Source organism: Rhizobium sp. P2_G2, from assembly GCF_056403555.1.
This window is the reverse complement of sequence record NZ_JBFUFF010000019.1, coordinates 1-56,529: the sequence shown is the minus strand read 5'-3', so window position 1 is coordinate 56,529 and position 56,529 is coordinate 1. Positions and strand designations below refer to the sequence as shown.

Here is a 56,529-nt window from a genome sequence, read left to right as displayed (position 1 = left end):
ACTGACTGCGCAAGACAGATGATCCATCGCCTGGGAGGAGTGGGCTTCGGGCCGCCACTCCGGAGGGGTAGTCCGGAGAACCGAAGCCTGAGCGATGTCTTCAATCAACTTGTCGAATATGGTTTTATGACGTATCGCGGCGGATGTATTTGACATGGCGCAAATACGACTCATCAGAGGTAGAAGAATTGTGTAACGGCTTGTAAAAGTTGGTGACGGGAGGATGACACGGCTGGCGCCAGCGATAACGCCATGTCCCTGTCTTATTTCAGTAACTTAATCGAAAACGAAGAGGCCGGCGTGCGCCCCTCGCACAGCCGGCTCTTGCCTCGTTCTGAATAAGGGCGCAGCCAGTTCCGCCAACCGGCTGCGCAAGACAGATGACCCATCGCTTGGGAGGAGAGGTAGGCTTCGGGCCGCCACTCCGGGGGGTAATCCGGAGAACCGAGGCCTTGAGCGACATCTTCGATCAACTTGTCGAATATGGTTCTATGAGGTGTCACGGCGAATGTATTTGATATGGCGCAAATATGACTCATCACAGGTAGAAGAATTTTGTAACAACTTGTAAAGGTTGGTGACGAGAAGGTGACGCGGCTCACGTCAGCCGCGAGGCTGCGTCTCCGTTTTATTTCAGAAGTTTAATCGAAAACGAAGAGGCCGGCGTGCTTGTCGCACAGCCGGCCCTTGCCTCGTTCTGAATAAGGGGCGCAGCCGGTTCCGCCAACCGGCTGCGCAAGACAGATGACCCATCGCCTGGGAGGAGAGGTAGGCTTCGGGCCGCCACTCCGGAGGGGTAGTCCGGAGAACCAAAGCCTTGAGCGACATCTTCGATCAACTTGTCGAATATGGTTTTATGACGTATCGCGGCGGAYGTATTTGACATGGCGCAAATACGACTCATCAGAGGTAGAAGAATTGTGTAACAGCTTGTAAAAGTTGGTAACGGACGCTGCCATCAACGCCGTCAGCTACGGTGCGATTTGCATGACAGCGATGGGAGCGGCGAGATCACGGCTTCTCGTGACTATGCCGATGTCATGGCCGGCGACTTCATCTTCACGGCCTGAATTATCCGGCGCCCTGTAGGGCGGTGCCAGGGCGCCGGCCGTCGATCCCCGTCCGGGAATCGTCTATTCCGCCGCCTGCGCCGCGCCTGCCGCGCGCCGGGCGGCTTCGATCATCACACCGCTGACGGTGCCATAGGCAGCCGTCCAGGCTGCGCGAATTTCGGGTGTGAACTGTTCGCCGAAGGCGAGCGACAGCGTCTGCAACAGTGCCGCGCCAACCGTCTCATAATGCTGGTCTTCGACCCCATAGGCGACATGCTTGGCGCCCAGGCTTTCGAGCACCGGCACGACCTTGGAGAGATCGCGCAGGCCGCCGACGACGAAGCCAAGCGCTGCCATCAGCTTGATCTGTTGATCCTTCATGTCGGCGTTGAGAAAGAGGCGCTGGAGCGACGGGTCGAGCGCGAAGAGCCGCTCGTAGAACAGCGCCGCGGCCGCTTCCCTCTTGCGTGCGACCTCAGCGAAAGTTGTCTCCAGAATTCTGATCGTCTGTTCGTTCATCATCGATATCCCATCGTCGTGATTGTCTGATGGGGTATTTGTGACAGGGCGGTGTTTCTGCAGGAGTTCTGACAGACGACTTTGTTGTTTCAATTGTTTCCGATGAAGTGCGATGGAATATAGCAAAAGAGGCCGCGACGACCCGGACCGCCAAGATCTTCAAGAATGGCCGCAGCCAGGCGGGGCGGCTGCCGGCCGGGTTTCGTGGGAGGTGCATGTCGTGCGTGTTTGGGGCGACATTCGTGCTGCCTGGAGAGAGACGGCTGGATGCTGCAGCCGCACGACATGCAGATTGCCGCACATGCGATTGCCCAAGGCATGGTGCTCGTTTCCAACGATCGGGCTTTCGAAGGGACTGACGGCCTCGAACTGGAAATTGGGCCGTCGCCTGGCCCTATCCCCTCAGCAACGCCTCCAACACCCCGCCGATGTCCTGTGGCGTGAACGGCTTCTCGATGACAGGACAGCCCGTCCGCGCAAGGAATCGTCCGGCCGATGGCCCGAGCGTGTCGCCGGTGACGAAGCCGATGCGGTGGATCAGCGCCGGGCGATGCGCTGACAGCCAGTCGTAGAGCGCCGGACCGTCTCCATCCGGCATGCGGATATCGCAAAGGATCGCCTCGACCGCTTCACCGTCTTCAGCAATCAGCGCCTGGGCGGCGCGCCCGCTCGGCGCGATCAGCGTTCGGTAGCCGTGGCCGGCAGCGATGTCGGCGACCAGTTCGGCGAGGTCGGGCTCATCGTCGACGATGAGCACTGTGGCCTGTCGCACCGCAGCTGGTGTCGTCGGCGACACCGCTTCTTCGATCGGCGCTTCCGCCGTGTCGCGACCGGCTATGGGCAGGCGGATGACGAATTCGGCGCCGCTCTTCGGCTGCGGCCGGGCAAGCTCCAGGGTACCAGCATGCGCCTCGATCAAGCCACGCGACACGGCGAGCCCAATGCCGGTGCCGTGGTCCTGCGGCTTGGTGGTGAAGAATGGGTCGAAGATGCGGTTGCGGATCGTCGCCGGAATGCCGGGGCCGTTGTCGCGCACGGTAATGACGATCGTGTTCGTCTGGGTGTCATGAACGGCTTTGAGGATGACGCGACGCTCTGCTCCGCCTTTCTCCTCCAGCGCCTGCCGGGCATTGACGATCAGGTTGACCAGGACTTGATGCAGGAGATCGGCGTCGGCGAAGGTTTCGGGCAGTGTCGGATCGACTTCGGCCGAGAGTGTCACATCGCTGGTCTTAAGGCTGTAGGCGAGCAGTTCGACCGCATCGCGGATGACCGCCGGAAGGGAGACATAGTTGCGTTCGGCCTTGCGCTGACGGGCCATTGCGAGGAAGGTCTTGACGATGCGGGCGCAGCGGTTGGCAGCGTTTTCGATCCTCAGTGCCCGTTCAGCAAGATCCTGGGCGGCGGGCAGTGTGGCCGCCTCGTGGCTCACTTTCTGTCTCAACATCATCGCCTGGCCGAGCACGATGGACAGCGGATTGTTGAGCTCATGCGCCACGCCGGAGAGCAGTGAGCCCAAGGCGGCCAGCTTTTCCTTCTGGTAGAGCGCCTCGCGCTGCCGTTCGATCTCGAATTGCGCCGTCTTGGCCGGCGTGAGGTCGCGGATATGGGCGGTGAAGAAGCGCTTCGATCCGGTGCTGACATCGGCAAGCGCCAGCTCCACCGGGATCAACTGGCCATTCTTGGCAATCGCTTCCATTTCGACGCGCCGGCCGATGACACTGGTTCGGCCGCTGGCGAGATAGCGCGCGAGCCCTGCATGGTGGGCGGCGCGATAGGCCTCGGGAATGATCAACGACGCGATTTCACGGCCGATCGCCTCGTTCCGGCTGTGACCGAACAGCTTTTCCGCTGCCGGATTGAAATCGACCACCGAGCCCTCGCCGTCGATGATGATAATGCAGTCGAGTGAAGTGTCGACCACGGCCTTATGCAGCGCGTCGCTCTCGGCCTGCCGGAGTGACTGTTCGGCACGTTCCTGTTCGTGCAGTTTGAGCTCGGTCAGATCGCGGGAGATGGCGATGATTCCGCCCACCTCGGCCGCGCCCGCCGGACGATAGGGTGTGATGGATTCCTGCACATAGCGCCGGCCGAAGGCGCCGTAGTCGGCCCAACCCTCCCAGCGAACAGCCTCGCCGGCAAACAGCCGCTCGGTGAGTGGCGCGTAGGCGGCGAGGACATCCTCGCCGAGCACCTCGCCCACGGTGCTGCCGATCACGGACCCGCTGGCCCTTCCGACAAAGTCGAGGAATTCCTGGTTCACCAACTGATAGGTGAGATGGGTGTCGATGAGCACGGCGCGGCCCGGTACGCTGTCGAACACGGCGGTCAGGAGTGCCAGGTCGGTGAGGCCAAGCCCGGGACCAACCGTTTTCGAAGTGCCGATTTCGTTGATGTCGAGCGTGCCGTTCATGTCGCCTTGCTTGCCGGTGAATAGAGATAGCCCGCGCCGCGCACGGTCTTGATCGTCTGCGGCTTGGAAGGATCTGCCTCGACCTTCTTTCTCAGCCGCGTGACGCGGATGTCGATCGAGCGGTCGAACGGATCGTCGTTCTTGCGATGAGCGAGGTCGAGCAGCCGGTCGCGCGACAGCACGCGATAGGGATTGTCCAGGAAGACCTCGATCAAGTCGAATTCCATCGTCGTCACCGGCTCCTCGCGGCCGTCTTCAGTCAGTAGCCGCCGGCCGTCGCGGTCGACGAGCAGCCTGCCGAACGGCACGAGCGGTGCACGCTCGGCCACAGGAGCTCCTGTCGGCAAGGGCGGTGCGGCCGGCTTGGCGCTCGGCTGCAGCGGCTGACGGCGGCGCAACACGGCGCGGATACGGGCTTTCAGTTCGCGCAGGTCGAAAGGTTTTGTGACATAGTCGTCGGCGCCGACTTCGAGCCCTACCACTTTGTCGATCACATCGTCGGCGGCGGTCAGCATGATCAGCGGAATCGCGGTGCGGGCTCTGATCCTTCGGGCGATCGAAAAGCCGTCTTCCTCCGGCATGTTGACATCGAGCAGGATGAGGTCGGCGGCTTTTTCCGCAAGCATCGTATCGAGTGCCCGGCCGCCGGATGCGGCGCGCGCGGCAAAGCCCTGGCCGGCCAGATATTCGGCCACCAGATCACGCAGATGCTCCTCGTCGTCGACGACGATGATATTGGCCTTCTCACCCTGTTCCGCCACAGAATCTCTCCTGGTTGCGGCGCCCCGACACTGCCTTACAGCATTTGTGAGACGCGCCCTATCCTTATCTTCGCCAGGATGACGGATTGTGGTGGGTGTCTATTTTTGTAACACGGCCGCTGAAACAATTGAAACAAAAATCGAGCGATGCAGCCCGCGCGTCAAAACGTGTTTTTCGCAAGTAGCACGGCCAGCGAAAGGCGAAAAGCGTGGATTACAAGACAATCGACAGTTCCAATACCGGGTTCATGACCACGGAAGCCGGCGATACCTGGACTTTGAATGCCGTCGACAAGATCACTTCGATCAACACCGGCATCGTCCAGAGCTATGATGACACCGTCCTGCGGATCAACGGTTCGGTTTCGGGGATGCTGCTCGGCATCGACAACGAGGGCGACAACAGCCAGATCTGGATTGGCGCCAAGGGCGAGGTGAGTTCCTACGGCAACGGCATCGCCCTTTATGGCAACAACCCTGCGCTGATCAACAAAGGCGAGATCTCCTCCGGCGGCAAGTATGCGGTAGTGACCGGCAACGGCACTGACACGATTAAGAACTACGGCTACATTTTCGGCGACAACACTGACGGGGATATCGCTTTCCTGGGCACAGGCGGCGGCATCGCCCACGGTGGCTTTGAAAACTGGGGCTTCGTCAGCGGCGCGCACGGGCTCCTGCTGATGGACTCCGATGCCACCATCTATAACTACGCCCACGGCCTGATCAAGACGACGTATGCAGCGATAACGGTCAACAACGCCGCCGGCGTTTCCGATCTTTTCAATAATGCCGGTGAGATATCGGGTGGTACGGCATTCCTCGGCGGTGACGGCAACGAGAATATCGTCAATTCCGGCAAAATCACGGGCGACATCTACACGTATGACGGTGAGGACAGCCTGCTGTTGAAAGCCGGTTCGAGTATTGACAGCAATGTCGACCTCGGCGGCAGCAGCGATATCCTCGACCTCCGCCACGGCGCATTCGGCAAGTCAAGCTTGACCGGCGGCGCCGACAACGACTTCTACAGGGTCGCCAAGGATGACATCGATATTTTCGAAGGCAAGGGCGGCGGCACCGATACGGTCAAATCGAGCGTCGACTTCCATCTCGGCGCGAATTTTGAAGATCTCCACCTCGCCGGACATGGAGACATCGATGGCGTGGGCAATGCCGCCGACAACCGGCTCTACGGCGACAAGGGCGACAACCATCTATCCGGTGGCAAGGGTGACGACACGCTCAACGGTGTGGGCGGCAAGGATCTGCTGACCGGTGGCGCCGGCGCCGACACCTTCTTGTTTGGCAAGGCGTATGGCCATGACACGATCACCGACTTTCAGTCGGGCGAGGATCACATCAATCTGCATGGTATCGGAGGCATCAGTTCCTTTGCCGAGGTTCAATCGCATGCCAGCCAGGATGGCGCTGACGTGGTGCTCGATCTTGGCGGCGGCGACGTGCTGACGATCGCCCATACCGACCTCGCCGATCTGAAAATTGGTGATTTTCTTTTCTGACCTAACCAGCCGGATCGATGGAACGATCCTGCCTACCCCCGCTTTCCGCAAGGAGAATCCCAATGAATACAGTGAAAGTGCATAGCCAGAACAAGACCTATGACGCCTCCGCGGGCGACACGACCTATGTCATGGATGCGGGCGTGACGATTTCGAGCAAGGGCGGCCAAGTCGACTTCGATGCGTCTTCCGGCGCCAACAACCGCGTGGTCACGCTTGCCGGTTCGCTCTCGGGAGCCAATAGCGGCCTTGTCCTGGGCAACACCGCGCAATACGTCACCGGCTCGGCGATCACGGTCGCAAAGACCGGCCTGGTCGAGGCGTCCTCCAACGGCATCGTTGCCTACATGACCGAAGGCAAGATCAACGTGCATGGCACGGTCTCCGGCGGCATGGTTGGTCTGGCCTATCTCGGAACGGACGGCAAGGTCATGAATGACGGAACGATCCACAGTTCCTATTATGCCACCTATTTCCAAGGCGATGACATCACCTTCACGAATGCCGGCGCGGTCAACGGCAAGCACGGCGGCGTCACTTTCAACACACAGTCTGGCGAGCACGGCACGCTTCAAAACACCGGCTCGATCATCTCCAATCAGATCGCCGTCTTTGGCGGCGAGGGTAGCGAGAAGATCGTCAATGGCGGCACAATCACGGGTGTCGTGCAGTTGAACGGCGGCAACGACCTCTATGACGGGCGTCAGGGCACCGCCAGTGACGTCGTCGACGGCGGTACAGGCAGGGACCGGCTGATCGGCGGCGCCCAGAGCGATGTGCTGGCCGGTGGCGCCGACCATGATCGGCTGACCGGCCATGGCGGCCGCGATCTGTTCGTCTTCAAGGTCAGTGATGGGGCCGACACGATCACGGACTTCAAACACCAACAGCACGACCAGATCGAACTCGATGGCCTTTCGAATGCCGGCACATTCGCCGATCTCGCCGCCCTTATGCATCAGGATGGCAAGGACACGGTGATCGACTTTGGTGGCGGTGATGTGCTGACACTGCACAATGTCGAGGCCGATCACCTGGCAAAGGGCGACTTCTTTTTCGGATAAGAAATCGAGATACGGCCATGGCCTGCCTTTGCAGGCCGGTACCCCTCCCGAGTTTTCTTCGACGGTTTGGCTTCAGCGGAAAAACTGAAACAATTGAAACGCTTGAAACGCTTTTGCGAAGTTCATCCGAAACGTCAAAGAAGCAGGATGGCATTATTGGAAGGAAGCGGTGTTGGATCTTTCCAACGTCGATTTCCAAAGAGTTCGGCAGCCCCTCGTTGGTTCCAACTGCCGATATCGGGATGGCGTGATCCCGAACAAACCCCGGCGGGACGAGCCTCCCCGCCGGGGTCTTTGCATGGTCGTTTGCGAATTTTTCGCGCGATTGCCACGTGGTTACCCGGCCGGGAGGCTGGGTCCGGCTACGGCTTGACGCCGCAAAGCATTTCCCGCTTGCCGGCAAAACCCGGCCGGCGCTCCACGTCAAAGCCTGCGGCAACGAGATTGCGCCTGACGAAACCGGCTGCGGCATAAGTGGCAAACGAGCCTCCCTGCCGCGTGTGGTCGAAGACGGCCTGCATCAATTCCCCCGACCACATATCGCCATTGCGTGATGGCGCAAAGCCGTCGAGATACCAGGCGTCGAACGCCTCCGCACTTGCTGTTACATTGGCGGGCGCCGGCCCGCAGACGACGGTCAGGCGGACATCCTCAGCCATATCGAGATCGACGATGCCGTGTGGAAGATCCGGCCAGTGTGCGGTCAGAGCCTGTCGCTCCGCCTCGATCTCCGGCCAGCGCCCGAGCGCTCTGGCGATCGCCTCACGCGGCATGGGATGGAGTTCGAAGGAGACGAAATGCAGCCGGGAAGCGTCCCCGTGATGTTGCTTCCACACCCGCCAGGTCTCGCAGAAATTCAAACCTGTGCCGAAGCCGAGTTCGCCGATCCGGAACAGCCCGCCCTCCGCCCAGCGCTCCGGCAGGCCGTTGCCGGCGAGGAAGACATGGCCGCATTCGGCGCGCCCATCTTCGCGGCAATAAAAATGGTCGCCAAACGCCGTCGAATAGGGCATATCGCCATCGATCCATTCGAGGTTCAGCGTGCCCGGATTTTCAGTTTCCTTGTCCATGACGTCAGGCGATAGAGGCCTTTGCAGGCGCGGTCAATTGGTGGCCGGATGTCACTCAGGACGATCAGTCAGAGACAGGTCTCATCATTGCGCCACCTGGACCATCCATGCCTGACCTGACCGACATCCTCGTGATCGGCGGTGGCGTCATGGGCCTCTGGAGCGCGGTGAAAGCGGCCGATGCCGGCCTCACCGTAGCCCTCGTCGAGGCGGGCCGTATCGGCGGCGGTGCAAGCGGCGGGCTGATGGGCGCCATGTTTCCCTGGATGCCCGATCGCTGGGACGACAAGAAGCGGTTCCAATATGAGGCACTCACCACGCTGCCTGAGGAACTCTTACGGCTCGAACAGGAGACGGGCCTGAGCGCCGGCTTTCGCCGCAGCGGCCGGATCATTCCACTGCCCAAGCCGCATCTCAGGACGATCGCTTTGCGCCATCAGGTCGACGCGCTCGCCAATTGGCATCAGGGCGACCACCGCTTCTTCTGGCATGTCGTCGATACGCCTCCGGTCGAAGACCATATCGCCGCGGAATTCGCCGCCGCCGGCTATGTGCATGACACGCTGGCCGCGCGGCTTGCCCCCCGAGATCTGATCGCCCTCCTCAGGGCGTGGCTGTCCAGTCGGCCGAATGTGACGCTTCTGGAGAACACGGCCGTGGGGCGCCTCGATCCGATATCCGGCCGGGCGACGCTCGCTTGCGGGAGGGAGATCCGTTTTGACTATGTTCTTGTCGCAGCCGGGGCGGAAAGCTTTCCGATTCTCGAAAGCCTGATGCCGCAGTTGCCCAAGCCGCTGGGACAGGGGGTCAAAGGGCAGGCTGCACTGCTCGGCGCCGACCTCGATCCGAACCTGCCTGTCGCCTTTCTCGATGGCCTTTATGTCGTGCCGCATGAGGATGGCCGCGTTGCCATAGGCTCGACGAGCGAGAACCACTACGCCGATCCCGTGTCGACCGACGATCAGCTCGACGACATCGTGGTGCGGGCGAGGGCGCTGGTGCCGGCACTGCGCGATGCCCCGGTGATCGAACGCTGGGCGGGCCTTCGCCCCAAGGCGATCGGCCGCGACCCGATGATCGGTCCCGTACCGGGCCGGCCGAACGTTATCGCACTGACCGGCGGCTTCAAGATCTCGTTTGGCATGGCGCATAAGCTGGCCGCTGCGGCCCTCGATTACGCCCTCGGCAGGACACCCGCTGGTCTCCCGGCAAACTTCACGCTTGCTGGCCAGATCGAGCGGGAGATCGATGTACCGTCGAAGACTTTTCGGCCGTAACAATCACCACGATGTGCAAACAAAAAACGGATGAAGCGGAGCGATCCGCTTCATCCGCCAGTTGACCTTCGGTCGAGGCAGGCAGTCCGGTTGGCCCTGGGGTTCGGCAAAGGTAGAGAGATGTGCCGAGGGCTGCCGGATCTAGTATCTTTTCCGGGCTGACTGCACCTGCCCGGGAAATCAAGCGCCGACCGAAGTCATGTCAAAAGGATCAGGAGGCCTTCTTGGCCGGCGCCTTGGCAGCCGGCTTCTTCATCGCGTGCTTCACGTGCTTCTTCGGGCAGGGCTTCTTGTCCTTGGTCATGCAGGCGGCAGCCGGCTTCTTGGCCATCGTGGAAGCGTCGGCGGCCGGAGCCATGGCGACGGTGGACGCGAGAGCGAGCGAGAGCGCGACTGCGAGAGCGGAGAAGGTTTTCATGACTTTTTCCTTGCGTTGGGTTGTTGCTCTGAGGGAAAGACCGGCTGGCTACCCATGATCTTAAGCGCTTTTGCATAGGCTCTGAGCCCTTGGGCGCTCTTGCCCTTGGAACACAGCGACTGTGCCTTCTCGGCGAGGTCGTCGACGGATCTGGGAACAGGGGTCTTTGACTTATGCACGAGACCCGACAATTGCTTGTCGAGGATCATGCACCGCTTTTGCCCGATCGTTCCTGCGATCCCTGACGACGCGAAGAGGCACAAGACCAGGGCAATTCCGGTGACCTTACCGAACTTTGTGCCGACCACTGACATGGTTCCCGATCCGTTTGGCTCATCGCCCAGGAGCCGTTTTAATGGAAAATTGTCTCTTGCCGATTGCGCATTTTCAGAAATTTATTGCCGATTTGTTGCGAGATATGACAAAAACTTCCCGCGATGCAGCATGTCTTTCAAAAGTGGTCCCGGGTATCGGGATGATGATCTGCGCGGAAACAAAGAGACAAAAGCGCGTCCCGTCAATCCATAAATATGCGATGCCATAAATATGCGATGCGCTTCAGGCGGGATCATTAGGACGTGACTTCAAACGAAAACGGATGAAGCGGAGCGATCCGCTTCATCCGCCAGTCGACCATCGGTCGGGCAGGAAGTCCGGCTGGCCCTGGGGGTCGGCAAGGGTAGAGATGTGCCGAGGGCCGCCGGATCTCAAATCTTTCCCGGGCTAAACTGCACCTGCCCGGGAAAACGAGCTCCGACCGAAGTCATATCAAAGGAGCTTAGGAAGCCTTCTTGGCAACCGGCTTCTTGGCAGCCGGCTTCTTCTTGGCGTGATGCTTCTTCTTCACGACCGGCTTCTTGGCGGTCGTCGCGGCCGGCTTGGCAGCAGTGGTGGTGGTGGCGGCTTCAGCGACCGGAGCCATGGCAACGGCAGAGCCGAGAGCGAGCGAGACGGCGAGAGCGAGAGCAGAAATAGACTTCATGACTTGTTCCTTGCGTTGGTTTGTTGTTCAGAGGGAAAGACCGGTTGGCTACCCATGATCTTAAGCGCTTTGGCATAGGCCCTGAGCCCTTGGGCGGTTTTGCCCTTGGAGCACAGAGACTGCGCCTTTTCGGCGAGGTCGCTGACAGATCTGGGGACCGGGTTTTTGGCCTTGTGCACGAGACCCGACAATTGCTTGTCGAGGATCATGCACCGCTTTTGCCCGATCGTTCCCGCGATGCTGGACGACGCGACGAGGAACGAAATCAAAGCAGCGCCGATGACTTTGCCGAATTGTGTGCCGACGACTGACATGCGATCCTGATTCCGTTTGGCTCATCGCCCGGCAACTTTTCTAATCAGCGATTGTCTCGCCCCGATTGCCGGTTTTCGGAAATTTATTGCCGGTTTGTTGCACGATGTGTCAAACATTAGTCGTTGAAAATAAACGTGTTTCCAGTTTGCCACAGATGGGAAGAAACGGACGAGGCAAGACGAGCGCTCGTCCGTTTTTTGCTTGATGTAAGTGCCGAATCAAATCAGGCGCGCCTCTCAAGGTCATGCTCGCTGGCGAGTCTGGACTGGTGCCGAAGGGCAGCGACGAAAAAGCGGACAAAGCAGGCTTGCCTCCCTCATCCGCTTGGCTTCATATCTCCTCTCGTCAAACGGCGGGGAGAAATCAGTTCTGCAAGATCGTGCTTAAGCCTTCTTGGCGGTCAGCACGCTGCCCGTGGCCGCTGCGGTCTTCTTGGTGACGATCACCTTCTTCTTCACGACGTGGTGCTTCTTGACCACCACAACATGCTTCTTGACGACATGGTGCTTCTTCACCACGACGACATGCTTCCTGGCGACGTGATGCTTTACCACGACGACATGGTGCGGCTTGGCGGCATGGACATGCACGACGACGTGATGCGGCTTGACTGCGTGACGGTGCACGACGACGACATGGCGATGATGGACGACACGATGATGCCGGACTACATGATGATGCTTCTTGATCACCTTTTTCTTGACCACGACCGTGGTGGTGGTCGCCGGCTTCACGGTGGTGGTGGCGGCTTCGGCGACCGGGGCCATAGCGAGGGCCGTGCCGACGGCGAGCGATGCGGCGAGTGCGAGAGCAGAGAGGGTCTTCATGGCATGTTCCTTAGGGAGTGAGGTTGATCATAACGGAAGTGCGGCTCGGCTGCCCACCAGCGTCAGCGCCTTGGCGTAGGCGCGCAGCCCCTGGGCGGTCTTGCCCCGGGAGCAGAGACCTCGCGCCTTTTCGGCGAGTTCGCTGACGGTGAACGGAGTGGTCGTGTCGGCAGTGCGTGTGACACCCGACAATTGCCGGTCGAGGATCAGGCATCGCGTCTGGCCGATTGTGCCTGCCGTGCTGGAAGATGCGGCGAGCAGGGTGGCCAGGACGATGCCGATCGATGGGATTGAATATTTTCCGACGGTTGACATCTGTTCCGGGTTCCTTGGCTCATCGCCCGACAACCGTTTTAGAGCGATGTTGTCTCAGGCCGATTTCGGGTTTTCAGAATTTTGTTGCACTGATATTTCCATTTGTAACCGGCTGACGGGCTATGGAATCGCTGGCCAGTGTCGAAACGCTTGCATTTGCCGGCTCAGTCAGTTTACTTCGCCAAAAACACGGATTGAGATTATGTCGGGTGCATCCCCCAGACTGCTGATCGTCGACGACGACCAGGAGATCTGTTCGTTGATCACGCTCTATTTCCAGAAGCACGGCTTCGAAGTCATCACTGCGTACTCTGCGGCGCAGATGCATCGCGAACTCGCCCGCGAAGAGATCGACCTGGTGCTGCTGGATATCATGCTGCCTGATGCGAGCGGGCTCGATCTTTGCCGCATGATCCGCCAGACCACTGCCATTCCGGTGATCATGCTCACAGCCGTCAGCGACCTCGCCGACCGCGTCGCGGGCCTGGAAATCGGCGCCGATGACTATGTGGCAAAGCCTTTCGAGCCACGCGAACTTCTGGCGCGCGTGCGCGCGGTGATCCGCAGGCACCAGCAGGCCCAGCCCACGGAGGCGCAGCGCGCGGCCGAGACTTATAAGCTCGACGGCTGGACGCTCGATGTCGACCGCCGCCGCTTCGCTAGCCCCGACGACGTGCTGATCAGTCTTACCTATGCCGAATTCGAGCTGCTCACCATTCTCGTGCGCAATGCCAATCGGCCGCTATCGCGCGCCCACATCCTCGAACTGGTCTCCGGCATCGGCTCCGATGTCTATGACCGCAGCGTCGACGTGCTCGTCAGCCGCCTGAGGAAGAAGCTGGAAAACGCCAATTGCTCGCTCAACATCGCCAGCATCCGCAATGTCGGCTATGCACTGCAGGCGCCGGTCGAACGTCGTTGACGCGATCGGCGGCGTTGAGGGCATAAGCCGACACATTTGCAGAACGGACAAGACATGGGTAACCCCGCGCGCTTCCTGCCCCGATCCTTTGCCGCCTGGGCACTGATCATCGTTGTTGCCGCGGTCATCGCACTCGAAGTCGTCACCCTGCTGATCGCCACCTATTCGGTCGAGGACAATCTGCGCACGGCCGATCTCTTCCGCCTCGCCGAGCGGATTTCCGGCGTTGCACGCGCCGTCTCCAGCCAGCCGACCGACAAGCGCCGTGAACTGATCGGCGGCTTCCAGTCCGCCTTTCTGGCGGTGACCATCGACGATGCTCCGGCCGTCGCCAACATCATCGCCGATGACGACGAGATGGCCGAGCTTGAGGACATCCTCACCGCCAAGCTCGCCACCAACGGCGTCACCGATCTTCGCATCGCCGAATATGACAACAACAAGCTGTCGCAGGGACAGGGCCTGGTGCTGCACGGTGAAAGCGGCGATGAGGGCATCGAAGCCGATCTCGCCCGCGAGGCGCAAAGTTTTGGCGCGTCAGGCTATTTCACTGCGTCGATGAAGATGGCCGACGCCGACTGGATCAATTTCATCATCCGCAAGTCGCCGCGTACGACGCCGCTGACCACGGACAACCTTTATATCTATGCGCTGGTCGCCGCGGTGCCGCTGATCATCTGCTTCTGGGCGGTGCGCCAGCTCGTCTGGCCCTACAGGCGCCTCGAACGGGCAGTACGGCAACTGGGTGAGGACTTGCATGCGCCGCCGATCCTCGAACGCGGCGACTACGAAGTCCGCTCGGTCATCCGCGCCATCAACGCCATGCAGGGGCGGCTGAAAGACTATATTTCAGAGCGTGAGCACTTGGCCGCAGCCCTTGCCCACGATCTTAGGACGCCGCTCACCCGCATGAAAATCCGCCTGGAACTGGCCAAAAGCGAGCCGGTGCAGCTCCTGCAATCGGATATCCGCGAGATCGAGCATATCGTCAATTCGGTCCTCGAATTTTCCCGCGCCGAAAGTGCGACGGCGCCCCGTGACAAGGTCGATCTCGCCTCGCTCGTCCTGGACATCTGCGACAATTATCCCGAAGCGACATTCACCGCGCAGCCCGCCGGACGCATGCGCGCGGTCGTCCGGGCCAACACCACCTTCCTCAACCGCGCCGTCACCAACCTGGTGGAAAACGCCATTCGCCACGCCGGTGTTGCCCGCGTCTCGATCGCCTCGGCTGATGGCTGGGTGAAAATCACTGTCGATGACGACGGCAGGGGTATCCCGCCGCAGGAACTCGAAAACGTCGTCAAGCCGTTCTACCGGGTGGAATCCTCCCGCAACAAGGACACCGGCGGCACCGGCCTCGGCCTCGCCATCACCGATAGCGTCGCCCGCAGCCACGGCGGCCAGTTGGAACTGGCCAACCGGCCGGAAGGGGGATTGCGGGCGGAAATTACGCTGCCGCTGGCGGAAGGGTGAGGGGGCGCCTGCTTCAAAACTGGAAGTCAGACGCATTGAGATCCTTCACTGTAATCCCCTCGAGGAAGATGTTGTTATGGCCGAACCAGACTACGAGATAGCCGTCATATTGAACGGTGTGATGCATCATCAGATCGCTGAAGTTTCTCACTGATTTGACGGCCGAAAGATCAATGACATCGTGAGAGGGGCCTTTGGCGGTGAAATCATCGATCCCCGTTTGCCCGCGTATCTCTGTGAAGACGAAGGTATCTTTGCCTTCGCCGCCGTCCATGCCGTCAGTGCCAGCAGTGCCGATCAGCACGTCGTCACCGCTGCCACCGGAGAGGAGATCATCTGACGCTCCCCCCATCAGCCAATCATCACCGCTGCCGCCCAAGGCAGTATTGTATTCCGGAAACCCGCTATCGAGATGTTTGCCCAATATGACAGTATCATTGCCGTTGCTGGCATCGACGAACCAGAGGCCGTTCGAAGCGCTGAGATCGATGTGATCGGTGGCCACGGAGCCATGCAGTGTCGCCGTGCTGGACAGATCGTCTTTCACCTTCTTCCAAGTGAAATCACCACCGTGCGAAAAATTTATCTCATGACCGGCGGCATCATGCACTCCGGCGAATGAGTCCAGTAGTTTAGGATCGATGGTCAAAGTTCCCTGGAGATATAGCTGCTCGACGCTGTTGATCTTCGAATCTGAAGCAACGTCGCCGCTGGCATAGAGACGGTCTTCGCCTGTGCCGCCGTTGAGCGACCAACGTCCGTGTACGCCATAGAAATTCTCGACGAAACTGTCATCGCCCGCGCCGCCCTCGGCAGTACCTTTGCCTGCGCCTAGAGTGATCACATCATTGCCGTCGTCGCCATAGAACCGGTCGTGTCCGGCCTCGGTGACCACCAGTCGGTCATTGCCCTCACCGCCGTGAATCGTATTGCTGCCGTGGTTGTCGAACAGGTAATCATTGCCACCTGCGCCGTTGACGATATCGTCACCAGCCCCGCCCGTGATCGAGTCGTTTGCCGACCCGCCAGTAAGTGTGTCGTTTCCGGCCTGCCCGCTGAGGTAGTCCCCGCGTTGCGAGCCGACCATCACGTCATCACCTCCTCCGCCGGAAATRGTGAACCGTGTGGCTGTATTTGAGACGTCGAAGTGATCGTCGAAAGCGGTGCCGACCAGGTCTATGTGGCTGCCGGCAAAATTGACGTCGTCGATCGTGGCTGGACGCTTAAACGAAAGGATGCTGAGGCTGACTATCGAATCGAATTGCGTCAGGTCCAGATCGCCGATCTTCGCGTTGTTGGCGATATAGAGCTTTTCGATGCCGGTGATGGCAAGGCCGTCGGATGCCAGAACCTTGCCGACCGCCTTCAGCGTGTCTTCTCCATCGCCTCCGTCGATCACGTCCTTGCCGTACTCGTAGGTAATGAGGTCGTCGCCGGCTCCGCCGCTCAACGTGTCGTTTCCAACCGAGTCCGTGATGTCATCATTGCCATCTTCGCCGAAAAGCTGGGCGCCATAAACCTTGGATATCGTTATCTTCCCGTTATAGTCCCCCCAAAGCGTATCGCTGCCACCGCCCGCGTCGATCACGTTGTATATTAACCTGTCACCGCCGGACGATTCTCCGACTTCGACACTGAGTCGGTTCTTGTGGTTGTTACCTTGAACGACCAGGCCCGTTATATCGGTCATGTCGGTATTTGCCCTTCTTCACTTGGTCTTCGAGATCGAGTTGTTTTGGTTCTGCGCGCGTCGCGATGTTGCCTGCTGGACGCTCTCCGGTTGGGGCGCTCTACGATTTTACATTGCCGTTTTTATCCTGTTGCCTTCAAGCTTACGCAAGCTGACCGAGATCGAGGCCGGTATGGCAGAACGCCACACCGGCGAACCATTGCGTCACGTACGGCCAGATATCGATAGCACCTATAGGTAGAAGATAGGTGCTGTCGCAGGGTCAGTGTCGAGGCCAGGCGCAGACCATGCCGCCGCCGACGCAGAGACAAGGTGCAGCGCTTGCGTGGACGTCAAAAAACGAAGTCGGATGCCTGGAGGTCTGCAGTCTTGACGTGGTTAATGGCGATCTCGCTGTGGCCAAAGGTGATGAACACCGCATGCACGCCATCGATCGTCTTGATGTGGTTGGACATCATGTCCTGGAAATTCTTGATCGTGGTGACGCGCGAGAAGTCGATCACATCGTGCCCCTGCCTGTCGAAATCGTAGATAATCGCCCCTCCTGTCGCGTTGGAGAAGACGAAGCTATCGTTTCCGTCGCCACCATACATGTAGTCCAGGCCATATGTGGCCACCAGGGTATCGTCGCCATCGTCACCGAAGAGATAGGCCTTGGCGCCATACGCGTAGAGAGTATCGTTATCCACGCCGCCGTGAACCGTCGCCAGGCCGCCGTATTCGCGGATCGTGTCGTCGCCGGTGCCGCCATTCAGCTTGTCCTGCGTGCCATTGCCCCATAATGCGTCATCGCCATTGCCGCCCTGCAGGGCCTCGATACCAATGCCGCCGACAAGTCTGTCGTTGCCGTCGCCACCATTCACGGACCAGTTGATGCGTGAAGCGCCCATATCGATATGGTCGTTCTCATCTGAACCGTAGAGGTCAATATACTGCTTGGCGTTCCCGGCTGGGTTCCAGTGGAAATCGGCGGCGGTTGAAAGATGGATCGAAAACAAATCTCCGCTGACGGATTGTATGTGCTCGAGCGCGGTGGCGGCAATGGTCAGTTTGAAATTGTTGTAGGGCGTCACCATCAGCGTTTCGACGCCGCCGATCTTGCATTGCGAAAGGTCGGCGTCACGGTCGATGTCGATTGTGTCGCGGCCATCGCCGCCCTGTATGAGAAGGTCTCCGGCATTTCCTTGGAGGACGAATCTGTCGTTTCCGCTACCGCCGTCCACGAGCGTTGATTTGTTTGCCGTCAGATCAATCGTGTCGTTGCCGGCATCTCCGGTCACGATGCCCGACTGTTGCTGGATGACAGTGATCCTGTCGTTGCCGTCGCCGCCATGGATCGTGTCCGTGCCTTTCTGTTCCCACATCCAATCGTCGCCGCCGCCGCCAAAAATAATGTCATTGCCGGCTTCACCACGAAGATCATCGTTCTGATCACCGCCTTGGATCGTGTCATCGCCCTTACCGGCAGAGATCCACAGCGGCACGCGTGACGACGACACATCGAAGAGATCGTCGGCGGAAGATCCGGTGAGATGCCAATGACGGCCTATGAAATCCAAGTCTTCGACGGTCGCCTGGTGCGTGAACACCATTTGGAAAACGTCGGCATTGGCTGCCTTATTGCGAAGGACGAAATGGGACAAATCGAGGTCGCCAACCGTGACGGTCTCAGCTGTGAAATCGATCTCTTCGATGCCTGTCGTGGAGAGCTTGGCGGCGGAAAGCGTCGCATAAGTATCGACGTCGAGGACATCGCGTCCGCTGCCGCCGTCGACGACCGCGTCTCCTCCCAAATAGTGAATCGTATCGTTTCCATCGCCGCCGGAAAGCGTGTCTTTCCCACCGGAGCCCAAGAGTGCGTCGTTGCCGTCCTCACCGAAAAGCTGCAAGCCGAACCGGGTTGCATAGGGCTCGAAGTCGCTCGTCTGGCCGCTCAGCCGATCGTTGCCGCCGCCGCCATAGATGACGTTGTAGACCGTGGCGGTCCCGTTTTGATTCCAGTCGATTTTCACGTTCAGCTCATCGTCATCGTCACCCCCCTGGATGACGAGACCGGTCGTGTTGGTCATCAGCGTCCCTCATGCGCATCCTGCAGTTCTGCATTGTAGCCTTTATCGCGTTGTATTTGCAGGCATACAAGCTGACGGACGGCGGGTGGTGTGCGATAGAATGCCGCAGGGTTGATCTCTGTCGAAGCATCGACTGCCAAGCATGGCAAACTCTCGACAAATACGTCTTCCGCTTTTAGTTTGCCGGAAAAGCGAAGGAAAAAGCATGCCCGACACTTCCTACCCCCGCGATCTCATCGGCTACGGCCGCAACATCCCCGATCCGAAATGGCCCGGCGGCGCGCATGTCGCGGTGCAGTTCGTGTTGAACTATGAGGAGGGCGGCGAGAGCTGCATTCTCGACGGCGATGCGGCCTCGGAAAACCTCCTGTCGGAGATCGTTGGGGCCGCGCCTTGGCCGGGCCAGCGCAATCTCAACATGGAGAGCATTTACGAATATGGCTCGCGCGCCGGCTTCTGGCGGCTGCATCGCATGTTCACCTCGATGAACGTGCCGGTCACCGTCTATGGCGTGACGCTTGCCATGGCCCGCAATCCGGATGCGGTGGCAGCGATGAACGAGGCCGGCTGGGAGATTGCCAGCCACGGCTACAGGTGGCTGGAATACAAGGATTTTTCCGAAGAGGCCGAGCGGCGGCACATCCTCGATGCGGTGCGGCTGCACACTGAGGTGGCCGGCGAGCGGCCTTATGGCATGTATCAGGGCAAGCCCTCGGTCAACACGTTGAGGCTTGTCATGGAGGAGGGCGGTTTCCTCTATTCCTCCGACAACTATTCCGACGACCTGCCCTTCTGGGTCCCCGACCTCGGCGGCAAGCCGTTCCTGATCATTCCCTATACGCTCGAAACCAATGACATGCGCTTCGCCACGCCCCAGGGGTTCAATTCCGGCGACCAGTTCTTCGCCTACCTCAAGGATGCCTTCGACACGCTCTATGAGGAGGGGCGACAAGGTTCGCCGAAGATGATGTCGATCGGCCTGCATTGCCGCCTCGTCGGCCGGCCCGGCCGTGCCGCGAGCCTGCGCCGCTTCATCGATTATGTCTTGAAGCACGATCGCGTCTGGATCCCAAGGCGCATCGACATCGCCCGCCATTGGCACGAGCATCATAAGCCGGCCTGAGGAGAGCACCTCCGCCACCGCGGAACCGGCCTTCAGCGTCGGCGGCGCGCCTGAGAATTGCGTCGCAACTTGCGGGTTCTCCGAATTGGACAGGGCTGGGCAGCTTCCGAAAACATGCTGGGAATGGAGGATGTCCATCCGGCGCTCAAAGCGGCGACCTCTCCCGCCGACTGCCCCATTCCCGGGCTTCATTCCAGCACATATGTTCTTTTTTCTTCCACCCCGAAGAAAAGCCGAGGGTCGAACGTCCTGTGTTCAAGTCGCGGTTTTGGGTTAACCTTGACTTAATCACGACTTCTGAGCGATGCTCTTTCGGACAGGCGCCTGCAACCAATACAACGGGCAACCGTAGAGCATTCCCGAAAATCAACGATATCCGGCGTCCTTACATGGGAGATAAGATCAATGGCCAAAATCGTCATCAGCGACCTGCTCGGTGAACTCGGCAACCCGGCGGACTTTTACGATTCTTCGAAGCTGTTTCCTGACAAGGCCACCATGTCGGATAAGGCGGTCTACACCGACGAAACCAGCAATGCCCACATCGTGCTCAACGGCACCGGTTTCGAATATACTGACGGCTGGATCACCGCCGGCACGATCACCAAGATCAATTTCGAAAACAGTGACAAGGCCTCGCTCATCAGCGTCACTCAAGGCACGTTCGATGCCGCCAAGATCATCGAGGCGCTGCATGACAAGGGTGTCGAAAAGGCTTTGCAGATCGCGCTTAGCAAGGCGGACACTTTCGTCGGCTCTGCAAACGGCGATGCGCTATACGGCTTTGGCGGTGCGGACAATATCAAGGGCAATGGCGGCAACGATATTCTGGCTGGCGGCAAGGGCGACGACATGCTCTATGGCGGCACCGGCTCTGATATCTTCGTCTTCAACAAGGGCGACGGTCACGACACGATCCGGGACTTCGATGCCGATGGCGGCGGCCTCAACCAGGATTATATCGACGCCAATTTCGCCGATGTCCTGAAGATCAAGCAGGTGGACCACAGTGTCGTTGAAATCGACTTCAAGGGCGGCGACGTGCTCACGCTTGAACACGCCACCAAGTCCCACATTACGCAGGCGGATTTCCAGACGGTGATGTAACGGCGGTTGGGCAAGCAAAGCGTCCGGGTACCCATCGGCCGCGGCTTTCAAACGAGATCGATGCGTCGTGCGTTGTCTTCTGACGACGCGGACAATGATGATTGAGAAGATGGCCGAGCATATATCCGGCAGCGCACAAAAGGGCGCTGCCGGCTTTCTGCGTTTGACCCTCTTGCCCTTCCTGCGGTGATCGCGCCGGCTTTTTGCCGTCCTGCGCGAATAAACCTCCAGTACCGACCGTCACAAGAATGCTTCGACAGACGTAAAGTGGTGACCGTGCCGGCTTTTCCGGATCAGCGCGGCCACCACTCTTTTTTCGTCGCGGCGGCGTTCTATCCTCGATGGGTCGTCGACGCTTTTTGAAGCCTTCACGGCGGGTCCTGCCCCGCTTTTCTTAATATTGAATGCGGATCGATCCGCATGGCCTCATTTCCAATAATGACGCCTCATCAGGAGACGCCAATGGCAAACAAGACCGGGGACGGCAACGACAACAACATCAGCGGCACGCGCGACGGCGACGAGATCTCGGGTCTGGGCGGTGGCGATCATCTTTACGGCTTGCAAGGCAACGACACGATTCATGGCGGCAATGGAGATGACGTGATCTCGGGCGACTGGGGCGACGACAAACTGTTCGGCGACGCAGGCGACGACATCATCTACGTGTCTTCCGGTAAGGACACGGTCGACGGCGGTGCCGGCAACAACTGCATCAGCTTCGCCTATGTCTTTCGGCCGATCACCTTTTCGCTGACGCAGCACACATTCCACTATACCGACCGCAACGGCGATAACACGCTCAACATCAAGAATATCGAAATCCTCAACGGCAGCGGTTACGACGACACGCTGATCGGCGACAACAAGCGCAATATGATCGGTGGCGGTCTCGGCGACGATGTGCTGAAGGGCCAGGATGGCGATGATTTTCTCATCGGCGGCGATGGCCACGAGACCATGATCGGCGGCGCCGGCAAGGACACGTTCCTGTTCAACACCAAGGCGACGGCTGAAAATTTCGACACCGTCAAGGATTTCAACGACACGGACGACCGGCTTGCCTTTAACGACGTGGATTTCAAAGGCATCAAGGGAACCGGTCCGGCGGACAGCTTTGGCGGTGCCGTGACGCATCATATGGTGGCTGGTGAATTCCAGGCCGGTGCCGGCCATGATGCCAAGACCGCTGCTGTCAGAATCCTCTACGATTCCGACAACGGCATCGTCTATTACGACGCCAATGGCAGCAAATCGGGTGGCCTGGAGGAGATCGCCGATATCGGCAAGCATCACCACCTGACAGCCGATAATTTCTTCCAGTATTAAGAAAACCGACGGAGGCGACGTGGTTCATAGCCGCCGTGGCAAGCGGGCTGCGGCGGCCTCCATTCAGCCAGCCAATCACTGCGTCAGCCTCGCGCCGCCCATCTGACTGCGGGTGGGAGACGCCTGCAGCGCATGGTCGGGAATCGATAGGCTTCAGGGCTGGCACCGCCGCTTGGCAGGGGCGGCCGCAACGATTATCGTTGCTGCTCGTGCTTCCTCGAGAAGCGAACCCGGGAGGCGATCATGGCAAAATTCACTTTTACCCCCTTGCTCGGCAAATTCGGCAGTCTCGCTGCGATCTATGATGAGCAAACACTGAAGCTCGACAAGGGAGGCTCCGGCACGCATGCGGAATATACGGACACGAATGGCGGCGAGCACATCGTTTTTTCGGGCACCGGCTTTCAGTATGGCAAGCACGGCTTCACCGGCACCATTCATTCCATATCCTTTGAAAACAGCGATGGCGAAGCGATGGTCACCGTCACCGACGGTGATTTCAGCGCCAAGTCGCTCACCAAGACCCTGACCGGCACCAATGGCGTCGAGATATTCCTCGACATGATCCATGCCGGCAACGACAAGATCACCGGATCGAGCACGAATGACTACCTGACCGGTGGCATGGGCGATGACACAATCGACGGCGGCAAAGGCAACGACCAGATCTACGGCGGCAAGGGCCATGACCACATGCATGGCGGCGCCGGTTCCGACCAGTTCCTTTTCTCGCCCGACAGCGACGTCGTCGACGATTTCGACGCCAATGGCGGTGGCAGCAAGCAGGATTACATTGTCGGCAACTTCAAGGATATTGATGTCGCCAAGTCAGATGACGGCGTGGTCCTGACCATGGCCGACGGCAGCACGATGACGCTGCTGCACGTCAAGGCGTCCGAGATCACATCCGCCGATTTTGTCATATGAGCGCAAAACAACAGCCCTTTCTGGCCGCATAAAGTCTGTGCGGAGTTCGCCAGATTTCAGATTGCGCGAGCGCGCCGGCTGGCGATTATTGCTGGAGGACTGGCCGGCCTTAAACGGGCCGAGCGGCGACGAAAGCTGTTCGGCTTCACTTGACCAATGCGGCCGAGGCGTTGATCGGGGTCTTGATCCATGTTGGCACCCGTTGCTGCAGCTCGCAACCGCGGGCCTTGCCAGCTGAATCGCCACAGCCTCACAGAGGCCTGTTGAGGGGTCTCAATTCACCTCGACTTTTGCCGGATGCGGCGCTAATTCTCATTCTGTTTCCCCCCGCGTTTTGGGCAAGATTCGTCGCGTTTTCGAAAAATCTGGAGACCGGCCATGAATGAGATGGATTTCATCGCACGCTTCGGCGGCGTCTTTGAGCATTCCGCCTGGATCGCACAGCGTGCTTACGAAGCGCATGAACTGCCGCGGCATCTGTCGGCGGAATCGCTGCACCATATCCTGTCGGGTGCTTTTCGCGCCGCATCCGAAGAGGAGCGGTTGATGGTGCTGCGCGCCCATCCTGATCTCGCGGGCAAGCTGGCGGTGGCGGGTGAACTGACTGTGGACAGTCGCAAGGAGCAGGCGGGCGCCGGTCTCGATCGGCTGACCGAAACCGAGTTCGAGCGCTTCACCGATCTCAACACCCGCTACCAGGCGAAGTTCGGCTTCCCCTTCATCATCGCCGTCAAGGGTTTGAAGAAAGACGAGATTCTGCACGCCTTCGAGAACCGCATCCACAATAGCCGCCATGTCGAATTCGACACAGCCTGCAAGGAGGTGGAGAAGATCGCGGCTCTCAGGCTCAATGCCATGAGTTTTGGCGAGTGAGAAATGGGTGGTCCGTAGCCGGTAGCGAATAGTTAGAGGCGAACGATTGGTGGAGAATGGTTGTTTATTTCATTCGTGGTCGCATTCTACTGACTACTGACTACTGACTACTGACCTTCGCCATTCGCTACCATCCCACGCCCGGAGTCCGATGTTTCTCACCAGCGCCGACATGGTTGACCTCATTGGCTTTCGCCATGAACTCCATCGTTTCCCGGAAATATCGGGTGAGGAGGCGGAGACGGCGAGGCGGGTCGCCGCCTTTCTTGCGCCGATGCGACCTGACAAAGTGCTGACCGGCCTGGGCGGCCATGGCGTCGCGGCCGTTTTCGCCGGCGAGGGGCAGGGGCCGACCTTGCTCTTCCGCTCCGAGATCGACGCGCTGCCGATCCTGGAATTGACCGATGTCCCCTACAAGTCCGAGATATCAGGCAAGGGCCATCTTTGCGGCCATGACGGTCATTCGACCATCCTCGCCGCACTTGGCCGCGGCCTGTCGCGCGAGCGCCCGAAGCGCGGCCGTGTGGTGCTGATGTTCCAACCGGCCGAAGAGAACGGCGCCGGTGCGGCGGCGGTGATTGCCGATCCGCGCTTTGCCGAGATCCGGCCGGACCTATCGTTTTCGCTGCACAATATGCCGGGCATGCCGCTTGGACATGCGGCGCTTATGGCAGGCGTGGTGAACTGTGCCTCGAGAGGCATGAGGATCGCGCTCACCGGCAGGACCGCGCATGCCAGGGTGTTTCGCCGATGGCTGCGGTCGCCTCACTGATGCCGGCACTGACTGCGCTCGCCAACAGTGAGCTGCCGGATCCGGATTTCGCTCTTGTTACCGTCACCCATGCGGCCATGGGCGAGCCGGCTTTCGGCATCGCACCGGGTTATGCCGAAGTCTGGGCAACACTTCGAACACTGCGCGACGAGCGCATGGACGCGCTCTGCGCTGCAGCCGAAACCCTGGCGCGCGAGGCCGTAGAGCGCAGCGGGCTTGCGCTGTCAGTCTCCTATGACGACATCTTCCTGCATTGCGAGAACGCGCCTGTTGCCGTCGATCATCTCGTACGCGCGCTCGACGCCGAGGGCGTCAGCCACGACGCGCGCGGGCTGCCGCTTCGTGCTTCCGAGGATTTTGGCCGCTTCGGCCATGGTGCGCCATCGGCAATGTTCTTCCTCGGCGCCGGCGAGCGCACACCGGGCCTGCACAATCCGGATTATGATTTCCCCGATGCGCTGATCGATATCGGCGCCCGCGTGTTCATGCGGCTTGCGCGGAGCATTCTTGGCTAGAACTGGAGGGCTTGGCTGTTGTTGAGGAGCGGCCGAATTTCGCGCATGGTCGATTGGCTGGTGGGTCGAATCACCGGTAACGGAGAGCGACATGACGACCTACGATATCCCGAGCGGTGACAGCGAATACGATATTCAGGATTCATTCTCAAAATACATTCTTGCAGCCCAAGACGCGATCTCGGTGTCGGCGGGTCATGCGATATTCGTCGACACAGGCAATATCAACGACCAGGTCATCATCAAGGGCCAGGCCGTCGCTTCGAACAACGACGAGGTTGCCTTCGTCTCCAATGCCACGGGGACCACTTTGACGATCGCTGCCATGGGCTCGATCCGTGGTCCGGACGTGGACAGCGTGCAGATGAACGGTGTCGGCAGTGCCGTCATCAATCAGGGAATGATCGAGGGTGGTGTCGTCTTCAGCGGCGACAATAGCAATGTCATCAACACCGGCGCGATCGTCTCGACCACGAGTTCCGCACTGTCTCTGTCTGCTAACGGCATCACCGCCGAAAACGCCGGCTTGCTTTACGGCGGTGATGGTATTTACAATTTCGGCGACCACAACATCGTCAAGCTCGACAAGACCAGTTTCATCAGCGCTGCCGTCGGGATTTACGACAAGGCAGGCATCGACCTTCATATCGTTAATGCCGGTCGCATAACGGCCTCTGTTGCGATCCAGGCCCATGATAGCGTGACGATCGTCAACACCGGCGTCATCGAAGGCGTGATCAACCTCAGCAGCGATGCCGACCGGTTCGACGATCGTGGCGGCAAGATCGATGGGACTGTCCTCGGCGGCAACGGCGATGATGTGTTGATTACAGACAAGGCTACCGACATCCTTTCCGAAAAGGTGAATCAGGGCACGGATACGGTCAAGGCATCCGTGACTTACACTTTATCCGCAAATGTCGAGGATCTTATCCTTTTCGGCAAAACCGACATCGATGGCACCGGCAACAAGCTCGACAATGTGATAACCGGCAATTCCGCAGCCAATACGCTCTCGGGCGGTAGCGGCTCCGACACGCTCGACGGCGCGGGTGGCAATGACACGCTCGTCGGCGGCTCCGGCGCAGATGTGTTCGTCTTTGAGACGCATGGCGGTCACGATGTGATCACCAAATTTGTCGATGGCGACGTGCTGAATTTCTCCCGTTGGGACGATATCCAAAGTTGGCACGAGCTCATCCATGGCGGCCATCTCAGTGAAGATGATGGCAACCTCATCATCCACGCCGGCAGCGATTCTCTGACGTTGATAGGCATGACTGAGGCCGACCTCACCAAGGCGGATGTCAGCTTCCACGCATTGTCTTGATCGACAGCGGCAGGAGGAGTGGGTAGCCGGTGTACAGCCGGAGATGCATTGCGTCCCCGTTTGCATTACGCTAACCGGGTCTCAACTGGCAATTCATCCGGATGAGCTATGACACAAGCCCTTTCCATCACGCCGCTGACCAAGGCGGCTTTTGCACCGTTCGGCCAGGTGGTCGAACGAGATCCCACGACGCTGCAGATGATCAATTCGGGCACGACCGAGCGCTACCACGCGCTTGGCAATGTCGAAGTCCTGGGAACAGACGCGCGGGCGATCATCAGCTTGTTCCGCGGACAGGCCCGCACCTTTCCCTACAAGGTCGATATGATGGAGCGGCATCCCTACGGCAGCCAGAGTTTTCATCCGCTTGACCGTCATCCCTGGCTGGTCATCGTTGCCGAAGATCGCGGCGGTCAACCGGGCACGCCTGTTGTTTTCCTTGCAAGCGGTGACCAGGGCATCAACTACCGAGCGAATACATGGCACCATCCGTTGATGGCTCTTGGTGAAACGCGCGATTTTCTCGTTGTAGATCGCCTCGGAGAAGAGCATAATCTTGAAAAATACTTCTATTCCGTGCCGTTTATCATTTCGGAGGTCGCACTATGACTGGCCTTACGACGCATGTCCTTGATACGGCCTTGGGCATACCTGCCAAGGGCATCATGATCGATATTTTTCGCATCCAGGAAGAAGTTCGCGAGTATTTGCGCACCGTGCGCACCAATGCCGACGGTCGCGTCGACGGCGGACCGATCCTGTCCGGTGAGACTTTTCGCAAAGGCACCTACGAAATGGTGTTCCATACCGGTGCCTATCTGAAGTTTACCGGCCAGAAACTGCCGGACGTGCTGTTCTTGGACATCATCCCCATCCGCTTCGGCATCTCAGACCCGAACCTGCACTATCACGTGCCGCTGCTGTTTTCGCCTTTCGGCTATTCGACCTATCGCGGCAGCTGACGCGGAAGGCGGTCCCCGCCGGTTCTCAAGACGGCCTCGATCGTTGGTGCGTGCTGACAGTGCATGGCGCCCGTCAGCGGGGCCGGCTCGGCGATCCCCGGCGTCTATATCTTTTGCTACACAGTCACCCGGGTAACAGGCGTGGTTTAGCCGCAGCCATAAGGTTTGCATCGGGGACGTTAAGGTCCTCATCAGTTTGAACCGCGCTCATCTCTGTGTGGCAACCGCCACACACATATGAGGCGCTCAGCGAGGAGACGACCATGGCTGCCATCGAAATTCCCTCCGGCAATACCCAATATCTGATCGACGACGACGACAAGACCTATGTGCTCCAGGCCGATGCCACACGCACGGCGGACGGCGTCGATTCTGCGATTGCCGTAAGCGACACATCCGCCGGCGACACCCTCAACCTGAAAGGCGATGTCGAGCAAACTGACCAGGCGACCTGGGCAGTCCAGGTGAGCGGCACGGATATGATCGTCAACATTGCCAAGAGCGGCACGATCCTCGGCAATGGCGGCATCGAATTTAGCGGCGACAATGCCATCCTCACGAATGCCGGCCACATCACTGCCACCGACGCATCCGGTGACGCCATCTACTACGCGGGCCTCAATACCTCGATCACCAATACCGGCACTGTGATTGCTTCGTCGGTGAATGGGGCGGCGATCTATGCCGCCGGCGTCAATTCCACCATTGAGAATGATGGTAAGCTTCAAGGAGCCTACGGCATCCAGGTCGCCGACGTCCGCACGACGATCAACCTTGACACACACAGCAACATCATCGGCAAGACGGCGGCGATCTTCTCCGAAAACACTGAGGCGACCGACAAGATCAACATCACCAATCACGGCCACATCACAGGCCAGGGGAAGGCCTTTGCGATCGAGCTCGGGGATTCCGACGACAGCGTCGTCAACCAGGGCACGATTGCCGGCCGCATCAATATGGGCACCGGCAAGGACGTCTTCGATAATCGTGGCGGCACTGTCGATCACGCGATCGAAGGTGGCGCCGGCGACGACACGCTGATCACCGACAACGCGCATGTGAAGCTCAAGGAAAACGGCGGCAGTGAAGGGTTTGATACCGTCAAGTCGACCGTGACCTACACTCTGTCGGCCAATGTCGAACAACTGATCCTGCTCGGCAAGGCCGACATCGATGGCACCGGCACCAATGACGGCGATGATCTTTTCGGCAACAAGGGCAAGAACCACTTGTTCGGCCTTGACGGTGCCGATGAGCTCAGCGGTGGCAAGGGCGACGACCTGCTCACCGGCGGCAAGAACGACGACACATTCGTCTTCAAGACCGGTTTCGGCCACGATACGATTACTGATTTCGATCAGAACGGCGACCACGACAAGATCGACCTGACCCACTGGGGCACCATCAACAACTTTCAGGAAGTCAAGCAGCATTGGTCAAACGACCACGGCAACGTGGTGATCACGCTCGGCAATGACCAGTTGATCATCCAGAATACGTCCACGCATGATCTGAGCCAGAACGACTTCATCTTCCCGGCCTGATGAACATGTGCGCAACAAACGGCTGCCGCCTGATCCGCGGCGGCTGTTTGCATGCCATCTTCGCAATCGCGCGCCGAGACTTCCACTTGCTGTGGAGCTTTTCGACAATCCGCGCTATCACCGACTTCATAATCGGCTCGCCACGAAGGCGAATGTCCGCGGGGCCGATCTCATCTTTCTCCTGACGAGGAACACAGTTGAAATTCGCCGCTATCGCCGACATCCATGGCAACGCCCTGGCGCTTGAAGCCGTCCTGGCCGACATCGATGCCCAGGACATCGGCGATGTCGTCAATCTCGGCGACAGCCTGTCGGGTCCGCTCGAGGCAGGCCGCACGGCCGATCTCCTGATGGCATTCGACTTCCCGACTGTGCGAGGCAATCACGACCGCTATCTGATCGACCGGCCAAGAGCCGAGATGCACAGCTGGGAGACAGATGCCATCGACGATCTCCGGTCCACGCATTTCGACTGGCTGCGCAGCCTGCCGGCAAGCCGTGTCTGGAGGGATGAAGTCTATATGTGCCATGCCACTCCAACTGACGATAACCGCTACTGGCTGGAGGCTGTCTCCGCCGAAGGCCTCGTCCATGCGAAGCCGCTCGCCGAGATCGAGGCGCTCGCGGCCGGCATCGGCGAGCCGCTGATCCTGTGCGGCCATTCGCACCTGCAGCGCGTGGTGCAACTCTCGGATGGACGGATGATCGTCAATCCCGGGAGCGTCGGCTGCCCCGCCTATGACGACGATCAGCCCTTCTACCACAAAGTCGAAGCGGGCACGCCGCATGCCTCTTACGCGGTGATCGAAAAGGCGCGGGCGGGCTGGCATGTGTCACTTCGGTTGGTGCCTTATGATCATCAGGCTATGGCGCAGCTTGCGGCATCGCGCGGCCGCTACGACTGGGCACATGCGCTGTCAGCGGGCTGGATTTAGCGCGGCGAATTGCGGCTGCGTCGAACTGGCCAAGCACTGATTTCGTCTGTCGGACTGATATTCATATCCGCTAAGAATATTTGACGAAGCTCAAACGTGAAGAGCAGAGACGCACCGGCTCGGCCGGCTGTGCACCAGCAACCAATGCTGGAAACGGGGTTCCGGGGAGGCAATCATGGTGAGTGCTGCAACGAGCAAGCTGTGTTCAGGACATGAAYAGATGTCGGCTGCCGGCGGGGCGCTTATCCACCACCCACCCGGCTGAAGCCTTCCATTTCACCAGATTCGCTATGCGTTCCCCATCGGCTCTTTCGCGATAACCGCATGGTGTTCTCAAAGCCTCGCCGTCGCCTTTGATTTGACATTTGTCATTATTCGTCGCCGCGGCGGCATTTACTTCATTCAATCAGCATGAGGAGCAGCCTGATGGCAAACAAGACGATCAAGGGCTTTCACGACAGTAATATCGTCGTGAAGACAAGCCACACCGAACTAACTCTCGACGTGGGTGCCACGCTCATGTCCGGCAAGGTCGATCCTTCCGCGAGCCCTCCCGCCGCCACGCTCATGGAAGATATTACCAAGACCCCCATGCCGTCGCACAACACCTTCAACATCAACGGCGAAATCATCGGCTACGAGATCGGTCTTCTGGCCGGCGGAGCGCAAGATAAAATCACGATCGGAAAGACCGGTGAGATCGAGGCCGCGGTCGCGATCTATGCTGCCGGCGCCAAGACACAAATAGAAAATCGCGGTCATCTCATAACGACCGGGTTCGACTCGGGCGTGGGGACGATTATCTCGGCGGGAGACCATAGCCATGTGCAGAATGATGGCCTGATCGAAGGTCTCAGCGGGATCAGCACGACGGGTGACGGCGTCACCGTGGTCAACGGTGACAATGGCGTCATCCGGTCGTTGATCAGCGCGGTCAATATGCAGACCAACATGGGTGACACGTCCACGTTCGTCAACCACGGCACACTGGTGGTGACAGCCGTGAATATTGGTTCTGACACCTTCGCTTTCGCAAGTGGGGCCGGCAACGATGCCGTCACGAACGATGGCTCGATAACCGGAAACGTCAGCCTCGGCGACGGCGATGACAAACTTACCAACCCCGGAACGATCGATGGCTATGTCGACCTCGGCGATGGTACGAATGTCCTCGACAATCACGGCGGCACGATCACGGGTTCGATCATCGGCGGCACGGGCAATGACAAGATCGTCAACTCGGGCAAGATCATGGGGAACGTGGAACTCGGCGACGGCTCGAATGTCTTCGACAACCACCGTGGCACCATGACCGGCACTTCGATCATCGGCGGCATGGACGACGACAGGGTCGTCAACTCGGGCAAGATGACCAGCGATGTGGACCTCGGTGCCGGCAGTGACACGTTCGATGGCCGTGGTGGCCATATGACTGGCTCCATTATCGGCGGCGATGACAACGACACCCTAATCGCCGACAGTGCCAAGCTCGTCCTGAGCGAAGATAGCGGCGGCACCAGCGGCAATGACACTGTGAAGTCGACGGTGAGCTACACCCTGACTGCCAATGTCGAAAACCTTGTCCTGATCGGCAAGGCCAATATCAATGGCACCGGCATGGACACGGCTGCCGACATACTTGTCGGCAATGCCGGAAACAACACGCTCAAGGGTCTGGGCGGCTCCGACGACCTCAGCGGCGGTAAGGGAACCGATATGCTTTGGGGCGGCGGCGATGCCGACACCTTCCATTTCTCCACGAGCGATGGTCATGACACGCTCGCCGACTTCAGCCAGGCCGATAGTGACGTCATCGATCTCAGCCACTGGACCGGCATGACCAATCTCGCCGCCGTCACCAATCACGCCGTGGACCAGGGCAGCGACACACTCATCACGCTCGGCCAGGACACCCTGCTGATCAAGAACATCCATGAGGCGCAACTGACGGACGGGGACTTCGTCTATTCGGCTACTTGAGCCGCCGTCCAACGTGCAACGAATTTTCGGAGATTATCCATGACCAAAACCACAACGATCACCGGCTTCACCGCCAGTGTGCTCTTGATGCTCGATAGCGACAATGTCGTGAATGTCGAAAAAGGTGCTCACCTCATGGCGGGCGGCGATTTGAGCCTGCTCGGCGGCGGGGGCGGCAGCATTTTTGGAACCATTTTGGAAAATTTGAACGCCCCGGATTCCGTCCACGACAATGTTTACAATATCGACGGCCAGATTCTCGGTGTTCAGGCCGGTATCATCACGTCAGGCAAGGACGACAAAGTTTCGATCGGATCTACCGGCTCGGTCTACGGCTCCATCGGCATTGCCTCGTTGGGCACGGATACCGCAATCACCAACAATGGCAAGATCATTGCCTCCTTTACCAGCAGCAGCAGTGAAGCTGGCGGCATCCTGGTCGCAGGCGCCGGTTCGAAGGTCGTCAACAACGGCTTTGTGTCAGGCCTCGCCGGCATTCTGGGTGGCGGCGATGGAACTGAGATCGTCAATGGCGAGCATGGCGTGATCTATGGCGATCAGGTCGGTGTTTACATAACGGATATCACCAGTTCCGGGAGCGCTGACGTTAAGTTCGTCAACCATGGCCACCTGACGGGCTCGGCAGGGATCGCGCTTAGCGCGAGCAGTTTCGACGGAAACGTCTCCATCGTCAATGACGGCACGATGAAAGGCGCCGTCGCCTTGGGAGACGGTGATGACACATTCGACAATCGGGGCGGCACGCTGAACAAGCTCGGTATTGTCGGCGGCATGGGCGACGACACACTGATCGTCGACGATAGCAAGCATTTCCTCAAGGAAGAAGTGGGCGGAGGCACCGACACGGTCAAGTCCACCGTCAGCTACACGTTGAGTGCCAATGTCGAGCACCTCGTCCTGCTCGGCAAGGGCAATATCGACGGCACCGGCACTACGGACGCCAATGTCATCCAGGGAAATTCCGGCAACAACAAACTAACCGGATTGGCCGGTGCCGACGATCTTATCGGCGGCAAGGGCAACGATGTGCTCATCGGCGGCGCCGATAGCGACGTCTTCCATTTCGGCATCGGTGACGGCAGCGATACGATCAAGGATTTCACGCATATGGAAGATTCGATCGACGTGTCGAAATGGACCGGCATGAACAGCCTGGCAGATATCAAGTCGCATGCCGCTGACGGCGCCGACGGTGTGGTCATCACCAAGGGTGACGACAGCCTGACGCTGATCGGCATCCACAAGGCCGACCTCACGGTCGACGATTTCAATTTCGCCATCTGAGCCGCGACGGYGCAGTCCGCCGTCAGGCGGACATCGGCCGGCATCTCGCCGACCGGACGACATCCTCGGCGGATTGGACCTGACCGCCGGGGTGTCGTTTTCCAGTCGTGTGATCTGTTTCGAGAATTCGCCGGCTCCGACGGACAAGGTTAAATTGAAACATTATTTACCATAGTTAGACACTCGCCTGAAACGAATGACTGCCATATTGGCCTCATCGGAAGAGAGAATGGCTTCCCGCGAATAAACCCTTCGCACCAAACGTTGACATCGGCAGAATATAGGGCGCGGCACGTGGATTGCCGGGCGCTCGAGGATGACATCATGACCTTTGCACTCGGCCTGTTCGCGACACTGATTTCGGCAATGTTTATCGCCACTTTCGCCTCCTCGGTCATCGCTTCGAGCCGTGAGGCGCAGACCGACGAAGACAACCGCCGTTATCGCATCTTCTGAGATTTTTGCGCGCGGCCCGATCGCGCGCCACGGTTTATCCTCCCTAAGGCCTCCAGCCGGAGCCGGCAACGACATCCCTGCGTCGTTGCCGGCTTTTTCATATGTGACGGGCAGGACATTGTCTTGGCTCGCTGAAACGAGTATATACTCTTTAGCCAAAGGAGATATACAATGGCGCTCTATATCCGTGGCCCCGAGGTCGACCGGCTGGTTGCAGAGGTCCAGCGGCTTAGAAACACTCCGACCAAAACTGAAGCCGTGCGTAACGCGCTGAAGAAGGAAATCGCGGCGGCAAAAGCGGAAGTGCCGTTGATCGAGCGTGTCAAGGAACTGCACAAGCGGCTTGCAGCGCTCGGTCCGCGTGACCCGGGCTTCGATATGAAGAAGTTCAGCGATGAACTGAGCGGCGATATTTGATGTTTCTGGATGCCTCGATCATTGTCGCCATTTTGGGAAAAGAGACGGATTGGGAAGAGCAACTCGCAAAGGTACGAGCGGCAGAAACGCTCTATTTCAGCGCGGTCACGCGCTACGAGGCAACCCTGGCCCTTGCGCGCATTTATCAAATGGCAAAGGGCGGCAGAACCGATCCGCGCGCTATCATCGAGACGGAGTCCGCGTTTGACTCTTTCATCGAAGATATCGCCGCAGAGGAGATTGCTATTTCATCTGCGATCGGTCGAGGTGCGGTGGTGGCCGCTCAAATCTTCGGCAAAGTCGCAGGTCACAAGGCCGCCCTCAATCTCGGCGACTGCTTCTCCTACGCCGCCGCGAAATCCCTCGGCACCGGCTTGCTCTACAAGGGCAACGATTTCGTCTTCACCGATCTCGGCTGATCAGCGCCGCGCGATGCCACGCATATGGCCGAAGCTGGGCCGCTGCGCCGGGAGCGCGGGGGCAGGGCGGTTGGCATTGGCGGCGTCCTGCTCTGGCACCTTGCCCTGGGTGTAATCATCGGCGCGGATCCAGGCCGTCAACCGGTCGATGCAATCGTCGGCGTCCAGGCCGTGCCACAGCGCTTCGGCGCGTCCGACATTGCCGCTGGTCGCATCCAGATGCGGGTAGAACTGCTTGAGCACGAAAACGCCGTCCGGAGCCTCGATATCGAGCGCAATCAGCGCCGTGGCAAGCTGCAGGCCAGATATGTCGAGCAGGATGCGGTTCGACAACCACTGGCTGGAGCCGAGCATATTCGACAAGAGATAGGAGAAATCACGCACCTGGCGCAGCCGGGCGAAACGAATAAGCAAAGCGGAATGCATTTCCGCACGGGCTTCATTCCTGTCCTCTGCATGGGCAATGGTCTCGCGCTCGACCAGCGATCGGAGTTGCTGGCGGACATCCTCCTCGCGGTCTTTGGGCGGAGCGGGAGCGACGGGCAGAGCTTCTTCGATCGGTGCCCGTGTACCGGCATTGCCGTGATGCAGCGACACCAGTGCGTCGACCACCTTGACGCTGAGGTTTTCGCGTGCCGCAATCGCCCTTGCATGTGCGGGGCCTTGACGCCTGGCGATGGTGATCAGCGTCTCATCGTCGATCGCGGGCGACCGGGTGAGGAAGAGGGCAGCGATCTCGATCGGCTGGCTGCCGACGAACATAGCCACCGCCTGCGGCAGCACGGGCGAGCGCGCCAGCGCCGCCACCGCGTTGCGTCGCGCCTCCGGGCTCGAGGCCTTGTAGAGCGGTTCGAACAGCTCGGAAAACTGCCGGAGCTCGTGGCGGCCCGGTTGGCTCATACCCTCGTAGGACGACACTGTCGCCATCAGCACCACATCCTTTGTCCGCACCATGGACGGGCTTTCCAATTCTCGAAAACGATCAGACACGAGGCACCCGGAACACGCAAAACCGCTTGCCCTGAAAATTATAGGCAATCTCTTAAGATGGTGTTAACTATGACATGATCTGATCACAGAGCATAAGGGTGCGTTAATATTCGCAGTCCACCCTGTTTCATGCGTAACAGATAGCCCCTCTCACGCGTTGTATGGTCTGGGAGACGGCTGAGGAAAGGAGAAAGGCGCAATCCTCCTGAACCCTAGGGTTTCGGAAGCGCCTGCCGGAAACGGCAGGATGAGATTTTTCTCAAGTTCATCCGTCTCAATCCAGTTCAATGGAGATGAGAATGGCAGACGTAATTAGACTGGAAGAAAGGCTCGCCAAACTGCCCAAACGGCGCAACGAGCCATGCGAGGCCCGGATACTCCTGTTTACCGGCGTGCGTTATGAACGCTGGTCGGGTGCCGACGATCATCCGCAGAAGCGGTCGAGCGGCGGCAAGCGCAAGAAGAACTGAGCCCGCCTGACGAAGATCGGCTGCCTCCGCCGGCAGACCGTTTCGCGATCCGGTCCTCGCGGACCCCGGTACCTGCTAGCTTCGGGCCGGAAAGAGGATGATCGCAGTGCCCGCGAGGCACACGAGTGCACCGGCCATGTCGAAGCGGTCCGGCCGCTGACCCTCTACGATCCACAACCATAGAATTGACGCCGCGATATAGACGCCGCCATAGGCCGCATAGGCTCGTCCCGCAGCCCCGCTCGGGATCAACGTCAACAGCCAGGCAAACAGCGCCAGCGACACCACGCCCGGCGCCACCCACCACGGCGATTTGCCAAGTCTCAGCCAAGCCCAGAAACTGAAACAGCCGGCGATTTCGCAGAGCGCCGCAGCGCAATAGATCAGGTAAGCCACAGCCTTACGTTACACTCCCCGACAAAATTGCACAAACGTAGAATTTGTCGTAAACGCGTATGGACGCCGTTCTCCGATCCGGGCTAGGTTGCCGCAAAGACTTGAGAGACGGGAGAGTATCATGCAGAAATCCGAGATCGTCATCGCCGGCGACACGCCAGGCGTGGAGTGGCGCCTGCCGGTGTTGCGTTTCGTGGGCAAGGATTCCTCCGCGCCGAAGGTCTATATGCAGGCGGCACTGCACGCGTCGGAACTGCCGGGCGTCGTAGCGCTTCACTATGCCGTCCCGATGCTGGAAGAGGCAGAGCGCAGGGGCGAAATCCTCGGCGACATCACCATCGTGCCGAAGGCCAATCCGATCGGCGCGGCACAATATCTCTACGATGAACTGCAGGGCCGTTTCGAACAAGGCAGCCGTGTCAACTTCAATCGCGATTTCCCGCTCGTGCCGCTCGATGAATGCGCCGGCCTGACCGACAATCCGCATAGCCGCCTGGCCAGCGAAAACCTCAAACGCCACCTGCTGTCGATGGCCGTCCAGGCCGATCTTGTCCTCGACCTGCATTGCGACGATGAATCAGTGATTTATTCCTACCTGCACGAGCTCTACTGGTCGTCCTCGATGGACCTGGCCGAAAGCTTCGGCCTCGGCGCCGTCCTGCTCTCCGACGGCAACAGCGCCGCCTTCGAGGACGCGGTCACCTATGCCTGGCAGCATGGCACGCTCGGCGACCGCAAGAACTGGTACGATGGCCGCCTGTCGCTGACCATGGAATTCCGCGGCCTGCGCGACGTCTATCCCGAGATCGCGAAACGCGACGCCGAAGGCATCCTCTCCTTCCTCAAGCGTCGCAGCGTGGTCGCGGGAACGCCCTCGCGTAATGAACCCTTCATCGGAGCCGCCGCCGGCCTCGATTATGTGCAAATGGTCAATTCCCCGGTCTTCGGCGCGTTGCTGTTCGAGAAGGACGTCGGCGAATGGGTGAAGACCGGCGACCCGCTGGCCACTGTGGCGCCCGTACCGGGCGACCCGTCCAAGGATATCGTCGTCACCGCGCCTTGCGACGGCTATATTGTCACCCGCGTCCAGCACCGCTTCGTGCGCCCGACCGACAATCTGATGAAGATTGCCAGCCGGGAATTGTCGCATGCGGCGCGGAAGCCAGGCGGCGGGCTAGAGGTTTGAGCGATTGAAGGTCGCTTTGGCAGCATCCATCCCAGTCGTAATAGCCCGGAACAAACGCAATCAGGGCCTCGGGAGGCGTATTCGGCTCCTCCGCTTGGCGAGAAAGCTGTCGAGGCATTATCCCGTCATTGCGATAGTTCTAAAAAGCTCGAGGCGTAACTGATTTGCTACAAAGGATCATTGAGGATAAACTTCATCTATCCTGCGATGATCTGCCACGGAACCTTCGCCCGGTCCCGTGGTTACTCCCCGGGTCGTTCCTCACCTCCCCACAGGTATGGCGCGCCGGATAGACCCTACCGTCCGGCGGGCCTGGGGAGCGATCCACCAGGATTTGGTCGCCCTGGTTCCTGCCTACTCGTAGCTCTCGCAATCGGCATCGGAGAGGAAGTTCTCGACGTCCTCCTCGAAGCTCGGCGTCGGCGCCAGCGCGCGCAGCACGATATAGCCCTCCGGCCGCGGCATCTCGACCAGCACGCTCTCAGAGATCACGTCTGGATCGGACTTGCGAATGCCGGCGAGTTGCTGCGGCGAGGCGATGATCGCGTCGAGCTCGCCGCCGGCCGCCGAGCGGTCGTTCATGCTGAACACTTCATTGTTAGCTGAATCGTAGACGGTGAACGACCAGAGCGGCACGCCGCTACCGGCGGTCAGATGCACCGGCTTGTCCTCGACCGAAAACATGCAGGCCGCGACGCGCAGATAGGGATCGCCGTTGTTGAAGCCGGCGGCATCCTTCTTGGCGTCGAACAGCACGAAACGGTTCTGAGCATCCTCGTTCAACAGTCGGGTATAGGCGTCGAGCCCGGTAAAGGCGGGCAGCGACAGGATGATGATGATATGCAGCACCGCCGCACCGACGAGCCCCGTCAGGATCGCAAACAGCGCCATGCGGATCATGAGCAGCTCACTTTCCGGAGCGTCGGCATGTCGATTTCGAGCACGCCATTCGATCCGGCGGTCGGCGTGTCGAGCAGCGACAGCACCAGTCGGAAGGGGCGGCCACGCTTGACGGCCAGCCAATTGCCCGGCTGCGGCGAAGGCGAGATCACGACGCTGAACGTGCTGTCGGATCGCCGCAACACATTCCAGGCATTGAAGGCCGATGGCAGCTCCGGGCCGGGATCGAGCACCTCGTCGGCGGCATTGGCGGTGTAGAGCGTCCAGAAGCGGGCGAGCGGCGTCTGGCCGCGCATTTCATAGGTGCAATAGGACGATAGCGGCTTGCCGTCCTGGTCGGCGCCGGCATGGAAGATAAGCCCTTCGGCTGAGCCGAGCAGCAGCTTGCCGGCGCGGGCGCGATGCGATTTCGCATAAGGATCGGCATCCGGCATCTGCGCCTCGGGAAACGCCACCCAGGGCCCGAGCTTGATCGCGCCGAAACCCGCCGAGGCGTCGAGCATCTTGACGGTCGAGCCGATGCCGAGGCCGAAAGCAGTGATCAGCGCGAGCGCGACAAGAAAGGGCAGGCGGAACATCGATCGGGCAAGTAACCTCGTTGGTCTGTGCGACGAGGGTTAGCATTGATTTTCGGGCGGGGGAATGGCCGCGCAGGGTTTTGCAGCGATGAGTGTTCCGGCCGAGAATAGATCGCCGCACTTAGCCGTTCACATAGAGTTCAGCATCGTTACTTCATCGTGGCCGACAAACTTCATGAGCTTGCCATGATGGTGCTATCCGGTGGCATAACAATTCTGTAGCATGGTTCCAAAGCTGAAGATCCGTCGCGCCCCTGCCGGCGCCGGCCGGAACAGAGAGCGGGGAGTGCGGCATGACCAACATCAAATACGACACGCTGAATCAAGGCAAGGAATACAGGGATTTCCGCTTCGAGGTGATGTCGGATGTCTGGGGCGCGTCAAAGCAGCCCTACCTGAATTACTTGGACGACGCGACCATCGGCACATTTCTGGATTTGGTGTATTTCGGCAATGCCGATTTCAACGACTTCCGGGAGATCGTCTCGCAGATTGTCGACATCAGCAGCGACAGGACTTTGGTCACAGATCTCTGGGACGCGGTGAATCCGAGTATCCCCTATAGTTCCAACGCCGCATTGCGCCAGGCGCTGGACCAGGTCCTGGCCAATCACGAAGTCGGTGGCCATTTTGCATTTGCCTCGCTCGCGAAGATGCAGGCGGCGCTGGACGGGATGGACGCGACCGCTTTTTTCGAGAGCGAACTCACTGCCTCGGATGCCAACATCCCATATTCCGAAGAGCGGGCCGTCGTATTTTCACTGGCCTTCGAGAACATCGACGTCAGCAACATCGTGCAGGCCATGCTGGTCGACAACGACCGTTTCGAGGCATGGTACGACATCCGCTACCAAAGCAATGACGGCTCCGAATCAATCGGCGGCGGACAGGCCACGGCACAGCGCCGCTACATCCAGTCCGACCTGTTCGAGCTCTACAACGATCCGAAGCATGTCGGCTTCGACGAAGCCCGTGAGGTCGCGATCGACTACCAGGCGCATCGCGACGCCATCCAGTTCTACGAGCAGACCCATCCGCATGCGAGCAGCAACGCCAAGGCGGGCAACGCACTCGGCAGCGGCGATATCGCCGACGAACTGCAGCCGGCGATCCTCTCGCTCGAAAAGCATTTCAACCTCACGGCTGGGCATATCGAGGAGGTCCTCTATGTCATCCCCGAAGTGACGGAGCTGCATGGCGACGGCACCAGCTATGATGGCCACCAGAACGATGACGACATGCTGATCAGCGATTCCGCCGAGAATATTCTGTGGGGCGATCAGGGCGACGATCTGCTCGTCGGCAATGCCGGCAATGACACGCTTCACGGCGGCATCGGCAATGACCGCCTCTATGGCGGCAGCGACAACGATACGCTGTTCGGCGAGAGCGGCAATGACTGGCTCTTTGGCGGCCCGGGCCACAACAAGCTCGATGGCGGCACCGGCAACGACACGCTCGTCGCCGGCGACGATGGCGACAGCATTTTCGGCAGCGATGGCAATGACAAGATCACCGGCGGTGACGGGGCCGATACGCTGAACGGCGGCAATGACGACGACAAGATCAACGGCGGCGGCGGCAACGACACGCTCTACGGCGGCAACGGCAACGACAATCTCGACGGCGGCGCGGRCAATGACAAGCTGACGGGCGGCGCCGGCCACGACGTTCTGGCGGGCGGCACGGGCAACGACACGTATTACCTCGTCAGCGAAAAGCCCGATCCGTCGCCGGGCAGCGGGAGCCCGGCTGCCGGTGGCGGCACCGATCAGATCGTCGAGGCCGGGAACGGCGGCACCGATACGCTGGTCGTGGGCATGGCCGGCACGTTCAACGTCAAGAATGTCGAGAAGCTGCAGCTGACGGGCAATATCGCCGGCAACGTGTCGCTGACGCTCAATCAGTTCTCGAATTTCGACCTGACCAACAATGCCGACAAGATCACGATCACCGTCAACCACCTGAGCAAGCAGGCGATCGTGGTCGATACCGGCGGCGGCGCAGATACGGTGAGGATCGCCATTGCTCCCGGCGTCGACCCGTCGCAAGTGCTCGACCATAAGGGCATCACGGCGCGCTTCGACTTCGCCGACATTTCGGCGAGCGATACGATCGATCTCACCCCCATCGGCATCAAGCAGATCGTGACGAACGAACTGACCGTCGACAGCGACCATGGTTATTACCTGATGGCTCCCGACACCAAGATCCATGTGGTGGAAAACGGCCAGGAGGTCACGACCTATACCAACGACACCAATAGTTGGTTCGTTACCAAACTGGGTGACGAAACTCCCTATGGACCGGAATTCTTTGGCCACATCGTCAAGGGCAATTTCGACATCTGAGCATGTGCGCTACTGAGCGCAACAAAATTCTCAAGGCCTGACCCCCAGCCATATCATGTGCCGGGCGCCGGATTTGGCACGGGCGCGCACAGGCTTCTCCTCGACCGCGAAGCCGGCCTGCCTCAGCCTGCGAGTGAATGCCGGGTCGGGATGCGCCGACCACACCGCCAGCACGCCGCCGGGCGCGAGCGCCGCACGCGCCTCCGTTAGCCCCTTCAACGAATAGAGCCCGTCATTGCCCGGCCGGCTCAACCCGTCGGGGCCGTTGTCGACGTCAAGCAGGATGGCGTCATAAGCTTGCCGCGCAGCAGCGATCATCGCGGCGACATCGTCCTCGACGATTTTCACCCTGATATCGTCGAGCGAGCCACCATGCAGTTCCGCCATCGGCCCTTTGGCCCAGGCGACCACGGCCGGCACCAGTTCGGCCACGGTAATCTCCGTCGTCGGAACGGCGAGCGACAGCGCTGCCCTCAGTGTAAACCCCATGCCGAGCCCGCCGATCAGGATACGTTGCGTTGCCCTGCCAGCGATCTTTTCGATCGACAGCCCAGCGAGCGCCTCCTCCGAACCACTCAGCCGGCTGTTCATCAATTCGTTGCTGCCGAGCATGATCGACCATTCCCTGCCGCGCCGCTTGAGCCGCAATTCCTCGCCGCCAGGGATTTTCGCCGTGTCGATCTGGATCCAGGGCAACATGAAAACGCCTCCGATGTGGTCGGAGGCGTAGTTATTCGTTTCTCAATGAAAATGCCAGCGTCAGGCCACGCGGCCCCAGCCGAACGGGCCTTTCCGCCGCGGCGTCGAGATCACCCGCGCCGGCAGAAGCCGCATGATTTCGGCGGCGAATTCGCGGGCATTGGCCTGCGCCCGGTCGAGATTGGAGGTTTTCACCGGGTCCATGTCGTAGAGCGTCGTGCCGCTGTCGAACATTTCGCGGTAGGCGCCACGCTCGACGATCGGCGTGCCGAGCGTGTTGACGCCACGCTGGGCGAGCAGGCCTTTGACCTTGAGCAGCGAGTGGGTGGTGACCATTGGGTTGACGCGTGAGAGCAGCACCGAATGCGGGATCGCATAGCCGGTCTCGTCCTTGATCTGGGTGATCAGGTCGAGGATCTTGGCTGCACCCTTGGCGTCCATGCCCGCGCCCTGGACCGGGATCAGCACATGCGAGGAGAAGGCTAGGGCCGCCGCCGTCAACTGGTTGCGCTCGCCGGCGAGATCGATGATGAAATAGTCAGTCTGCGGGTTCATTTCCCGTATCTGGGTTTCGAGCGAGGCCGGTGTCACGCGCGTAACCAGTGAAATCGCACCGCGCGGCCTGGCCACATCATACCATTGGCTGAACCAACCCTGGGGATCGCTGTCGAACACCGTTACCTTGTAGCCGCATTGCGCCAGCTCGACCGCGAGCAGTGCGGCCGCCGTGGTCTTGCCCGCCCCGCCCTTGGTATTGGCAATCGTGATTACCGGCATGTAGTCCTAGTCCCCCCGTCTGGCGCCCGCCACGATGGCGGACAAAACTGCCTGCTTGTCAGAATAAGCTGCGACTGTTTCGCGGGGCTTGCGAGAAAAATTGTTGTTTTTCAATTCCCGTGTGGCCAAATCCGCACGCGATACATGAATTCGAATTCTTCGCGATATAATCGCAGCCGGTTCCAACTCTATCGTCCCCGGATGCATTGTCTCACCCAAACCATACAACGATAGTTTCACGGCTGATACTATTTTTGCGTTTGGAACATGCCGACATCTGATTCCCTTGTGGATCATATCTACGAGGCAGCCGTTATCCCCGACCTGTGGCGGGAGATTTGCATCGCGCTCGCCACGGAAGTTGATGTCTATTCAGTCGCAGTCTCCTCATTCAGCGTCGAAGCGACTCACCGCTGGGTGTCGACCCCCAATGTGCAGGAACTGTTCGAAGCCTTTTCGCACAGCGACGTCCGCTTCCAGAATGTCCGGCCAGCACGGTCGCTGGAAAAAGTGCCGGGCATGTTTTCGCGCGACACCGACATCATGAGCGCCGAGGAACTGGCTGCCGACCCAGTCTATAATGCCTTCCTCCATCCGAATGGCCTGAAATGGTCGGCAGGCTATGTGGTGCAGGAGTCGTCTGGCGGGGAGGTGAGGCATGTCGACATGCGGGCGCTCTCCGGCCTCTGCGATCTGACGCCGGCGGAAGCCAAACTCGCCCGATACCTCGCGAGCGGCGCCTCCGCGGAAGCGGCCGCCGAGGCGCTGGGGCTCTCGATCCAGACCATCCGGACATATCTCAAGCGTGTCATGGCAAAGACCGGCACACGCCGACAGGCCGAACTGGGGGTACTGCTCTCGGGCCTGAAAGGCTTTAGCCGCCTGCCGGTCGCCCGGCGCGGCGCTTCATAGGATGAAGTCGCCTTTCGCCAGCGCCACATGATTGGCAAGTTCGATGCTGAAATCCGCTTGCTTGTCGCCATCTGTGTCGCCGAGGACGAAGGTATGGCCGCCCTTGAAAACGTAGCGCAGTTCGCCGGCCGAACCGTCGAAGGCGTGTTGGCCGATAAAGTGGAATGCATCGTTGGTAACGTTCCCGGTCACGGCGTCCATGCCGTGGAGATCGATCTGGTCGTGTTGCTTGTGCGAGAAATCGGTGATCAGGTCCTCGCCGGACGCTGCCGTCGTGCTGTCGAGCGTGATATTGTAGATGAAATCGTCCGCGCCGCCACCACCGGTCAGCACGTCATGTCCCACCCCTCCGACGAATTGCTCCGTGCCCGCGCCGCCGATCAGGGTATCGTCACCGCCGAATCCATGCACCTGGCTGTCGATCGTGCCGCCGCGGCCATCATAGGTGTCGGCGGCGCCACCGAAGATGATGGCGCCTTCCATCGTGCCGCTGTTGCGGATCGTCACGCCGCTAGTTTCCATGAAGCCGTAGAAGGAGATCGAATTACCGCCAGTGATCCGTCCCTTATTGTTCAGCAAGAAGGCTTCCGGACCGGAAATTTCAAACGGATTGTTGGCCACGTCGATCGTACCGCGGTTGACCACCTCGGAAAGCCCTCCGGCCAACTGTGACTCGATGAAGATGCCCGCGTGACCGGCGATCGAGCCGCTGTTGGTGATCGTGGCGGCATTGCTCTCGACACGGATGCCGGCAGAAGCCTGCGAGTAAACCTCGCCCGTGGCACCGATCTCGATGCTTTCGTTGCCGTCGGTGTCGTGTTGCTGACTGATCCATAGCGTCGGGCCGTGAGCAATCACCTCACCATTGACCACGATCGACTGGTCGCTGCCATTCGCGGTCACGGCGCTGGTCGCGCCGATATCCTCGCTATTGGCGACCACAGCCCCTTGCGTCACATAGAGGCTGTCATAGTAACCGAGCTCATATAGGGTGACCTGCTGGATATGATTTCCGGTGGCGATCTGCAGTGCCATGAAGTTTTCCCTCGTTACATTCTTACGCCAATCCCCGGGCGCGATGCGCGGGCTGATGACGCGCGACAAGCTAGGTTTATTCGCCCGGAACGCAGGAGCGAAAGGCGGATGACATGGCACGGAGCCTTGTGCTGCGTCTAGCGGGCCCCCGGACCTGCTCTCGGTCTTCGCAAAATTTCGATCTCTTCTACGGTAGGGGTGAATAGTTACACTTGCTAATTTTCAAGTTCAATTGCCGGATTTAAACCTATTTTAAGGATAACGCCCGAATAATAGCCATGCTTACTATTCTGTAAATCCGAAATCTATCCCGGTAACCATCTGTATCTCGTAGGTTCCGTTTCATGGTTAGTATCATCACCAACAGGTCGGCGATTGCCGCGCTCAGTACGCTGCGCGGCATCGACCAGAACCTCACCTCCACCCAGTCGCGCATCGCAACCGGCTATCGCGTCAACACGGCCGCCGACAATGCCGCCTATTGGTCGATCGCCACGACGATGAAGTCCGACGACCAGGCCACCGGCGCCGTTCAGGATGCGCTCAATCTGGGTGCGGCCACCGTCGACGTCGCCTATACCGGCATGAACAATGCCATCCAGGTCATAGACAAGTTCAAGCAAAAACTGGTGGCGGCGCGCGAGCCCGGTGTCGACCGCGACAAGATCAATGCCGAGATGGTCGAACTGCGCAACCAGATCCGTTCGATCGCCGAAAGCGCCAATTTCAACGGCCAGAACTGGCTGCTGACCGCGGACGGCGCCAATGAGCCGGATCGCGAACTCGTCACCGGTTTCGTCCGCCACGGCGACGGCAGCGTGCAAGTGATGTCGCAGACCTACAGCACGCTCAACGATGGCGGCTTCGGCACGCCGAACCGGCTGATCGACGATACCAGCGCGGGCATGTATGGCATCCTGACACAGCCGGCGGCCGCAAGCGGCTGGGACGTATCGATCCCGAACTGGGTATTCATGCTCGGCAAGGATCCCTGGCCCTCGGGGCGTGAGATGGGCGTGTCGGCAACGACCACCAACCAGGAGATCGACACGATGATCACCGGCACCGAATTCATGCTGCAGCAGATGCAGTCGGCGGCTGCCCATCTCGGCTCTCTCGCCTCAGGCATCGACATGCAGGGCAAATTCCTGCAAGACCTCCGCGACGCCACCAGCCGCGGCATCGGTCGCCTGAAGGACGCCGACATGAACCAGGAGTCGACCAAGCTCAAGGCATTGCAGGTCCAAGAGCAACTCGGGGTTCAGGCGCTGTCGATCGCCAACGGCAATGCGGACAATGTGCTGGCCTTGTTCCGGTAGGTTTGAGCATCAAGGCGCGGGATCCGGACGACCCGCACGCCGCCGCCAGAACTCGATCGCGAGCTTCGCCATCCACGGAAAGACGGCGAGCAGTGCAAGCGAGGCCAGAAGCTCGGGCGACATGACATCGCTGACGCGTTGCAGTCGCGCCAACTGCGTGCCCGCATTCACATAGATGATTGCGAGCGGCAGCATGCCCAACTGGCTGACCCAGTAGAACGTCCTCGCTTTGATGGGCGCGAGCCCCATCAGCAGATTGATGAGAAAAAACGGAAAAACCGGAATAAGCCGGAGCGTGAACAGATAGAAGATCCCATCGCGCGCAACGCCGCGGTTGACGACTTCCAGCCGTTGACCGAAACGCGATTGCACGCTCTCACGGAAAAGATATCGCGACGCCAGGAAGGCGCCAGTCGCGGCAATACTCGACGAAAAGGAAACAAGGATAGTGCCCTCGACCACGCCGAATATCGCACCCGCCGCAATCGTCAGGATCGCGGCGAACGGCAGCGGCAGCACCGCGACGAGGGCGTAGCCCAGGAACAGGCCGAGCGCCACCTCGACCGGCGAACTTTCCTTCCATGCGGCAACCATGGCAAAATTCCGCTTCAGGTCATCGAGGTTGACGGCGCCATGCAGAAACACGGCAGCCAGCACGATCAGGACGATCGCCACAAGCGCCAGCAAACTTCTTCCTGTCATCGACGCTCCCTGGAGCCGCGGCCACGATTTTGCTTAAGCCTTTTGGCTGTCTTTGTGTCGAAATTCAATCCGACATATGGAAGTTCCTGGCTGGCGCGAAGCAGAACGATGGCCACCTCAATCGGCCGCTGCGGCCGTTTCGAGTCCACCCCCACCTGAAATTGGTCTACAGTTGCGCAAACGGTTGAGGCCGTGAGGCGTGCCGCCATCGATCGCGCGGGTTGACATGGGAGGGAGAGATGTCGGGAGATCCAGTGAATGTGCGCTACATAGTCGATGACGTCGAAGCCGCCGTCGCCTGGTACACGACTCATCTTGGATTTTCGCTCTTGTCGAGCTATGCACCAGCTTTTGCGGATGTGCAGCGGGGCGCGTTGAGGCTGCTGCTGAGCGGACCGGCGAGTTCGGCAGGTCGGCCGATGCCGGACGGCGAGCAGCCGCGACCCGGCGGCTGGAATCGCATTCATCTCATTGCCGAGGATCTGGCTGCTGAGGTGGAGCGGCTGCGCGCCGCTGGGGTGACGTTTCGCAATGATATCGTCAAGGGACCGGGCGGTTCGCAAATCCTGATTGTCGATCCCTCCGGCAATCTGGTCGAACTGTTCCAACCCGCCGGGCGGTGACTTCTGGCCTACCATGCAAAGCGGTCAGCGATCGAGGGACTGAGGCCGATGATCGTCTCCGCGTCGATACCGCGAGCGACAACCGCCAGGCCACGCCTCACTCCGCCTCGGCCATTTTCTCCGGCGGCTTGAGTGGCGTTGCCTGCTTCAGCCGTTCTCCGATTTCCTCCAATACCTTCGTCGAAGCGCCCGTCAGCATGCGCGGGCGGACGAAGGCCGGCTGCTGAGGGTTGTTCTTGGCCTCTTCCGCACGGCGCTTGGCCTCTTCGGCGGCAATCTTCGGGTCCTCGTCGGGACCCGGATTGGTGAAGCCGGGGAGGGGTTTTAGCGTAATGCCCTGGTGGGCGTAATCCATCAGCAGCTTGAAGGCCATGGCCGGCAGCGAGCCGCCCGTCATGTTGTTGGACGACGTATAATCGTCGTTGCCGAACCAGACAACGGCGGTGAAATTGCCGGTGAAGCCGCAGAACCACGCGTCGCGATAGGCTTGTGTCGTGCCTGTCTTGCCGCCGGTCAGCACGCCGTCGACGGCCGCCTTGCGCGCCGTGCCGACATAGGGCACGCGCGTCAGCATCTGCAGCATGTAGTTTTCCGCTTTCGAGGACAGGACCCGTTTCGGCGCCGGCTCGTCGCGGTTGAAATTATAGAGCACCTTGCCGTCGTAATCGGTGATCTCTTCGATGCCGTGGCGGCGCGACTGCACGCCGCCGGCCGGGAAGACGGCATAGGCCGTGGCCTGGTCCATGACGGTGACTTCAGATGTGCCGATCGGGATGGTCACGTCCTTGCGGATCGGCGTTTCGACGCCGAATTTCTTCGCTTCGGCGATGATGTCGTCGATCGGATGCGGCCCAAGCTTTTCCTTGGCGAGGCGCACCGGAATGGTGTTGATCGAATGCGCCAGCGCCGTCTTGATGTCGATACGGCCGGCATAGTGGTCGCCGTAATTATGCGGGCTCCAATTGCCCCAGGAGATCGGCGCGTCGACGATCGGCGTGTCGGGCGTCAGCCCTTCCTCCATCGCCAAGGAATAGGTGTAGATCTTGAAGGAGGAACCGGGCTGGCGTAGCGCCTTGGTGGCGCGGTTGAACTGGTTTTCGCCATAGTCGCGGCCACCGACGATGGCGCGCACGGCGCCGCCGTTTTCGATCGCCACCACCGCGCCCTGCTTGACGCGGAAGGTCTCGCCATATTGCCGGAGCGAGGTTTCGATCGCCTCTTCGGCGGCGCGCTGGATGCCCATGTCGACGGTGGTGTGCACGACGACGGTGTGGGTGGGAAAATGCCGCGCCTTGGCGATCCTCAGCGTCTCGTCATAGGCCCAGTCGAGGAAATAGTCCGGCGATTCCCTCTGGTTGCGGTCGACAACGGTGGCGGGGTGCCGGCGCGCCTCGATCACTTCGCCTTCGGTCATCAGCCCGCCCTGGACGAGGTTGGTCAGCACCTCGTTGGCGCGCGCCCGCGCCGCCGGCAGGTTGATATGGGGCGCGTATTTGGTCGGCGCCTTGAACAGGCCGGCAAGCATGGCCGATTCCGCCAGTGTCAGGTCGGGCACTTCCTTGCCGAAATAGAACCGCGCCGCCGCAGCCACGCCAAACGTGCCGCCGCCCATATAGGCGCGGTCGAGATACATGGAGAGGATCTGCTTCTTGGAGAAATTGGCCTCGAGCCAGAGCGCCAGGAACACTTCCTTGATCTTGCGGTCGATCGAGCGCTCATTGGAGAGAAAGAGATTCTTGGCAAGCTGCTGCGTCAGCGTCGAGCCGCCCTGCACCACGCCGCCGGCCTGCGCATTGGTGGAAAGCGCACGGATCAGCCCGAGGAAGTCGATGCCGAAATGGTCGAAGAAGCGTCGGTCCTCGGTGGAGATCAGCGCCTTGATCAGATAGTCCGGCATGTCGTCGATCGGCACGGAATCGGCATGGTCTGGGCCTCGCGAGCCGACATAATTGCCGTAGCGGTCGAGGAAGGTAACGGCATAATCCTGCTTGGTCCGCCAATCCTCCTTGATCATCTCGAAGGTCGGCTTGGCAAGCGCCAGCATCACCACCATGCCGACAGAACCCCAGGTCAGTCCTTCGCCGAGCAATTCAAAGACAATCCGCTTCCAGCCCTTCACCCGGAATTTGCGGAAGAAGATAGTGATCTCTTCCCAGGCGTCGACGAAGGCAAAGCCTGCATTCCAGAGCGTGGAATCGAGCCAGGCGTCGAGGCGCAGGAAGAAATGTTTTTTCAAGYGTGGTGGTTTGGGGGCTTTTTCCGGGGTGGGCTCTTGCGGAGGCGTGGAGTTATGCGGGTCGGCGTCGGTCATGAAATACCACCTTCCGCCACACGACTATCTATCTCGGGGCTTATCGCCGCTATCGACATATGCAATTCCGACCACATCGTCCGAATACCGCTTCAAATCTCTTTCATACTCCACTATCTGAACCGTTCAAACCGGCGACGGAAAGAAAATGCAGGAAGAGCCTCCCTTCTGGAAGACCAAGACGCTCCGCGAGATGAACGATGCGGAGTGGGAGAGCCTGTGCGACGGCTGCGGCCGCTGCTGCCTCAACAAGCTCGAATATGAAGACACCGGAGAAATCGTCTTCACCAATATCCGTTGCAAGATGCTCGATCCCGAGAGCTGTCGTTGTTCGGACTATCCCAACCGGCAAAAACATGTACCGGACTGCATCCGGCTGACCGTTGAGGAGGTCGAGCGGCTGAGCTGGCTGCCGCCCACCTGCGGCTATCGGCTGGTGCAGGAGGGCCGCGACCTCTACTGGTGGCACCCGCTCGTCTCGGGCGATCCCGACACCGTGCACGCGGCCGGCATTTCCGTACGCGACCGGACGGTCAGCGAGGAAGACGTGCCCTGGGATGACTATGAGGATTACGAGGTCGACTGGCCTTATGAGGGAGCGGCATAAGGCGCTCATCGCAATCACTATTGCCTAAGGCGGCCGAAAGGGACACACTCGGCTTTCAGGCTGGATTTCACCCGGGTCACGGGAGATCGAAAATGTCGTCCGTCGCGCGTGAAAATGCACTCATCTGCCTTGGCTGCTGGGACCAGATGCACATGCCGATCCCCATCAAGGGGCCGTTGGCGTGGCCATTTCGGGCGTTCGGCATCCGCCGCAGCAAGATGAATCCGAATATCTGCACGATTTGCGAGCGGTCGTTCCGCTACGTGAAGAAAAAGCAGCAGATTACCGCCGAGGCCACCATACTCTTTGCTGACATTCGCGGTTATACCCGGTTTTCCGAACGGGCTGACGCGGCGGCCGTCAGTCGCGTCGTCAATCTCTTCCACGACCAGTGCGCGCAAGCGATCTGGGCGGAAAACGGCATCGTCAACAAACAGATGGGCGATGGCCTGATGGCGATCTTCAATTTCCCGATCCGCATCGAGCGCCACGCGGCCGCGGCTGTGCGGGCGGCGCTCGACATTCAGCGGCGTTGCAGCGAGGCTTTCGAAAGCACATCGCAGGACGACCTTCAGGGTGTCGGCGTCGGCGTTCATACCGGTCAGGTCGAGATTGGGGAATTTTCGAGTTTCCACAGTGATTTCACCGCAATTGGCGGCGCCGTTAACCTGGCTGCCCGGCTGGAATCCCAGGCGTCTCCGGGTGAGGTCATTGTATCGAGCGAGGCTGCGCGGCAGGCGCCCGAAATCCTGTCCGCCGCTTCGCGTCGCGCGCTTCGCTTGAAGGGTATAGAACAACCTGTCGAAGCCTGCGTCCTGACAGCATGAATACGGCCGGCATTGCCATGCGCGGCGTAAGTGAGATGGATTGGCCCGTCGAAGGCCGGCGTGGAGCCTGCCGCCTGCGTCTCGACATGGTCCCCCGGAGCTGGTAGGTGTCTGCAACTCTTCGTCGCGGCGGGTTTCCCATGAACGCCATTAATGTCATTGCACCCTACCGGCATCTTGGCATGTGGGTCTTCGACGATCCCCGCGTCGGCCTGGAGGCCGAGCCTTTCGTCGGCGGCGCCGATACGATGATCGATCGCGTCGTGGCCCATATCCCGAACGCGAAGGCAGGCTTCACGATGGTCTTCTCGGCCGGGCCGTTTCCCGGCCATCAATTCAAGCTGGATTGGCGGCGCCCGGAGACCAGCGGCAATGTCTATTATTCCGCCGAACTCGATGCCGAAGGCTGGCTCTGCCCGGCGCTGCTTCGCTATTTCGACCCGCCGCCGGCAAATATCTACGTGCAGGTGAAGGCCAGGCAAGACTGATATTTGCCCGCGGCATGGAAAATCTCCAGCGAGTCGAGCCCCTCGAAAACAAGACCTGATCAATTTCGTTTCGCGCCTCCGTGCCGATGCCATTCTGTCCGGAAGCCCCGGTGTTTCCCAGACATATCGCCCTGGAGCCCCCCTCCAGATTGCCTCAAGCATCAGTCCCACGAAAGCTTCAACCTATAGCTTTCCGCTGACAAAGGGATAGTGGAGCTTTAGATGGACAATCTCGCACGCAAAGAGGATCTGGATCGCGAAATCGGGCCGTTCATGCGCAAGATATCGCTGATCTCGGACCCCCAGGAGCTAGGTGCGCTCTGCCACGAATTCCTCTTTCGCTTTCCGCCGCAGCGCGGTTTGGAGGTCGCATCGGCGCTGACCTTTGCCAATCCCTTCTTCATGGCCGATATCCCGGCCGAGAATGCCAAGGAGCTTTCCGTCAATCTGGAAATCCTGGCGGAAATCCTAATGCGGGCGAAGCTGACAGCCGCGCGCGCGCCGCAGACCAATATCCTCGTCGCCTGCATGCCGAAATCGGCCTCGACCTTTATCCAGAACGCGCTGCGTGTCGGTTTGGCGCTGCCCGGAGCCGGTCTGCATACGGCCACCTTCTCGGCCCATTCCGGTTCCGCACTCGGTGGCAACCTGCGTGAACAGGAACCGGAGGAACTGGCTCTGCTGCGCAATGGCCTCAACCAGCGTGGCTACGTGGCGCAGCATCATAGCCGCTGCTCGCCCTATGTGGCACGGCTCCTCAATACCTATAACGTTCGTCCGATCGTCACCTATCGCAACCTGTTCGATATTCTCGTCAGCATGGACGATATGGCGATGGAATGGCGCAAGACGCCGGCGCAGGCGGTCGGCCACTATTTCAACGACGCGATGCCGGGAAATTACCATCTTCGCGATCGCAGTGACCGGTTGATGATGCTCGCTCAGCGCTACGCCGCCTGGTTCGTGCAATTCTACATTAGCTGGCGTAAATGCGAGCAGGCAGGCTTCACCCGTCCGCTCTGGATCTCCTATGAGGATGATTTCCTCGGCGACAAGGTGGTGCTCGCACGGCGTATTGTCGATCATCTCGGCCTCGATCCGGTCATGGTCATGCGGCTCGCCGCCGCTTTCGAAGACAAGTCCGGCGCCAGCGAAAAGCGCCTCAACAAGGGTGTCGCCGGCCGTGGCCGCGACGTGCCGGATGCCGTGCGCGACATGGTTCTGTCGGTGGCCAATGCCTATCGCGACGACGAGGACCTGATGCCGATCATCGGCGAATAAGCATTTCGTCGCGGAATAAGGGGATTGCGATGCAGCCAGGTGCGGTCGAGGACTTGGAAAATATGATCGTGCCGGTCATGCAATGGCTGTCGCGCAATACCGATCACGCCGACATGATGGCCAAGGGCAGTGCCTTCATCGGCGGCTTTCCACCCGAACGAGCCCTGCACGTGGCCTCGCAGCTTGCCTTTGCCAATCCGTTCTTCCTGCCCAAGGTCGATGACGCCACGGCGGAAAAACTTTCGGTCTCGGTCGACACGTTCGGCGAATATATCATGCGCGCCAAGCTGACGATCCGGCATACGCAGCAACCCAATATCCTGATCGCCTGCGCGCCGAAATCGGCCTCGACCTTCCTGCATGCGGCGCTGACCCGCGCGCTCAGCCTGCCGACCGCCTGCCTGTTTGCCGGCACGCTCGACTGGGGTTCGGCGGCGCTGCACGGCTCGGCACTGCGCGAGCAAGAGCCGGACGAACTGGCGCTGATCCGCGCCGGCCTCAACGGTCGCGGCTATATCGCCCAGCATCACAGCCGCTGCTCGCCCTACCTCGCGCAGCTGCTCAACATCTACAATGTCCGGCCTATCGTCACCTATCGCAATCTGTTCGACACGGTGATCAGCCTCGATGACATGGTCCTGGAATGGCGCGCGCGCGCCGGCTCCGTCGATCACGGCTATTTCGCTGACGCGATGCCGTCGAATTTCGAGCGCCGCGACCGCGCCGACCGGCTGATGATCCTTGCAGAGCGATTCGCGCCCTGGCTGGTGCAATTCTATGTCAGCTGGCGAAAATGCGCCGAGGTCGGCTTCATCAAGCCGCTGTGGATTTCCTATGATGAGGATTTCCTTGGCGACAAGACAGCACTCGCTTCCCGCATCGCCGACTTTGTCGGCTTCGGCAACTTGGCGTCGATCACGGCGGCCCTCGAAGACAAGAGCGCCGGTAAATCCAAGCGCATCAACCAGGGTGTCGCTGGCCGCGGGCGTGACCTGCCGGACAGGGTGCGCGCGCATATTCTGTCGGTTGCCGGTTATTATCGCGACGACGAGGATCTGACGCCGCTGGTCGGCGAGCAGTAGTCTCAGGCCTTTTTCTTCTTCTTTGCCAAAACATTGTCGCGTGCCATCGTCAGCGCGGAGAGCACGATCTCCGTATTCGCGCGCCTCAGGTCGAGCGCTGTCCAGCCGCGTGCACCCCAGGATTTCGCCAGCGGCGCGTAGAGCTGCCCGTGCACTTCCCGCATCAACTGCTGCTGGTCCGGTGTGAACCCGATATTCGCAGTGGTCGGAGAGGGGAGGCTGGCAAACACCTTGCCGCCGGCGCGAAAATCGCGCTTGCCGAAATGGGCGCCTTCCTCGACATCAGGGAGCGAGAGCGCCAAGGCTGCGAATTCGTCATGCGTCATCGGCCGTTCTCCTGAGACGGCACTATCGGTGGCCTCGAACGACGCTGCAAGAGGAAATCGACGATCGGAAATGGCTCCCGGCGGCATGTCGATGATCCCCGGCCTTGGGCCATTGATCATGTGCGCTGCAACATGCTACGCGCGGCGAAAAGGGTTTCGTCCGAGGTGCCGCATGATCCGCCATATCGTCTTCTTTTCCGTCCACAATCGCGATGATCTGCAGCGGGTGCGGGCGGGGCTGTCGGTTCTGACGGCAATCCCGCATGCGAGCCGGCTGGAAATCGGCGAGAATTTGCGCACCGACCAGCTCGGCACCCAGGTCGACCTGGTCGTCTATGGCGAATTCGACAATGAAGCGGCGCTCGATGCCTATAAGGCCCATCCGAGCTACCAGCGCTCGATCGAGATCGTACGGCCCCTGCGGGAGATGCGCATGGCGGCGGATTATGATGTGGTCGCTGCCGTGACGGAGCCGCTCGCGGAATAGATGCGCGGCGAAATGACAGCTGGCTTTATTTCGCCGGCTGGGCGGCCGTCTGCCTGAGATAGCTGATCGAATGCGTGATCTCCGCCTGCCTGCCGGCGAGATCGATCACCACGTTCCAATGGCCGCTGGCAGGTACGCCCAGCTTCGCCGGGAAGGCCTTGAAGAAACCGCCATAATACGTGCATTTCTGCCGCTGACGGTAGAGATTGAAATTCTGGTCGTCGAGCAAAAAGACGTTGCACTGATGCGAACACTGCACGACGACAACGTCGCCCTTCGCGAGATTCTGGTGTGCGTGTACGAAATTCGACATCTCAGCGCTTCACCTCCAAGATCACCGCAATATCTGCATCGGTGCTGCAAACCCTATCCGGGCGAAGGCGCGCCCAGTCGCTGTCGTGCCGGCATCGGCCGGCGCCCTGCGCTATAATAGGAATGAGAATATGAAATTTTCCTTTCGATTGCAGCACGGCGACAGCAGGGAGGGAGGTCAGGGGAACAGTTCGACAGCGGGTAGCGAACAGCTTTGGTCATCGTTCGACAGAATAGACGCGGGCGGACGGCGAATTGTATTCTCTGGTTACCAACTATTCGCTCTCTTCACATCACCGTCTTTTTGAACTTCCCCATGAGATACGGCCCCGACAGAACCGGCTCATATTTCGACGTCTCGCTCGCCGACAGACACGACGGCAGCGTCTCGATATCTGCAAACCAATCCGGCTGATGGAAGAACGCCAGGGATTGGCGCCGCAGCAGGCCACCGTCCTCGGGCGCGACGTTTACGACCCGGTGCAGCGTCGACACCCAGCGGTCATTGGTCCAACGCGCCATCAGGTCGCCGATATTGATGACGAAAGCGCCGTCGACCGGCGGCACTTCGCGCCAGGCGCCTTCGGGCGTCATGATCTCCAGGCCTTTGGAGCCCGGCTGCGGCAACAGGATCGTCAGACTGCCATAGTCGGTATGAGCGCCGGCGCGCAATTGGCCTGCCGGTGGTGGCGCGTCGAGTTCGGGATAGTTCAGTGCCCGGAGTGCCGAAATCGGCTGGCCGATGAAGGATTGGAAATAGTCTTCCGGCAGTTCCAGCGCCACGGCGAAGACGCGCATGATGCGCGCGGCGAGATCGGTGACTGCGGTGTAATACGTTTCCCAGGCTGCGCGGAAGCCGGCCGGCTGATCCGGCCAGATCGTTGCCGCATAGCAGAAGGATAGCGCCTCCTGATCCACGAGCCCCGGCGGCACGGAAAGCGGGCCGCCATTGAAACTTTCCTTCAGATCGGGAGGCGAATCCACGCCTTTCGATTTGGCGAGCGCCTCGGCACCCGGTCCGAGATAGCCATAGGGATAGCCGGGATAGGGCGCGCGTACCTTGTCTTTTTCTGTCGCCGCAAGATCGAAGAAGGCATGCGCCTGGGACCAGATGCCACCGATAACGTCGCCCGGTATCCCGTGATGCCTGATCGCGAGAAAGCCGGATTCGCGGCAGATG

The 56,529-nt window shown here is 59.9% G+C and carries 56 protein-coding genes and 1 pseudogene; 33 read left to right on the top strand and 24 right to left on the bottom strand.

Features of this window, described 5'->3' with window-relative positions; translation table 11 throughout:
- Window positions 1-1,133: 1,133 nt before the first annotated feature.
- The 3 genes from AC1D06_RS16220 to AC1D06_RS16210 form a co-directional block, all read right to left on the bottom strand.
- Complete coding sequence (locus AC1D06_RS16220) at window positions 1,134-1,571, bottom strand: globin family protein (protein WP_477874283.1); 438 nt, start codon at window positions 1,569-1,571, stop codon at window positions 1,134-1,136.
- 394 nt (window positions 1,572-1,965) lie between these two features.
- Window positions 1,966-3,984 (bottom strand): PAS domain-containing sensor histidine kinase, encoded by a 2,019-nt coding sequence (locus AC1D06_RS16215; RefSeq protein ID WP_477987009.1) that lies wholly within the window; start codon window positions 3,982-3,984, stop codon window positions 1,966-1,968.
- A complete protein-coding gene (locus AC1D06_RS16210; RefSeq protein ID WP_477874287.1) occupies window positions 3,981-4,745 on the bottom strand; it encodes a response regulator in 765 nt (254 codons plus the stop codon). The genes AC1D06_RS16215 and AC1D06_RS16210 overlap by 4 nt, the downstream gene beginning before the upstream one ends.
- 209 nt (window positions 4,746-4,954) lie before the next feature.
- On the opposite strand from AC1D06_RS16210, the gene AC1D06_RS16205 reads away from it, so the two are divergent.
- Window positions 4,955-6,268: a calcium-binding protein gene (locus AC1D06_RS16205; protein ID WP_477874289.1), complete on the top strand. Its 1,314-nt coding sequence runs from the start codon at window positions 4,955-4,957 to the stop codon at window positions 6,266-6,268.
- Between the two features lie 62 nt (window positions 6,269-6,330).
- The gene (locus tag AC1D06_RS16200; RefSeq protein WP_477874291.1) at window positions 6,331-7,332 is read left to right on the top strand and encodes a calcium-binding protein; all 1,002 of its coding nucleotides are present in this window, start codon (window positions 6,331-6,333) and stop codon (window positions 7,330-7,332) included.
- A 362-nt stretch (window positions 7,333-7,694) separates the two neighbouring features.
- Here AC1D06_RS16200 and mnmC2 read toward each other — a convergent pair whose 3' ends face one another.
- A complete protein-coding gene (mnmC2, locus tag AC1D06_RS16195; protein WP_477987007.1) occupies window positions 7,695-8,402 on the bottom strand; it encodes a tRNA (5-methylaminomethyl-2-thiouridine)(34)-methyltransferase MnmC2 in 708 nt (235 codons plus the stop codon).
- Between the two features lie 107 nt (window positions 8,403-8,509).
- Here mnmC2 and AC1D06_RS16190 point away from each other — a divergent pair, with 107 nt between their 5' ends.
- Window positions 8,510-9,679, top strand: a complete 1,170-nt coding sequence (locus tag AC1D06_RS16190; protein WP_477874295.1) for an NAD(P)/FAD-dependent oxidoreductase — start codon at window positions 8,510-8,512, stop codon at window positions 9,677-9,679.
- 211 nt (window positions 9,680-9,890) lie between these two features.
- On the opposite strand, the gene AC1D06_RS16185 is transcribed toward AC1D06_RS16190, so the two are convergent.
- The 6 genes from AC1D06_RS16185 to AC1D06_RS16160 form a co-directional block, all read right to left on the bottom strand.
- Window positions 9,891-10,097, bottom strand: coding sequence for a hypothetical protein (locus AC1D06_RS16185; RefSeq protein ID WP_477874297.1), 207 nt, complete (start codon window positions 10,095-10,097; stop codon window positions 9,891-9,893).
- Window positions 10,094-10,411: a hypothetical protein gene (locus tag AC1D06_RS16180; RefSeq protein ID WP_477874299.1), complete on the bottom strand. Its 318-nt coding sequence runs from the start codon at window positions 10,409-10,411 to the stop codon at window positions 10,094-10,096. The genes AC1D06_RS16185 and AC1D06_RS16180 overlap by 4 nt, the downstream gene beginning before the upstream one ends.
- Before the next feature lie 464 nt (window positions 10,412-10,875).
- Window positions 10,876-11,079, bottom strand: a complete 204-nt coding sequence (locus AC1D06_RS16175; protein ID WP_477874301.1) for a hypothetical protein — start codon at window positions 11,077-11,079, stop codon at window positions 10,876-10,878.
- On the bottom strand, window positions 11,076-11,393 hold the full coding sequence (locus tag AC1D06_RS16170; RefSeq protein ID WP_477874303.1) for a hypothetical protein: 318 nt from the start codon (window positions 11,391-11,393) through the stop codon (window positions 11,076-11,078). The genes AC1D06_RS16175 and AC1D06_RS16170 overlap by 4 nt, the downstream gene beginning before the upstream one ends.
- 384 nt (window positions 11,394-11,777) lie before the next feature.
- The gene (locus tag AC1D06_RS16165; protein WP_477987005.1) at window positions 11,778-12,221 is read right to left on the bottom strand and encodes a hypothetical protein; all 444 of its coding nucleotides are present in this window, start codon (window positions 12,219-12,221) and stop codon (window positions 11,778-11,780) included.
- A 27-nt stretch (window positions 12,222-12,248) separates the two neighbouring features.
- Window positions 12,249-12,536 carry a hypothetical protein gene (locus tag AC1D06_RS16160; protein ID WP_477987004.1) on the bottom strand — a complete coding sequence of 96 codons (288 nt, stop codon included), beginning with the start codon at window positions 12,534-12,536 and terminating at the stop codon, window positions 12,249-12,251.
- Between the two features lie 202 nt (window positions 12,537-12,738).
- Between AC1D06_RS16160 and AC1D06_RS16155 the strand changes: the two genes are divergently transcribed.
- Together AC1D06_RS16155 and AC1D06_RS16150 are read left to right on the top strand one after the other, a co-directional pair.
- Window positions 12,739-13,458, top strand: a complete 720-nt coding sequence (locus AC1D06_RS16155) for a response regulator transcription factor (RefSeq protein WP_477874309.1) — start codon at window positions 12,739-12,741, stop codon at window positions 13,456-13,458.
- Window positions 13,459-13,512: 54 nt separating this feature from the next.
- Entirely contained in the window at window positions 13,513-14,934 is a 1,422-nt protein-coding gene (locus AC1D06_RS16150; RefSeq protein ID WP_477987003.1) for a sensor histidine kinase, read from the top strand.
- A 13-nt stretch (window positions 14,935-14,947) separates the two neighbouring features.
- On the opposite strand, the gene AC1D06_RS16145 is transcribed toward AC1D06_RS16150, so the two are convergent.
- Together AC1D06_RS16145 and AC1D06_RS16140 are read right to left on the bottom strand one after the other, a co-directional pair.
- Window positions 14,948-16,624, bottom strand: coding sequence for a calcium-binding protein (locus AC1D06_RS16145; RefSeq protein WP_477987002.1), 1,677 nt, complete (start codon window positions 16,622-16,624; stop codon window positions 14,948-14,950).
- A gap of 332 nt (window positions 16,625-16,956) precedes the next feature.
- Window positions 16,957-18,693, bottom strand: a complete 1,737-nt coding sequence (locus AC1D06_RS16140) for a calcium-binding protein (RefSeq protein ID WP_477987001.1) — start codon at window positions 18,691-18,693, stop codon at window positions 16,957-16,959.
- A gap of 205 nt (window positions 18,694-18,898) precedes the next feature.
- On the opposite strand from AC1D06_RS16140, the gene puuE reads away from it, so the two are divergent.
- The 16 genes and pseudogenes from puuE (at window position 18,899) to AC1D06_RS16060 (ending at window position 34,690) form a co-directional block, all read left to right on the top strand.
- Complete coding sequence (puuE, locus tag AC1D06_RS16135; protein WP_477874317.1) at window positions 18,899-19,816, top strand: allantoinase PuuE; 918 nt, start codon at window positions 18,899-18,901, stop codon at window positions 19,814-19,816.
- A gap of 405 nt (window positions 19,817-20,221) precedes the next feature.
- Window positions 20,222-20,923: a calcium-binding protein gene (locus tag AC1D06_RS16130; RefSeq protein WP_477874319.1), complete on the top strand. Its 702-nt coding sequence runs from the start codon at window positions 20,222-20,224 to the stop codon at window positions 20,921-20,923.
- Window positions 20,924-21,385: 462 nt separating this feature from the next.
- A complete protein-coding gene (locus tag AC1D06_RS16125) occupies window positions 21,386-22,252 on the top strand; it encodes a calcium-binding protein (RefSeq protein WP_477874321.1) in 867 nt (288 codons plus the stop codon).
- 243 nt (window positions 22,253-22,495) lie between these two features.
- Window positions 22,496-23,179, top strand: coding sequence for a calcium-binding protein (locus tag AC1D06_RS16120; RefSeq protein ID WP_477987000.1), 684 nt, complete (start codon window positions 22,496-22,498; stop codon window positions 23,177-23,179).
- 378 nt (window positions 23,180-23,557) lie between these two features.
- Entirely contained in the window at window positions 23,558-24,052 is a 495-nt protein-coding gene (uraD, locus tag AC1D06_RS16115; protein WP_477874325.1) for a 2-oxo-4-hydroxy-4-carboxy-5-ureidoimidazoline decarboxylase, read from the top strand.
- A gap of 151 nt (window positions 24,053-24,203) precedes the next feature.
- Window positions 24,204-25,339, top strand: a pseudogene (locus AC1D06_RS16110) (amidohydrolase).
- A gap of 91 nt (window positions 25,340-25,430) precedes the next feature.
- Window positions 25,431-26,669: a hypothetical protein gene (locus AC1D06_RS16105; RefSeq protein ID WP_477986999.1), complete on the top strand. Its 1,239-nt coding sequence runs from the start codon at window positions 25,431-25,433 to the stop codon at window positions 26,667-26,669.
- Between the two features lie 108 nt (window positions 26,670-26,777).
- Window positions 26,778-27,278 carry an ureidoglycolate lyase gene (locus tag AC1D06_RS16100; RefSeq protein WP_477874331.1) on the top strand — a complete coding sequence of 167 codons (501 nt, stop codon included), beginning with the start codon at window positions 26,778-26,780 and terminating at the stop codon, window positions 27,276-27,278.
- Entirely contained in the window at window positions 27,275-27,631 is a 357-nt protein-coding gene (gene uraH, locus AC1D06_RS16095) for a hydroxyisourate hydrolase (protein ID WP_477874333.1), read from the top strand. The genes AC1D06_RS16100 and uraH overlap by 4 nt, the downstream gene beginning before the upstream one ends.
- A 263-nt stretch (window positions 27,632-27,894) precedes the next feature.
- Window positions 27,895-29,178, top strand: a complete 1,284-nt coding sequence (locus tag AC1D06_RS16090; RefSeq protein WP_477874335.1) for a calcium-binding protein — start codon at window positions 27,895-27,897, stop codon at window positions 29,176-29,178.
- A gap of 197 nt (window positions 29,179-29,375) precedes the next feature.
- Entirely contained in the window at window positions 29,376-30,113 is a 738-nt protein-coding gene (locus tag AC1D06_RS16085; RefSeq protein WP_477874337.1) for a metallophosphoesterase family protein, read from the top strand.
- A gap of 426 nt (window positions 30,114-30,539) precedes the next feature.
- Window positions 30,540-32,093, top strand: coding sequence for a calcium-binding protein (locus AC1D06_RS16080; protein ID WP_477986998.1), 1,554 nt, complete (start codon window positions 30,540-30,542; stop codon window positions 32,091-32,093).
- A gap of 39 nt (window positions 32,094-32,132) precedes the next feature.
- On the top strand, window positions 32,133-33,398 hold the full coding sequence (locus tag AC1D06_RS16075) for a calcium-binding protein (protein ID WP_477874341.1): 1,266 nt from the start codon (window positions 32,133-32,135) through the stop codon (window positions 33,396-33,398).
- A gap of 324 nt (window positions 33,399-33,722) precedes the next feature.
- The gene (locus AC1D06_RS16070) at window positions 33,723-33,854 is read left to right on the top strand and encodes a hypothetical protein (protein ID WP_477874343.1); all 132 of its coding nucleotides are present in this window, start codon (window positions 33,723-33,725) and stop codon (window positions 33,852-33,854) included.
- A 171-nt stretch (window positions 33,855-34,025) separates the two neighbouring features.
- Complete coding sequence (locus AC1D06_RS16065; RefSeq protein ID WP_477874345.1) at window positions 34,026-34,271, top strand: type II toxin-antitoxin system VapB family antitoxin; 246 nt, start codon at window positions 34,026-34,028, stop codon at window positions 34,269-34,271.
- Window positions 34,271-34,690 (top strand): type II toxin-antitoxin system VapC family toxin, encoded by a 420-nt coding sequence (locus AC1D06_RS16060; protein WP_477874347.1) that lies wholly within the window; start codon window positions 34,271-34,273, stop codon window positions 34,688-34,690. Before AC1D06_RS16065 ends, AC1D06_RS16060 begins: the two co-directional genes overlap by 1 nt.
- Here AC1D06_RS16060 and AC1D06_RS16055 read toward each other — a convergent pair whose 3' ends face one another.
- On the bottom strand, window positions 34,691-35,644 hold the full coding sequence (locus AC1D06_RS16055; RefSeq protein ID WP_477874349.1) for a DUF2336 domain-containing protein: 954 nt from the start codon (window positions 35,642-35,644) through the stop codon (window positions 34,691-34,693).
- A gap of 335 nt (window positions 35,645-35,979) precedes the next feature.
- Between AC1D06_RS16055 and AC1D06_RS16050 the strand changes: the two genes are divergently transcribed.
- Window positions 35,980-36,150: a hypothetical protein gene (locus tag AC1D06_RS16050; RefSeq protein ID WP_477874351.1), complete on the top strand. Its 171-nt coding sequence runs from the start codon at window positions 35,980-35,982 to the stop codon at window positions 36,148-36,150.
- Between the two features lie 75 nt (window positions 36,151-36,225).
- On the opposite strand, the gene AC1D06_RS16045 is transcribed toward AC1D06_RS16050, so the two are convergent.
- Complete coding sequence (locus AC1D06_RS16045) at window positions 36,226-36,546, bottom strand: YnfA family protein (protein ID WP_477874353.1); 321 nt, start codon at window positions 36,544-36,546, stop codon at window positions 36,226-36,228.
- Between the two features lie 121 nt (window positions 36,547-36,667).
- Between AC1D06_RS16045 and AC1D06_RS16040 the strand changes: the two genes are divergently transcribed.
- Window positions 36,668-37,732, top strand: coding sequence for a M14 family metallopeptidase (locus tag AC1D06_RS16040; protein ID WP_477986997.1), 1,065 nt, complete (start codon window positions 36,668-36,670; stop codon window positions 37,730-37,732).
- A 354-nt stretch (window positions 37,733-38,086) separates the two neighbouring features.
- Here the strand turns inward: AC1D06_RS16040 and AC1D06_RS16035 are convergent, their stop codons facing one another.
- Complete coding sequence (locus tag AC1D06_RS16035; RefSeq protein ID WP_477986996.1) at window positions 38,087-38,632, bottom strand: DUF1254 domain-containing protein; 546 nt, start codon at window positions 38,630-38,632, stop codon at window positions 38,087-38,089.
- Window positions 38,629-39,210 (bottom strand): DUF1214 domain-containing protein, encoded by a 582-nt coding sequence (locus AC1D06_RS16030; protein WP_477986995.1) that lies wholly within the window; start codon window positions 39,208-39,210, stop codon window positions 38,629-38,631. The genes AC1D06_RS16035 and AC1D06_RS16030 overlap by 4 nt, the downstream gene beginning before the upstream one ends.
- Window positions 39,211-39,503: 293 nt before the next feature.
- Here AC1D06_RS16030 and AC1D06_RS16025 point away from each other — a divergent pair, with 293 nt between their 5' ends.
- Window positions 39,504-41,561 (top strand): calcium-binding protein, encoded by a 2,058-nt coding sequence (locus tag AC1D06_RS16025; protein ID WP_477986994.1) that lies wholly within the window; start codon window positions 39,504-39,506, stop codon window positions 41,559-41,561.
- A 30-nt stretch (window positions 41,562-41,591) separates the two neighbouring features.
- Here the strand turns inward: AC1D06_RS16025 and AC1D06_RS16020 are convergent, their stop codons facing one another.
- Both AC1D06_RS16020 and AC1D06_RS16015 read right to left on the bottom strand, forming a co-directional pair.
- Window positions 41,592-42,260, bottom strand: a complete 669-nt coding sequence (locus AC1D06_RS16020; protein ID WP_477874363.1) for a spermine/spermidine synthase domain-containing protein — start codon at window positions 42,258-42,260, stop codon at window positions 41,592-41,594.
- A 60-nt stretch (window positions 42,261-42,320) separates the two neighbouring features.
- A complete protein-coding gene (locus tag AC1D06_RS16015) occupies window positions 42,321-43,037 on the bottom strand; it encodes an AAA family ATPase (RefSeq protein ID WP_477874365.1) in 717 nt (238 codons plus the stop codon).
- Window positions 43,038-43,304: 267 nt separating this feature from the next.
- Between AC1D06_RS16015 and AC1D06_RS16010 the strand changes: the two genes are divergently transcribed.
- Window positions 43,305-43,949: a helix-turn-helix transcriptional regulator gene (locus tag AC1D06_RS16010; RefSeq protein WP_477986992.1), complete on the top strand. Its 645-nt coding sequence runs from the start codon at window positions 43,305-43,307 to the stop codon at window positions 43,947-43,949.
- Here the strand turns inward: AC1D06_RS16010 and AC1D06_RS16005 are convergent.
- Complete coding sequence (locus tag AC1D06_RS16005; RefSeq protein WP_477986991.1) at window positions 43,944-44,984, bottom strand: calcium-binding protein; 1,041 nt, start codon at window positions 44,982-44,984, stop codon at window positions 43,944-43,946. The two genes, AC1D06_RS16010 and AC1D06_RS16005, sit on opposite strands and share 6 nt — an antisense overlap.
- 344 nt (window positions 44,985-45,328) lie before the next feature.
- Between AC1D06_RS16005 and AC1D06_RS16000 the strand changes: the two genes are divergently transcribed.
- The gene (locus AC1D06_RS16000; RefSeq protein WP_477986990.1) at window positions 45,329-46,303 is read left to right on the top strand and encodes a flagellin N-terminal helical domain-containing protein; all 975 of its coding nucleotides are present in this window, start codon (window positions 45,329-45,331) and stop codon (window positions 46,301-46,303) included.
- A gap of 9 nt (window positions 46,304-46,312) precedes the next feature.
- Here the strand turns inward: AC1D06_RS16000 and AC1D06_RS15995 are convergent, their stop codons facing one another.
- Window positions 46,313-47,005, bottom strand: a complete 693-nt coding sequence (locus AC1D06_RS15995) for a TVP38/TMEM64 family protein (RefSeq protein ID WP_477986989.1) — start codon at window positions 47,003-47,005, stop codon at window positions 46,313-46,315.
- Between the two features lie 239 nt (window positions 47,006-47,244).
- On the opposite strand from AC1D06_RS15995, the gene AC1D06_RS15990 reads away from it, so the two are divergent.
- The gene (locus tag AC1D06_RS15990; RefSeq protein WP_477986988.1) at window positions 47,245-47,628 is read left to right on the top strand and encodes a VOC family protein; all 384 of its coding nucleotides are present in this window, start codon (window positions 47,245-47,247) and stop codon (window positions 47,626-47,628) included.
- A 97-nt stretch (window positions 47,629-47,725) separates the two neighbouring features.
- On the opposite strand, the gene AC1D06_RS15985 is transcribed toward AC1D06_RS15990, so the two are convergent.
- Window positions 47,726-49,939, bottom strand: a complete 2,214-nt coding sequence (locus tag AC1D06_RS15985; protein ID WP_477986987.1) for a transglycosylase domain-containing protein — start codon at window positions 49,937-49,939, stop codon at window positions 47,726-47,728.
- 148 nt (window positions 49,940-50,087) lie between these two features.
- On the opposite strand from AC1D06_RS15985, the gene AC1D06_RS15980 reads away from it, so the two are divergent.
- The 5 genes from AC1D06_RS15980 to AC1D06_RS15960 all read left to right on the top strand — a co-directional run bounded on the left by AC1D06_RS15980 (window position 50,088) and on the right by AC1D06_RS15960 (window position 54,224).
- Entirely contained in the window at window positions 50,088-50,546 is a 459-nt protein-coding gene (locus AC1D06_RS15980; RefSeq protein WP_477986986.1) for a YcgN family cysteine cluster protein, read from the top strand.
- Between the two features lie 92 nt (window positions 50,547-50,638).
- Window positions 50,639-51,373 (top strand): adenylate/guanylate cyclase domain-containing protein, encoded by a 735-nt coding sequence (locus AC1D06_RS15975; protein ID WP_477874565.1) that lies wholly within the window; start codon window positions 50,639-50,641, stop codon window positions 51,371-51,373.
- Between the two features lie 140 nt (window positions 51,374-51,513).
- The gene (locus AC1D06_RS15970; RefSeq protein ID WP_477986985.1) at window positions 51,514-51,861 is read left to right on the top strand and encodes a DUF6717 family protein; all 348 of its coding nucleotides are present in this window, start codon (window positions 51,514-51,516) and stop codon (window positions 51,859-51,861) included.
- Window positions 51,862-52,083: 222 nt separating this feature from the next.
- Window positions 52,084-53,142 carry a hypothetical protein gene (locus AC1D06_RS15965; protein WP_477986984.1) on the top strand — a complete coding sequence of 353 codons (1,059 nt, stop codon included), beginning with the start codon at window positions 52,084-52,086 and terminating at the stop codon, window positions 53,140-53,142.
- 29 nt (window positions 53,143-53,171) lie between these two features.
- The gene (locus AC1D06_RS15960) at window positions 53,172-54,224 is read left to right on the top strand and encodes a hypothetical protein (protein WP_477986983.1); all 1,053 of its coding nucleotides are present in this window, start codon (window positions 53,172-53,174) and stop codon (window positions 54,222-54,224) included.
- A gap of 2 nt (window positions 54,225-54,226) precedes the next feature.
- Here the strand turns inward: AC1D06_RS15960 and AC1D06_RS15955 are convergent, their stop codons facing one another.
- Window positions 54,227-54,550 (bottom strand): MmcQ/YjbR family DNA-binding protein, encoded by a 324-nt coding sequence (locus AC1D06_RS15955; protein ID WP_477986982.1) that lies wholly within the window; start codon window positions 54,548-54,550, stop codon window positions 54,227-54,229.
- Between the two features lie 172 nt (window positions 54,551-54,722).
- On the opposite strand from AC1D06_RS15955, the gene AC1D06_RS15950 reads away from it, so the two are divergent.
- Window positions 54,723-55,037, top strand: a complete 315-nt coding sequence (locus AC1D06_RS15950) for a Dabb family protein (protein ID WP_477986980.1) — start codon at window positions 54,723-54,725, stop codon at window positions 55,035-55,037.
- Between the two features lie 25 nt (window positions 55,038-55,062).
- Here AC1D06_RS15950 and AC1D06_RS15945 read toward each other — a convergent pair whose 3' ends face one another.
- Together AC1D06_RS15945 and AC1D06_RS15940 are read right to left on the bottom strand one after the other, a co-directional pair.
- A complete protein-coding gene (locus tag AC1D06_RS15945; RefSeq protein WP_477874392.1) occupies window positions 55,063-55,350 on the bottom strand; it encodes a DUF1883 domain-containing protein in 288 nt (95 codons plus the stop codon).
- A 287-nt stretch (window positions 55,351-55,637) separates the two neighbouring features.
- On the bottom strand, window positions 55,638-56,529 hold an 892-nt coding region (locus AC1D06_RS15940; RefSeq protein ID WP_477986979.1), incomplete at its 5' end, for an isopenicillin N synthase family dioxygenase.

Bases quoted from the DNA above. Each gene is read 5' to 3' on its own strand.
- AC1D06_RS16220 (WP_477874283.1), bottom strand. From the start codon at position 1,571: ATGAACGAACAGACGATCAGAATTCTGGAGACAACTTTCGCTGAGGTC.
- AC1D06_RS16215 (WP_477987009.1), bottom strand. From the start codon at position 3,984: ATGAACGGCACGCTCGACATCAACGAAATCGGCACTTCGAAAACGGTT.
- AC1D06_RS16200 (WP_477874291.1), top strand. From the start codon at position 6,331: ATGAATACAGTGAAAGTGCATAGCCAGAACAAGACCTATGACGCCTCC.
- mnmC2 (WP_477987007.1), bottom strand. From the start codon at position 8,402: ATGGACAAGGAAACTGAAAATCCGGGCACGCTGAACCTCGAATGGATC.
- AC1D06_RS16190 (WP_477874295.1), top strand. From the start codon at position 8,510: ATGCCTGACCTGACCGACATCCTCGTGATCGGCGGTGGCGTCATGGGC.
- AC1D06_RS16185 (WP_477874297.1), bottom strand. From the start codon at position 10,097: ATGAAAACCTTCTCCGCTCTCGCAGTCGCGCTCTCGCTCGCTCTCGCG.
- AC1D06_RS16180 (WP_477874299.1), bottom strand. From the start codon at position 10,411: ATGTCAGTGGTCGGCACAAAGTTCGGTAAGGTCACCGGAATTGCCCTG.
- AC1D06_RS16175 (WP_477874301.1), bottom strand. From the start codon at position 11,079: ATGAAGTCTATTTCTGCTCTCGCTCTCGCCGTCTCGCTCGCTCTCGGC.
- AC1D06_RS16170 (WP_477874303.1), bottom strand. From the start codon at position 11,393: ATGTCAGTCGTCGGCACACAATTCGGCAAAGTCATCGGCGCTGCTTTG.
- AC1D06_RS16165 (WP_477987005.1), bottom strand. From the start codon at position 12,221: ATGAAGACCCTCTCTGCTCTCGCACTCGCCGCATCGCTCGCCGTCGGC.
- AC1D06_RS16160 (WP_477987004.1), bottom strand. From the start codon at position 12,536: ATGTCAACCGTCGGAAAATATTCAATCCCATCGATCGGCATCGTCCTG.
- AC1D06_RS16155 (WP_477874309.1), top strand. From the start codon at position 12,739: ATGTCGGGTGCATCCCCCAGACTGCTGATCGTCGACGACGACCAGGAG.
- AC1D06_RS16150 (WP_477987003.1), top strand. From the start codon at position 13,513: ATGGGTAACCCCGCGCGCTTCCTGCCCCGATCCTTTGCCGCCTGGGCA.
- AC1D06_RS16140 (WP_477987001.1), bottom strand. From the start codon at position 18,693: ATGACCAACACGACCGGTCTCGTCATCCAGGGGGGTGACGATGACGAT.
- puuE (WP_477874317.1), top strand. From the start codon at position 18,899: ATGCCCGACACTTCCTACCCCCGCGATCTCATCGGCTACGGCCGCAAC.
- AC1D06_RS16130 (WP_477874319.1), top strand. From the start codon at position 20,222: ATGGCCAAAATCGTCATCAGCGACCTGCTCGGTGAACTCGGCAACCCG.
- AC1D06_RS16125 (WP_477874321.1), top strand. From the start codon at position 21,386: ATGGCAAACAAGACCGGGGACGGCAACGACAACAACATCAGCGGCACG.
- AC1D06_RS16120 (WP_477987000.1), top strand. From the start codon at position 22,496: ATGGCAAAATTCACTTTTACCCCCTTGCTCGGCAAATTCGGCAGTCTC.
- uraD (WP_477874325.1), top strand. From the start codon at position 23,558: ATGAATGAGATGGATTTCATCGCACGCTTCGGCGGCGTCTTTGAGCAT.
- AC1D06_RS16105 (WP_477986999.1), top strand. From the start codon at position 25,431: ATGACGACCTACGATATCCCGAGCGGTGACAGCGAATACGATATTCAG.
- AC1D06_RS16100 (WP_477874331.1), top strand. From the start codon at position 26,778: ATGACACAAGCCCTTTCCATCACGCCGCTGACCAAGGCGGCTTTTGCA.
- uraH (WP_477874333.1), top strand. From the start codon at position 27,275: ATGACTGGCCTTACGACGCATGTCCTTGATACGGCCTTGGGCATACCT.
- AC1D06_RS16090 (WP_477874335.1), top strand. From the start codon at position 27,895: ATGGCTGCCATCGAAATTCCCTCCGGCAATACCCAATATCTGATCGAC.
- AC1D06_RS16080 (WP_477986998.1), top strand. From the start codon at position 30,540: ATGGCAAACAAGACGATCAAGGGCTTTCACGACAGTAATATCGTCGTG.
- AC1D06_RS16075 (WP_477874341.1), top strand. From the start codon at position 32,133: ATGACCAAAACCACAACGATCACCGGCTTCACCGCCAGTGTGCTCTTG.
- AC1D06_RS16070 (WP_477874343.1), top strand. From the start codon at position 33,723: ATGACCTTTGCACTCGGCCTGTTCGCGACACTGATTTCGGCAATGTTT.
- AC1D06_RS16065 (WP_477874345.1), top strand. From the start codon at position 34,026: ATGGCGCTCTATATCCGTGGCCCCGAGGTCGACCGGCTGGTTGCAGAG.
- AC1D06_RS16060 (WP_477874347.1), top strand. From the start codon at position 34,271: ATGTTTCTGGATGCCTCGATCATTGTCGCCATTTTGGGAAAAGAGACG.
- AC1D06_RS16055 (WP_477874349.1), bottom strand. From the start codon at position 35,644: ATGGTGCGGACAAAGGATGTGGTGCTGATGGCGACAGTGTCGTCCTAC.
- AC1D06_RS16050 (WP_477874351.1), top strand. From the start codon at position 35,980: ATGGCAGACGTAATTAGACTGGAAGAAAGGCTCGCCAAACTGCCCAAA.
- AC1D06_RS16040 (WP_477986997.1), top strand. From the start codon at position 36,668: ATGCAGAAATCCGAGATCGTCATCGCCGGCGACACGCCAGGCGTGGAG.
- AC1D06_RS16035 (WP_477986996.1), bottom strand. From the start codon at position 38,632: ATGATCCGCATGGCGCTGTTTGCGATCCTGACGGGGCTCGTCGGTGCG.
- AC1D06_RS16030 (WP_477986995.1), bottom strand. From the start codon at position 39,210: ATGTTCCGCCTGCCCTTTCTTGTCGCGCTCGCGCTGATCACTGCTTTC.
- AC1D06_RS16020 (WP_477874363.1), bottom strand. From the start codon at position 42,260: ATGTTGCCCTGGATCCAGATCGACACGGCGAAAATCCCTGGCGGCGAG.
- AC1D06_RS16015 (WP_477874365.1), bottom strand. From the start codon at position 43,037: ATGCCGGTAATCACGATTGCCAATACCAAGGGCGGGGCGGGCAAGACC.
- AC1D06_RS16010 (WP_477986992.1), top strand. From the start codon at position 43,305: ATGCCGACATCTGATTCCCTTGTGGATCATATCTACGAGGCAGCCGTT.
- AC1D06_RS16005 (WP_477986991.1), bottom strand. From the start codon at position 44,984: ATGGCACTGCAGATCGCCACCGGAAATCATATCCAGCAGGTCACCCTA.
- AC1D06_RS16000 (WP_477986990.1), top strand. From the start codon at position 45,329: ATGGTTAGTATCATCACCAACAGGTCGGCGATTGCCGCGCTCAGTACG.
- AC1D06_RS15995 (WP_477986989.1), bottom strand. From the start codon at position 47,005: ATGACAGGAAGAAGTTTGCTGGCGCTTGTGGCGATCGTCCTGATCGTG.
- AC1D06_RS15990 (WP_477986988.1), top strand. From the start codon at position 47,245: ATGTCGGGAGATCCAGTGAATGTGCGCTACATAGTCGATGACGTCGAA.
- AC1D06_RS15980 (WP_477986986.1), top strand. From the start codon at position 50,088: ATGCAGGAAGAGCCTCCCTTCTGGAAGACCAAGACGCTCCGCGAGATG.
- AC1D06_RS15975 (WP_477874565.1), top strand. From the start codon at position 50,639: ATGTCGTCCGTCGCGCGTGAAAATGCACTCATCTGCCTTGGCTGCTGG.
- AC1D06_RS15970 (WP_477986985.1), top strand. From the start codon at position 51,514: ATGAACGCCATTAATGTCATTGCACCCTACCGGCATCTTGGCATGTGG.
- AC1D06_RS15965 (WP_477986984.1), top strand. From the start codon at position 52,084: ATGGACAATCTCGCACGCAAAGAGGATCTGGATCGCGAAATCGGGCCG.
- AC1D06_RS15960 (WP_477986983.1), top strand. From the start codon at position 53,172: ATGCAGCCAGGTGCGGTCGAGGACTTGGAAAATATGATCGTGCCGGTC.
- AC1D06_RS15955 (WP_477986982.1), bottom strand. From the start codon at position 54,550: ATGACGCATGACGAATTCGCAGCCTTGGCGCTCTCGCTCCCTGATGTC.
- AC1D06_RS15950 (WP_477986980.1), top strand. From the start codon at position 54,723: ATGATCCGCCATATCGTCTTCTTTTCCGTCCACAATCGCGATGATCTG.
- AC1D06_RS15945 (WP_477874392.1), bottom strand. From the start codon at position 55,350: ATGTCGAATTTCGTACACGCACACCAGAATCTCGCGAAGGGCGACGTT.